Below are 48,936 nucleotides of genomic sequence, written 5' to 3'. Positions count from 1 at the left end.
TAGGATGAAGGAATGACACTCCACCAAAGTTGTCAAAACCCACTACACCCCTAGTAACGGCTGCTTTAGCTGCCGATAATTTCAGCCGGATTATTTCAGGAATGAAAGAGTTATCCGCATACTTATGTAAAAGATGAATTGGAATTAGGATGAAGGAATGACACTCCACCAAAGTTGTCAAAACCCACTACACCCCTAGTAACGGCTGCTTTAGCTGCCGATAATTTCAGCCGGATTAGTTCAGCAATGGAAGAGTTATCCGCATACCCTTTGGCTGCAAGTGTCTTCCACAGTCTGGGGCACCTTCCAAAGCGAAGCGTCCCAACAGCGAAGCGTCCCAATGACCAAAGCGCCAGCTTTCGGTGGAGGGCACCCTTACACCTTAGATTGACTGGGTTGTTATTCAGGTGTCAGACACTACCCCCACCCACTAACCTCTCCCGGCAAGTGTCTGACACCAACTACTAAAGCGTAGCGTCCCAATGACCAACAGCGAAGCGTCCCAACAGCGTAGCGACTAATACGGCATTATCAAATACAAATGGTATTAATCATCGATAATCAACCATTGATCATTGGCCTACCCCATCCGAACACTCCCGTCCAATCGAACCACCGTCCCGTTTATATATTCATTTTCAATAATATGTTTTACTAATCGGGCAAATTCAGTGGGGTTTCCAAGCCGCTTAGGAAAAGGCACGGAAGCTGCTAAGGAATCCTGAACTTTCTCCGGAAAACCAGCGACCATAGGCGTTCCAAAAATACCCGGAGCGATGGCATTGACCCGGATCCCCGATCGAGCCAGTTCACGAGCTAAAGGCAAAATCATAGCACTAACGCCCCCTTTTGAGGCAGCATAGGCCACCTGTCCGATCTGACCCTCCGTAGCTGCAATGCTTGAGGTGGCGATTAACACGCCCCGTTCAGGATTCATCGTATTCTCCTTGAGATGAGGAACGCAACTATTAAATAGATTAAACGTCCCGGTCAGATTGATAGCCACGGTGTTCGCAAAGTCTTCCGCGGAATGGCTCCCACTTCGGGAACTGTGCAATTTTTGCGCCGGAGCTACACCAGCACAGGCAATGGCACCGTGCAAATGACCAAAGTGAGAGACACCAGACTGCACTGCTCTAATCATCTCCTCAGATTCCCGGACATCACACACCAGGGGAACTACCTTCTTCTTCTCCCAGTCATCCAGCGTATCCGGGTCAAACTTAAGATCCAGCGCAATAACAGCAGCACCGGCATCGCATAGCCCTTGGGTGGTCGCATGTCCCAGTCCAGACCCCGCACCCGTTACCACAAATATCTTGTCAACGATATCCATCTCGCCCCATTTTTAGTCATTGAATAAGATAAAATTAAAAAATATATGTACGACTTTCAATAAAAGCAGACAAGATTGCGTTAAATCACAAAAAATTTAGATGATCCGTAACAGAAACAAATCTTTACTTAGCCTCGCTGTATTCGTTTTGGCCGTGTTTTTGACCACAAGTTGCAACAGAGGGTATGGCTGCCCGGCTGAATTAAATATATTTGAATTTCTTTCAAACTTATTTTGACAAGGTGTGTTCTTCACACTATGACAAACATTAAATGGAACCCGGTTACAGAGAAGGAGCATATTGACAAAATCCTTCAAGAATCACAGCAGGAAAATCAATTGATATTTAAGCACAGCAACAGTTGTGGTATTAGTAATATCGTCAAGCAACGTCTGGAAAAAGAGGCGAAAGATGCCCCCCAATTCACAGATATTCACCTGATCGATGTGATCAAACAACGCAGTTTAAGCGCTAATCTTGCCACCCAAATTAACGTACAACACGAATCACCTCAAATATTGGTGATATCCAAAGGCCAGTGTATTTTTCACACCTCTCATTTTGATGTGTCGCTAAAAAACATCCCTGTTCACACAGAACAATAGATAATTTTCATCCAAACGATCTGCTTTTTTATATCTTACGTGTTTTTGCAATAAAAACAGAAGCACCGCGATATGAAAAGATTAGCACTCCATTGGCAGATTTTACTGGGTATGGTTTTGGGGATCGTTGTGGGGTTTGTGGCGGTCCAACTCCATGGTGAAAATTTTATATCCAATTGGATTGACCCGTTTGGAGTTATATTCATTAATCTGCTGAAACTTATTGCCGTCCCCTTGATCATTGCGTCTCTTTTGAACGGGATCGCAGACCTCAAGGATATTTCTAAATTATCCAAAATGGGGACCCGAACCATTTTGATCTATATCGTCTCCACCGTTCTGGCCATCACCATCGGTCTCATTAGTGTCAATCTGATCCAACCCGGTTACTCCATTGAAGAATCCACCCGCGACAATCTGCTCGAAAGCTATGCCGGTGATGCCAGTTCGAGGATAGAAGCCGCGATGTCGCAAAAAGATCAAGGCCCTCTACAACCGCTGATAGACCTGATTCCGGACAACATCTTTCTCGCAGCTACTGACAATGGAAGTATGCTCCAGGTTATTTTTGTGGTCATTCTCTTCGGAATCGCATTGATACTTATCGATCCCAAAAAAGCAGAGCCGATCAAGGAATTTATCGGAGGCGTCAATGAGGTGGTCTTGAAAATCATCGACATGATTATGCTGGGAGCTCCCTATGGGGTGTTTGCCTTAATGGCCTCGCTCGTGGTTGATGCCCCGAGCCTGGATCTTTTCCAGGCCCTGTTGTGGTATGGATTTACGGTCCTGATGGGGCTCGCTATTATGATTTTCGTGATTTATCCATTGGCTATTAAAATTTTTACCGGTTATAGTTATCGTAAGTTTTTCAATGGAATTTCCCCGGCTCAGCTGCTTGCCTTTTCGACAAGTTCAAGTGCCGCCACGCTTCCGGTGACCATGGAGCGAGTGACAGAGCACATTGGCGTGGATGAAGAAGTATCCAGCTTTGTCTTACCGGTAGGTGCCACCATTAATATGGATGGAACCAGTCTGTATCAAGCTGTAGCCGCTATTTTTATCGCCCAGGCATTGAGTATAGATCTGACCTTCATGGACCAACTGACCATCGTCGTGACCGCCACCCTCGCATCGATCGGTTCCGCAGCCGTTCCGGGTGCAGGTATGGTCATGCTTGTCATCGTCCTGAGTTCTGTTGGCATACCCGAAGCCGGACTGGCTTTGATTTTTGCGGTGGACCGGCCTTTGGACATGTGCCGAACCATCGTCAATGTCACCGGTGATGCCAGCGTATCTATGATCGTGGCCAAATCCCTGGGAAAGTTGGGTGTACCCGTTCGTCGTGACCTGAAAGATCATTACAAACCAGCCCATGAAAGGGTGGATTAAAAAAGATTTTTCCGGCGAAAGATCACCAGCAATATCACTGAAACGGATATCGACAAGATTACTATAATGGCAAAGCCATACGGACTGTCATCAAAAGGCAAGCCTTCCACGTTCATGCCGTAAAACGAGGCGATCAATGTGGGCAGCATCAAGACGACCGTAATAATGGTTAATCGGTTGACGAACAAATTCAGGTTATTGGAAATGATCGACGCATGCGCTTCCATGGTGCCGTTGATGATATTGGTATGAATATTGGCCATGTCCAGCGCCTGGGAATTATCGATAATCACATCTTCAAACAAATCAATGAGATCTTCATCATTCTTCAAACGCAAAAAATCGGTCCGCTTCATTTTCATTTTCAGCAATTCGTTGGAGCTTAGTGAACTGACAAAATACACCAGACTTTTTTCAATACGCAACAATTGCTTTAAGTCCGAACTTTGACTGCTGTTGTACAACTCGGATTCTACAAGGTGCCGCTTTAAGTTCAATTTTTTCAGACAAGCCAAAAAGCGAAGTACGATTTGCTCGAAAATCCGCAACACCATCAGATTGGGTTGTTCCGGTGCCCAATCCTTCACCCGCGAATCAATAAACAGCTGCAACACAGGGTTTTCCTGGGCAGAGATCGTGATGAGGTGGTTTTCGGTGAGAATGATCCCGATGGGCGCCGTTATATAGAGCGCTTCATTTTCCTGCTCCTTTTCATTGAGGATGGGGGTATTGACCAAAATCAGTCGTCCGTTGTCTTCTTTCTCATACCGAGAGCGCTCATCGATATCGAGGGCATCGGTCAGAAAATCGCCGGGGATTTCAAAGAATTCGGCAATATCATGCAACTCATTGGGTTCGAAGGGCGGTTTGATGTTAATCCAACACCCGGGTTGAAGGTGTTCCTGCTCGATAACCTTGCCATTTTCTTTTAAGAGGTATTGAATCATGATTGAGTGGTTCCACGTGCTAGTTGATTGAATTTTATTCAGATTATAGAAGCGAACAAGATACAATTTATCAAATAATTGTTGGAACCATCCATTGGTTGGTGCTAAAAAGCTTTTATCCGGCACAATTTCTACCCATGCTGTGTCCCCAATCCCACTTTTATTTGAATATGCTGTATAAAATTCTGTAGATATTGAAAATTTGTCGAGAAAAATGCGGACACATCAACCAAAGTTTACCTCCCGTCGCGGAGCAGGGAGGCGTACCAACAGTGCAGCGTACCAAAAGCGCGTACCAATGACCAAAGCGCAGCGGCCCAACACCCAACAGCAAAGCGTCCCTATCCCAGTTGGGGAACCACTTTAGGTGTCAGACACTACCCCACCCACTAACCTCTCCCGGCAAGTGTCTGACACCAACTACTAAAGGGTAGCGTCCCAACAGCGTAGCGCCCCAAAGCACAGCGGCTTAAAAGCGAAGTCTACCTCCCGTTGCGAAGCGAAATTCCAGGGTCCAAGTCCAGATTAATTCCGAAAACACGACCGCAGAGCGGTCCAAGTTTATTAGCAACCGGATCATAAAATCCTTTTGACCGCAGAGCGGTCACAGAGTGCACGAATCAAATTCACCACCTTTTTTTTTTGGCTTCGCCTTCGTTCACTACGACCACTAGTGTCGAGCATTTGTTTGGTCTCAGCAGGATGGGGATTAAACACCACGTGGTAATGCCCGGGCCGGGCTGGTTAGGTGTAAGCCACTATCCTCTCGCACACCCTGAGGCTGCAAGTGTCTTCCACGGTCAGCGCAGCGTCCCATCGACCAACAGCCCAGCGTCCAACACCCTCACGCAAACCGCAACGTCTTCGAGGGTCGGATCCGGGAAATTACCAAAGCAGGTAGAAACATAAACAGTACACAAACGATCAGTACAATACCATTGATCATTAATATAAAACTGAAATTAAATTCAATGGGCACATGACTGATGTAATACTCCGATTCGTCCAGAGTGATCAACTGGAACCTTTGCTGCAGGTATCCCAGCACCAAGGCCAATCCATTTCCAATAAGGATCCCAAAGAATAGGATTCGGCCCGCCAACAAGATAAATATCCGCCGGACATCCCGGTTGAGTGCACCCAGTGCCTTAAACAAGCCGATTACTTGAACCTTTTCCATCACCAGAATAAAGAATACCGTGATCATATTGATCACACTCACGATAAGCAGCAAGACCATGATGAGTTGCTCATTGGTTTCCTGCATATAAACCCACTGAAAAATGTTGGGCCAGAGTTCTTCAATGCTAAAATTAAAATACTCCGATGGGACGACATTTTGATAGAGGTAATCGTCGTACACGGAAATATCCTGATTTTTTTCCAAACTAACTTCGTAAGAGGTAAATGTCCCCAATTCAAAACCCAGGATGTTCCGGATGTCTTCGGTGCGTGCAAAAACGATTTTATCATCGTATTCCATGACCCCCGTATTGTAAATGCCCCGGATGCGAAATCGTCGGGGCAACTGCTGGTCATCTTTGATGAAGTATAGAATTATCCGGTCCCCAACCTCGGCATCCATTTTGCGTTGGATCGACCTGGAAAGCATCACCGACCGTTCTTCCATCTGAAACGAATCCAGTGATCCTTCCACCATATATTGATCCATCACATCATACCGATAGGTCGAATCCAAAGAACGAATAATCGCGCCTTCCAGTAAGTCGTTTTGCTGCAGAATCACCGGATACTGGATAATCCCATCCACTGATCGGACTTTTCCGGCAGCGCCTTGTTTTGTGAGGTCCAGATCCCGGATTTCCTCCAGCAGTATACTGTCCAGCGTAATCGCTTCGGTTTCAAAAAATTTATTGGTATAACCGCTGCTAATGTGGATGTGGCCCCAAAAGTCGTAGATTTTCTGGGTGATCTGGTGCTGAAACCCATTGGTTATCGCATTGGCCAGGATCATAATAGCAATACTCAAAGCAATGGAGACCGTGCCCAGCCCCAGCATAAACCGGGTAAATCGAGCCCCCTGACCAAACCCAATTTTACGTGCTATGTACCAGATGGAATTCATAGATTGACCGGATTCGATAAAATAAAAATGGTGCCCCATGCTCTCCTAGTGCGCAATCGGTTCTCCAGTTCGTTTTGGATCAGTCCGACGGATTGACGGTGTTCTTTTGTGGAACAAAGAACTAAGCATAACCAGTAAAAATATTTGATAAGCATCAGCATCTCAACGACTCCCGATTTATTTTTGGTTCATAGAGGTACGCAATTTGGTGAAATAATTAGATTTTGACGAATTATACTTATTATTGTTTCAATTTTTGAAAACGGAAAATGAAAGAAATGAATTTTATAGAAGAACTGCAGTGGCGGAAAATGATCCATGATATGACGCCGGGGCTGGAAGAACACCTCGCTAAAAACAAGACCAAAGGATATATTGGGTTTGATCCGACAGCCCCCTCGCTGACCATTGGAAACTATGTGCAGATCATGAGTCTGACCTTGTTTCAACAACATGGTCATACCCCCGTCGTACTGATGGGCGGTGCCACCGGACGAATCGGCGATCCCTCTTTCAAAGATACGGAGCGGGAGTTGAAATCGGACGACGAAATCCAGCGCAACCTGGAACATCAGCAAAATCAATTTCGACAGTTAATCAACTTTGACAGCGGGGATAATAAAGCCCTGATGGTCAACAACTTTGATTTTTACAAGGACATGAATGTGCTGGAGTTTTTGCGCGATGCCGGAAAGACACTCACGGTCAATTACATGATGTCCAAGGAAAGCGTCAAAAAACGGATTACCACGGGACTTTCCTTCACGGAGTTCAGTTATCAATTATTGCAGGGCTATGATTTTCAATTGCTCATGGAAAAGCATGGAATCGACCTGCAGATGGGGGGCTCGGACCAGTGGGGCAACATCACCTCGGGAACCGAGTTTATCCGCCGCAATACCGGGAAAAAAGCATACGCCCTCACCTCTCCCCTGCTTGTGAAAGCCGACGGAACGAAGTTTGGGAAATCCACGGAAGGAAACATTTGGCTTGACCCGCAATTAACCTCCCCCTACCAATTTTACCAATTCTGGATCAATGGGGACGATCGGGATATTGACAAATTTATCCGTACTTTTTCATTGCGCCCCATTTCGGAACTCCAGGAGGTGCTAGCTTCGGATGCAGATCCGCGGACATTGAAAAGCGAATTAGCCCGGGAACTGACCATCCGGATTCACGGGCAGGAGGAATACGATTCGGTCCTCAAGGTTTCCGAGATCCTCTTCAACAACAAGCTTTCTCCGGAATACGTCCAGGCCCTCAGCGAAAAAGAACTAAACAGCATCGCGCGGGAGATTCCGGCCTTCGACATTGAAAAGTCAGAAGTGGATTCCGGCGGGCTGCTTGATGTAGCGGTCGGCGATGAACGGGTCTTCAAGAGCAATGGCGAAGCGCGGCGAGCCATCAAGGGCAATGCAGTATCGGTTAACAAGAAAAAGATTAAGGACTTTGAGTATAAATTTACCGCGGATGATGTACTGCACGGGAAATACATCCTCCTGGAGAATGGGAAGAAAAACAAATACATCGCCCGGATCAATACGGGGTCCTAATTCATGATGAACCGGAAAAAATTTATTCAGACCGCTGCGGCACTCTCTGCCGGATCACTGCTCGCGGGATGCCGGGCGGAAGAGTCCACCCAAGGGAAAGCCCCAGCCATCATCACGAATAAAAAATACAAATGGTTTATGGTGACCACCTGGCCACCAAACTTTCCGGTGATGGGGACTTCCTGCCAACTGTTTGCCCGGAAGGTGTATGAAATGTCCGGTGGTCAGCTGGACATTAAAGTGTACGGGGCCGGCGAGCTCATTCCGGCCCTCGAGGTATTTGATGCAGTCAGTTCCGGCACTGCCCAGATCGGCCATGGAGCCGCTTACTACTGGACGGGCAAAGTGCCTGCGACCCAGTTTTTCACGACCGTGCCCTTTGGACTCAATGCTTCGGAACAAACCGCCTGGATCAACCACGGCGGGGGAATCGAATTGTGGCGTAAAATATACGACCGGTATCACTTGCGCCCTTTTCTCAGTGGAAATACCGCGCTGCAGATGGGGGGCTGGTTCAATAAGGAAATCAACTCCATGGCCGATTTTAAATCCTTAAAAATGCGGATTCCTGGTCTGGCCAGCCGGATCCTCAAAGCCGTGGGAGCCACCCCGGTATTGGTAGCGGGCGGCGAAATATATACCAATCTGGAACGGGGTGTCATCGATGCGACGGAATGGGTCGGCCCCTACCACGATCAGTTAATGGGTTTTCAGGACATTGCAAAATATTATTACACCCCGGGATGGCATGAACCCGGCAGTACGATGGAGCTGATCGTCCACAGCAAGGCTTTTGATGAGCTCCCTACGCATCTTCAGCAAATTATCGAGGTATGCGCCGGGTATTGCAACGACTGGGCCATGTCCGAAATGCTGCATAAAAATGCAACGGCCCTGGACGAACTCAAAAACAACGCCAACATTGAGATCCGTACATTTAGTCCGGAGATTTTGGATACCTTGAAAAAGGTGACCGATGAAACCCTCCAGGCCCTGGCCGATGCGGACGAGGAGATCAAGGAGGTCTATACTTCCTATCAAAATTACAAACAGATGATCCACCAATACACCAATGTCTCAGAAAAGCTGTATTATACGCGGATGTAATCCCATGCGATTCAAAGATTTCGACAAAACACCAAAAAGTATGAAAAATACCTCCTTTTTAAAATTAGTACTACCTTGTGGATTGTACATCGGAATGCTTTGGACCCTGTTCAGTTGTGGGAGCTCATCGGCCCCACAGGACGAATCCACCCCTCTAAATAAAAATCAAATGAAAACGGAAAAGCTCATTATAGGAACCTATACCAGTTCGGACGAACCCAACTCCAAAGGAATCTATCGGGCAACGCGCGATCTTTCTACTGGCAAATTAACTTTTGATTCCTTGCTACTCGAACTGGACAACCCCAATTTCCAGGCGGTGTCTAAAGACGGTCAGTTTCTGTATACAGTCAGTGAGACCACTGAAGACGGCGGGATGGTTTATGCCTTCCGCATCGAACCGGATTTGTCGCTGACCTACCTCAATCACCAGTCCAGTCTCGGTCGATCGGCCTGCCATGTGGCGGTTAATCAGGCTCAAACCATGCTATTTGTCGCCAATTACAGCACCGGCGTATTCACCATGTATCATCTGGAGGATGACGGTTCCATTTCTGGGCCGGTCGATCACTATAAATACGAAGGGTCGGGGCCCCACCCCAACCAGGGCAGTTCGCACCCCCATCAGACCACCATTTCTCCGGATCAAAACTACGTTTATGTCCCCGATTTGGGCACAGACCAAATTCATATGTATCAGCTCGACGCTCAGAACAAACGGTTGACCGAATTGAACCCCGCGACGTTTGAATTACCACCGGGATCGGGTCCGCGTCACATGACCTTCCATCCGAACAGACCCTATGCGTATGCGATCAATGAGCTGCGGAACACGGTTCAGGCCATGCACTACGACGCCGCAACCGGTTTATTGACGGGCATTGATTTGTATTCCACTTTACCGGAGGATTTTAGCGGCGAAAGTTATTGCGCGGATATCCACCTCTCCCCCGACGGAAAATTCCTCTATGGATCCAACCGCGGGCACAACAGCCTCGTCATTTACCGGATCGATGAGTCCACTGGTCAGTTGGAGCGGGTTGGATTCACCGATGTGTACGGCTACTGGCCCCGAAATTTTTACATCGCACCCGATGGGAAGTTCGTCTACGTAGCCAATGAACGATCTGGGAATATATCCAGCTATTCCCGCGATGAAGACAGTGGCGAACTCACCCTGTTGGATTCAGCATTTACAGCTGTTGTTTCGCCGGTATGTATTACCCCATTTGAGGAGTAAGATCGCTGGTGATCTGTTGGCAGGATTTATTACATAGAGATCTCTGTGGATTCGCCTATGCTGAAGCCAACTTGCAGAAATGTATTCTTCCGATGCCAGTCCTGCCGGTGCAAACCAGGTATCACTCCGATTGCATTTTCCAATGGAAATAATTATTCTTAATACGAAGAATCAAATTTTTCCGCCAAACAAGAATTTGTTAAAATAAATTTATATCTTGGGTTTTAATTTTACAGTTAACCCCATTCATTGTGCCCACCAGCCCCGACCATACCGTCGCATCCATAACATACAATCTACTCACTCACTTTGGAAAAAGTGTTTGGTTCCATGTCTGTTATTGCCATGGTCTGTTGGAAGGAAATAGGAAAGCTAAATATAGCAACAGGAGCGCAGCGCAGGTACTTAAAAGAGCTATAGAGAAGGCAGGTATTAAAAAAAGCGTAACGCTTCACACCTTACGCCACTCTTTTGCTACCCACCTGATCAATAAAGGTGTAAATAATCAGTACTTCCAGGAGATTCTGAGCCACAATTTATCGAAGACAATTCCCAGAACGGGGAAGATATGCGGCAAATACGAAGTCCCTTAAACGACATGAAGATATGAAATAGAAGACAACATTAGGACGCCTTACGTATCAATTAGTAGGTTTATCGGCATATTATACACGTATATAAACAAGTTGTGCGGCATACAAAGAAAGTCCACGCGCAAACAGGCACATTTGGTTTTTGCCGACATGCAAAGCCAACGCTGAAAAAGCAAAAGAGCCTATTTTTTTTTGCCAACGCTCGACAGGAAAATGATCAAAATGAGAAAAACCATAAAAAAAGAAATTGAATAAAATCTACTTTTAGAAACTTATTTAAGCAGAAAAAAATATGGAGCTAAAAAATACTGCCACTCTCGAAGATAGGTTATACCAGCAGACACTGTTAAAAATGATAGTACAAATAAATATCGGAGTTAGAGCGATTCTAATAATTTTTTCCTCTTCAATGCTTCTAGCCAGTTGCACATCTGAATTTCAATCATTTAATAACACTGCCCTCGAGTCCGCCAAAAATGACAACCAAATTGACCAAAAAGAATTTGAAAGATTATTAGAAGATATTTCCAACTCAGAAGAACTTGGCTTTAACCTTTTTAAAATTGATAATGGGAGTATTGACACGACGAAGGTTATTTCATACCTACTCAAATATTATTCGGCAAAAAATCTAAATCTTTCAGAAGCAGATATTTGGCAACCCAAATCAAAGGAAAAGCAAAAAGAATTTAACATCAATGTCTACGTGGAAAATTCGGCAAGTATGGACGGATACGTAACGGGAGTTACAGATTTTGAAACTGCAATTTATAACCTTTTAGGTGACATTAAGATTAGCAAAGTTTGCGACAGCCTGAACTTAAACTATATCAATAACAGCATCCCTTTCTCTAAGAAAAATGCACTCCCAGCCGATATTCAAGATTTCATCGAAAAGCTAGAGCCATCAACTTTTCGGCAAAAAGGTGGAGATAGGAGTGTTTCCGATCTTAAAAACATAATAAATACTGTGCTTAAAACTGTGAATGACCGAAACGCAGCTGTACTCATTTCTGATTTCGTTTTTAGCCCAGGCAAAAATGTAAATGCTTTAGATTATTTGAACAATCAGGGCGTTGGAATCAAAATTGATATTGCAGAGAAAATAATAGAGTTTGGTTTATCCGCTGTTATTATTCAATTAGAGTCAAATTTTGAGGGTACATATTACGACAAGACCAATAAACCTATTCTATATAAGGGTAAAAGACCTTATTACATCTGGATATTCGGAAGTAACCATCATATTAATGAGATTTTAGATAAAAAAATATTGGCCAACATAAAAGGAGGATATTTAAATAGCTTGGTATTACAATCTAAAGCGAAACAGAGCCAACCGAATTACAAAATATTATCAAATCCAAAAATTGGAGATTTTAGTAGAACTGAATTAAACAACAAGATAATTGCGGATGCTTCTATTTCAAAGAACAAACAGAACAATGCCTTTTTTGGATTCAATCTTGCCGTTGATTTCAGCAACAGTATTCAAGATCCAAGTTACTTCTTGGACACAACAAATTATGTGGTAAGTAATTCAAGTTATCAACTAGAGGTCGAGCTCATTTCAAATAAAAATGACCCTTTCCTTTCAGGTTTTACGCACTTAATCGAATTAAAAACAAAAGATTTAAGAAATGAAATTTTAGAAATTCAAGTTGTGGGCCAAACACCAAATTGGGTTTTCAACTCAGCTTCAATTGATGACTCCAATATTTTGAATGATATCTCCGAGCAACAAAAGACATTTGGTTTACAATACTTGATACAAGGGGTAATCGATGCTTTTTATCCAAAATCCAGCTCGAATGCAATAACTACAATTACTGTAACAATTAAAAAATAATCCACTATGGAAGAATTCTTTGCTAGTTTATACGAATGGTTTGGCTTGAACCCACTTTACTCAACAGATATGGGGGATCAATTAAGAGGATGGGATATTACTTGTACCGATTACATCGGCACACCTTGGTATGTAATCATCGGATGGATTATGATAGCAACTACAGCATTTTTCTACACTCTACAATATCACATAATTGATAGTTCTCGATGGAAAAACAAAACTCATTGGTGGATTTTTGCTTTGATAATAGTTCTCGCAAATTTTCTCGTTGCTTTTTTAATCCCTTACAACAGTATTCAGGCGGGCGATTATTGCAATCAATTAAATATAACCATTTCGGATTGTGTCGGTTTTGGATTGTCAAATGCTGTATGGAGTTTCATTCTATTCGCTGTAATAACAACAATTCCAGTCTTTAGAAGATTCAGCAATAATTGCAGACACACAACATTTTGGAAACCTTAAAATTAAAAAATACAATGGCACGTTTATACATATTCGCAATAGGAGGCACAGGTTCAAGAGTTTTGAAATCACTTACTATGCTTTTAGCTTCAGGAGTGAAGCCTAATTCAGACAAAAATTTTGAAATTGTTCCGATTATTATCGATCCTCATAAATCAAACGAAGATTTAAAACGGACTGAAAGATTACTCGGAAATTATCAGACAATTTCAAATGAAGTAGGATTAGATAGTGGTTTTTTTAGCACTAAAATCACAACGCTTGACAGGCTTACAACCTCTCAAAATAGACTATCCGGAAGTTTCACTTTTAACCTGCAAGAAGTTGGTGGCAGAAAGTTTAGCGAATATATTGGTTTCAATCAATTAGATGAGCCTAACAAGGCTTTAGCTGACATTCTCTTTTCAGGAAAATCAATTAATAAACGGCACGAAGAAGTTAATCTATTGGATGTAGAAATGGATATTGGCTTCGTTGGAAATCCTAATATTGGCAGTATTGTATTAAATCAAGTTAAAGACTCACAAGAGTTCAAGGATTTTGCATCCAATTACAATGAGGACGATAGAGTCTTTATTATCAGTTCAATTTTTGGCGGCACAGGTGCAGCAGGGTTTCCCACCATACTCAAGAACATCAGAGATGCGATGAACAATCGGAACATTGATGGCAAAGGTTTTTTACAGGATGCAAAAATTGGAGCTATTACTGCATTACCCTATTTCAACATTGAGAAAGACAATGATAGTCCAATACAGAAATCTGATTTTATAGCCAAGACTAAGGCAGCATTGTATTACTACAAAGATAATGTTACAGGCAATAATTCGATAAATTCCCTGTACTACATTGCCGATAATTACAGCGGGAAACCTTATAAAAACGATCCAGGGGACAATGGACAAAAGAATGATGCACATTTTGTAGAAATGGCTTCTGCTCTTGCTATAATTGATTTCTTGGAAACGCCTGATAGAGATTTAGAAACCTCAGAAGGTAAGGCATTAAAGCCTATTTACAAGGAGTTTGGCATTCGCAAAGATGCATCTGACATTAAATTTTCTGACCTAGAAGATTACACTGAACGTAAAATCGCATTGCGACTTTCTCAATTTGCCTTATTTAGAAAATATCTAACAGAACACCTTAGCAGTGCCGTAGAAAACGAAGCTTGGAGCAATGACTCACCTGAAATAAATAAAAAGTTTGTAGATAATACTTTTTACCGTACCAATCTTACTGAGTTTTTAAACTCCTTCACCGATTGGCTTAAAGAAATGGCAGAAAATAAAAGAGGTTTTTCCCCTTTCAACATAGACTCATCAATTGATGCACTTATTAAAGATAGAATTGGTAAATACGGTTTAGTTTTCAAAAGCAAGGTTGATTATGGAGAGTTCAATAATCAATTGAGCAAAACTTCTAAGAAGTCTAAGTCACTTGACAGAAGCTCAGCTGAGAAACGATTAATAGGTCTGTTCTATGAAACTACCGAAAGCATTTTAGAGGACTCTTACGGATTAAAAAACTAAAAGATTATGAGCAAAATATTTGGTTACACAAAAAAAGGGGGGCAGCATTGGTTTACATCTGATGCTTATTCGGATAAAGAAATTGAATCTATTAAAGACCCTGAGGGTGGAAGTGAAATTTCACTACCAACAGCAATACCAAGCCCTTTTGCAAGAATTGACTTAGTAAAGACAGCTTTCAGAAACATTACTAAATCGCCTGATTTAAAAGCCTACACGAAGGACGGTAATGTGGTTGCAGGTAAGGACGATGAGAAGCTAGTTTCTGATGCTCTAGACCTTGCAGAATTACTTTTCAATATTGACAGTAAAAAGGACAATGTCAAAATAATTGTTTGGGATAAGGAAACTGAATTGGCAAAACTTAAGAATGGTTCAACGGCACATCGACATTTGGCTGAAACACTAGAGCTTTATTTAGACCAGGATAAGAAATCATACAACTTTGATTTGCTCAATAGACTTTATCTGATCCAATACAATCATAAAATAATTGGCTCTACTTCTCCAGCCACAATGTTTTTTGCTACTGCAAATGATTTGACTCACGCTCAAATTACATTTACAAAGAATGATAGAATCTTTGATGACTCCTATGCTCCGCTTTATGAAAGAGATGCTGACTTCCAAAAGTACTTTTATCTACTTTTTAAAGCCAATCCAGTTTTATCACAAAGACTAACTGTAATAAATGACTACTTGGATAAGAACCTCAAAATCCTTGATAGAGTCAATAATAACCTTTATGAAGAAATTAAAAATTTAGATGTTGCTGATTTTATCTCGAACTATTCAGAACTAGATACAGGCCTTTCAGGAGATGTGGTTGAAGTAGTTGGAGTTCCATTACGAAAGCGAAAAAAAGAAGATGTAGTTAATGCAGTTCAATCCAGCGACTTCATCATTCAATCAACAAAATGCAAGGATGAAGCAAAGCCCCTAGTACTTCAAAACAACCTTAATAAAAATTTCAGGTATGTAAATGACCAATGGGATAATTCCATTCAAGTACCATTTGCAGATTCCGAAACTGTATTAGAGAAAAGAAGATTACCAGGCATTAGCATTCAATACCCCTATCTTACAGTAAGTGATTTTTTAGAGCCTCATCTAATCCGTTTGGTTTATCCCATTAATAAGGAGAAATTTTTTGATGGGAATGTAAACACAGAAGTAGGAAATGACTCCAAAGGGTACATCTTGCCTCTAAAACAGAAAATTTTTGATTATTTCAATTCAGAAGATTTATTGAACTCTTCACAAAATAATCCTGAAATAAAAATGGTGCAAGGTGCTGCGGGTTCAGTAAAAGTAACCTTACGAATACCAGTAGCGAAAGGTGAACACATTTCTTTTGAAAGAACGTATTACCAATCACCCGATAATCAAATTGGTAAGCCAGACGAAGTTAAGAATAAAGGGGTAATTGTAGAACATCAATTTGGCATCACACTTTTTCCATTCATCAAAACCAACGACCCAAATATTGAAGCTCATTACCGAGTACAATTGGTCGATCGAGATGTTGCAGGTATTCTGAAAAATTCTAATTATGACTTAAAATTTTTCACAAATAACGAAAATGAGCCAATTGAAGTTAAGGCGAAAAAAGTAAGAAGTAAAAAGGATTTAGGAAACTTAACTCCTGAATCTCAATATTACGTACTTAACAAAGAGTTCGACTTTATACAAGTGAAAAATTTGTTAGCTGAAGGGATTTCAGGGATAATTATTCCTTCGTGGAAGCCTTATAGTCCGGGAGCCGCTAAATTCAGTTTTGCTATAGATTTTGGTACAACCAATACCCATATAGAATATAAGGTAGATGATAGTACACCTAAACCTTTTGATATTACTTTGCAGGATATTCAAATTGCAACATTATTTGAGCAATCAACGAAAAGTGAAGAAATCCTTGGGGGTTCAGGTAACATCGCAATCAAAGAGTTTGTCGAAGAAGAGTTCATTCCTAGTTTAATAGGAAATGATTCAGAATTTAAGTTCCCACATAGAACAGTTATAGCTGAAAGTCATTCGCTGAATGTTCAAACCGAGACTTTTTCATTAGCTGATTTTAATATTCCATTCATTTATGAACGAAGACATAGACCTGAAAAAGGTAAAATACAAACGAATTTAAAATGGTCACAAAAGGAAATCGGCAATGAAAAGCGTGTAAGAGCATTTTTTGAAAAGATAATTATGCTAATGAGAAACAAAGTACTTTTCAATAAAGGTAATTTATCACAAACCCAATTAGTTTGGTTCTATCCTTCTAGTATGAAGCCAGCAAGAATAGCTGATTTAGGAAGTACTTGGAACGAATTATTTAACCAGTTTTTTAACCCCACAAAACCAGCAGTTGGAATTTCTGAATCTATAGCTCCTTTTTATTATTTTAAAGGCACAGGTAAACTTCACGGAGGCGCTTTTAAACCAGTTGTTTCTATCGATATTGGAGGTGGTACATCTGATATAGTTGTTTTCAAACAAAATATGCCATTATTGCTTACTTCGTTCAAGTTTGCAGCAAATACAATTTTCGGGGATGGTTACAGTGAGTTTGGTGCTGCAAATTCAAATGGCTTAATAAATAAGTACTTCCCACATTTTGATAGCTTATTAACTGCGAACAAAATGAACGATCTGTCCAAAGTGTTATCATCAATTAAGAAAAAGGATAGGTCTGAAGACTTAAATGCTTTCTTTTTCTCTATTGAAGACAACCCGAAAATAAAAGACAGAAAACTATTTTCATACAATTCGCTTTTATCAAAAGATGATGACATAAAAATTATATTTATCTATTTCTACACGGCCATTATCTATCATATTGCTGAGTTAATGAAACTAAATGAAGTTGAACTTCCTAAGCATATTATCTTTAGTGGTACAGGCTCTAAGATTTTGAATATCATCTCATCTGATAAAAAAATTCTCTCAAATTTTTCAAAAGTAATATTTGAAAGTGTTTATGATAGTAGTTTTGATTCCGATGGATTGTCGATTGAAACAGAAAATGATATGCCTAAAGAGGTTACTTGTAAAGGTGGTTTAATGCTTAACCCTGAGGATTTAGCTTTTGATGTCCGAAAAATAAAAGAAACATTGACTTGTGTTGAAGACAAGGGTATTAAAAGCCTAACATATGATAGGTTAGATGAAGATACAAAAGCAAACATTGTAGCCTATGTAAAGAACTTCAACAAGTTCTTTTTGTCTCTGAACCAAAATTTCAGCTTTAATGATTATTTTAATGTTTCTGAAGAATCACTCAAAATATTCAAGGAAGAAGCAAATAAGCATTTAAGAGATTACTTGGAAGAGGGATTAGAATACAATAAGAAGTTAGACAATGTCGGAAAAGACGATAAAGAAATTGAAGAATCACTTTTCTTTTATCCGCTTATTGGTGCAATCAAAAACCTTTCCTCTCATTTATCTCAATTAACACCAATAAATAGCTAAAAATGAAAAAATACATTCTATTACTAGTTCTATCAATTATACTTTATGAGTCTTCTTTTGGTCAGGTGACTAAAGAGTCTTATGAAAAGGCAGTTGATATACTTAATTATCAATCTGTCTATTATTCATTATCTGTTTTAAGCCCAACGAGTGGAGTTACTGCCAATTTCAAGGCAAATTGTAACTGTAAGAACAAACCTGTTTTTGAAAAAATCAAATCTTCAATTCCTGAAACAGAGCTAAAGACAATTGAAATCTCCAATAAAATTCAGGAATTGAAAAGTCAAGATATTTCGGCATTTGACCAGTCCCGTGCATTGAATTTTCTCTTGAATGCCTCATTTAACGAGTCTGAGGTTTTGAAAGACTTTAAAAGTCAACTAGACCAAAAGGGGAAACTTTCGGACTATAAGGCCAATTTAACACAGCAGTTAGAAGGAGTTTTGCAAGAAAACATTCCAGTAAATACTACTAGTCAAAAAGAATCAGAAAGTAAACTTTCAGCTATTGATGATAGAGTTCGAAAAATTGAAAAAAATCAAAATTCCAAGGAAGAAAAGTCGGGTATATTTGGTGGGTTTTCAGATTACTTAGTCATTCTAGCTGTCGTTTTGGGGATTTTAGGTTTGTTTCTAGCTCTAAGAAAAAGAGATAATTACGAAGAATTATTACCTAGGATTTTAGAAAGCAGAAGATTGAAGGATCTGATTCATTCGCAAATTAACTCAACTAACAGTGGAATGAGAAATAATAATTCCACTTATTCCGAAATTAGGGATATGCAAGGAAGAATTAGAGACTTGGAGGCACTAATTCAAAGACTTAACTCCGATATTGAAAAATTAAAGCAGCCTAGATCAACTTACCCATCAAGTCCTTCTACTTCCAATCAGGAAGTTAGACAACCTGAACCAAAAACAGAGATACTCTTCTTATCTACTCCAAATTCGGATGGAAGCTTTAACGAAAGCTCGGCATCAACTACCTATAAAGATGGAGCAAGCATTTATAGACTAATGAAAACAGGAAATTCCAATGCTAATTTTCAGATTGATGAAAAAGAAACTTCAATAAAGCTTGCCTTGCAATATCCAGATAAAAATATTGACCCTGTTTGTGATGCTGAGAACGCATTTAACCCAAGGTCTAATAGAATTTCAACGATTAAAATGGGTGAAGCCGAATTACAAAATGGAAAATGGATTATTAACTCTAAAGCTGTAATTCGCTATGAAGATTGAATTCATTGAAACAGTTTTAGTTTGCATTATTGTTTCCATTCAGATAGGTGTTTTCGCAAGAACATTTTTTAAAATTCGCCTTTTTAAGAGGATAATTCCAAACATAAATTCATTATATGTTACTAATATTATTGTTCAAGTTTCAGAACTAGAAAGCTTATCACCGAAGGAATTCCTGAAAAATATAGATAGTTATAAAGAAGTTCGACCAGACTCTAATTCAGACGAAGTTTTGGATGAGAATGAAAACTTGGATTTATTCAATATCTCTAGCCCAATCATTGAAGATATTGAAAAAACCGAAGTAAATATTATTGAGATAGACGGTAAAGCGAATAAGGTGTTTAAAAACATTTTGTTCTCAGTCAATAATTACCTCATAAGAAATAGAGGTGCATCTTCAGATTTTAATCTGATGAAAGATATTGTAGAGCGAAATATAGATGCAGTAGAAGAGGATATAAACTTATCAGTGGGCACTCCACTCTATTTGGGTTTAATGGGCACTATGATGGGAATTGTAATTGCCCTTTTTAATATGCCAGATTTAGGTGTAGAACTAGGTACTGAACAAACAGGAAAAACCCTTGACGAAGGTATTGCAATGCTTATTGGTGGTGTTAAAATAGCGATGATAGCTAGTTTTGTGGGTTTAATGTTGACCATAATTAACTCAGGTTGGGTTTTTAAAGGATCAAGAAGCTACAGCGAGGCTAGAAAAAATGAGTTTTATACTTTTATTCAAGTAGAACTTCTTCCTATAATTAACCAAGGTTTAGCTTCAACCCTAAATTCTCTTCAGAGAAATTTATTAGAGTTTAATAAAGAGTTTAAAAGTAACCTAAATGGACTTACTGGAGTGTTTGATTCCAATCGCCAGGCCATTAGAGAACAAAAAGAATTAATTGAAGCACTTGACAAGGTAAAGGTCTCACAAATGACAAGGTATAATGTAGCCGTTTTAAAACAATTAGACCTTTCTGTAGAAAAATTTGAGAAGTTTAACGCCTTCCTTTCTAATACAACTCAATTTGTTGAAAACTCACAGTTAATTGTCACCAAGACAAATGAGCTTCTCACTAGAACAGATAATTTCAGGGCTATTGCAGAAAATCTTGATAGCAAATTAAATCAGAGCCAACAGCTACTAACGTTTCTCTCTGAGCATTTCAACAAGTTGGAAGAACATAAAGAGTATACCTCAAATACAGTTGCTGATGTTGGACATTCGATTTCCGAAACGTTTAAAGAACTAAAAGAACACATTCAGAATTCAAGTGAAGCAGTCAAACAGTTCACAATCGATGAAACAGAAGCTTTAAAAAATGCTCTTTCTGAAAGCAAAACAAATTTGGTCAACCTCGAACATTTGTCAACACTCAAAACAGATGTTTCTCAATTCAAAAACAGTTCGGCTACTCAGGGTGAAAGACTCAAACAAACAATAGAAGATTTAAATCGAAATATGGGGAAAGCAATCGTAATTCTTGAGCAGATTGAGAACAAAAAAGACGTCATATCTTCTGTTAGAAATCTATTTAAGTCTAAAAAGAATTCGGTATGACAGGAAAAGGCTCAGGATTCTTTTGGCCAAGTTTTACCGACTTAATGACCAGTTTATTTTTTATTATGTTGGTATTGTATGTTTTGACTTATCTGAAGCTTACAAATCAACAGAGAGCGACCGAACAGCAATTAAGGGAAATAAAAAGAGTCCAAGAAGCCGTTAAAGCACTCCCTTCTGAATACTTTATTTATGACCCATTAAATCAGCGGTATAAGCTTAATCTCAATGTAAATTTTGCGAGTAATAGCTCGAATATCAATGACCTAGACGAAATAGTGCTTGTTGATTTGTTGAAAGCAGGAAAAAGCATTTCAGCTCTTCTTAAACAACTAAATAACACGAATAGTAAAGTTAGTTATCTACTAATAGTGGAAGGCAACACGCAAAGGTCTTATGATAATTATCTTAAAATGCCCGATGTAGGATATAATCTTAGTTATAAAAGGGCATTGTCATTAGTGAATTATTGGCAAGATAACGGCTTGGACTTTACAGAGATTAGCAACTGTGAATTAATGATTGTCGGTAGTGGATATTTTGGAAAAGCTCGTGACACTAATGAAGATGAAAACAGAAAGTTTACAATACAGATAACACCTAAAATTGGTGAAATAAGAATAGAATGAAGACAAAAGGATTGATATTTACTGTTTGCATTTGTGTCTTAATATCTGCTTGCACTCAATCGGGAAGACGCAAACCTGCATCTAAAAATGAAATGCCTCAAGTTAACTCTACTACTAAACGGTCGAATAATTTCGAAGGCAAGAATGTAATCAAGATGAGAAAATCAGGTGGGGTTTACTTAATACCAGCAATAGTCAATGGCTCGAATATGGATTTTATCTTCGACACCGGAGCATCAGACATAACCATTTCAGAGGTGGAAGCTCTTTTTTTATACAGACAAGGGACATTAACAGAAGATGATTTTATTGGGGCCCAGCAGTATCAAATCGCTGATGGCAGTATTTCTGAGGGTTCAATAATCAATCTTAAAACAGTACAGATTGGAAACAAGGTATTACACAATGTGAAAGCTTCAATTATACATAATACATCCGCACCCTTGCTTTTGGGTCAATCAGCTTTAAATCAATTTGGCCAAATAACAATAGATTATAATAACAGTCAAATTACTTTAGATTGATGAAAAGGCTAATAATTTTTTTTATTGTTGCATCTCTTACAGCCTTTTCGTGTAATTCAAAAAGTGGTAATCGGAAAGCACAATCGGAACAAAGCGAACAATCCGATAAGGAAGGCTTTTTAAAAGTCACCAAAGTAGTGGACGGAGATACATTTTGGGCTGATGACGGTTCCGCAAAAGGAAAAAAAATTCGTCTAATCGGAGTTGATGCACCAGAATCTAGAAATGTTTTTAAAAAGAAAAAGGGGTATTATGGCGAAGAGGCCAAGAATTACTTATCAAATATGTTTGACGGGCAAAGTGTACGCCTTGAATTTGATGTTGACAGCTTAGACCAATATGGTAGAACACTTGCATACATTTATTTGACAGATGGAACATTCGTTAATGCTGACTTAGTGAAAAATGGATATGCAATGGTTATGACCGTTCCTCCGAATGTAAAATACGCGGACGAATTTGTGAAATATCAGCAAGAAGCAAGGGAAAACAATCGAGGACTTTGGAAAATGAACAATGAATAAAAATTGAACATAATATGCCAACGCTAAAAGCCATACACATTTGCAACTCGCACCTGCCATCGCTGCAACTAAAAATTGCAAAAGATTAAGTCTTTGCCAACGCCGACAGACAGACTAAAATAAATATGACCGCACAACCATGTATAAGCGTAATGCGGGCGAAAATGCTAAAATTTAAAGAACTGAATACTAACAACATAGTGCCGAACCGAAAGTAAAGTGCTTAGAAATCCCGCACTACGCTTGTACTTGACCGTTCACGCGAAAGAAGAGCCAGCGCACTAATGACACATTAATTGATTGAATAAAAAAGACTTATCAGAAACGGATGCTGAACAAAATAAAACTACATAAAACAGCATGCTACTGGATATTCCGGACTATACTGCCCCCCCCAAATCCGGATAGCAAAAGAGCGTAAAAACCGGATATCACGAAAAAATAACATGACAATCCGGCGGATGTTGACCACCCTTTTTTAAAACAAGGAAAACGGGGTCGAATTTACTCTAAATAGCTTCTAAATTAAGAAGGTAAGCTAATATTTATCCGGAGCAAATTGACCCCCCTGGACTCAAAATCCGGAGCATGCTGACCCCCATCAAGAATTGGGGGAAAAAAATCCGGAGCATGTTGACCCCCTTGTGAGTAGTTTTTGGTTGATTGATTTACAAATTTTCATAATGTGTAAATCAATCAAACGATGGCAGGAAAACCAAAATCTATGAGTAAGATCAAGCAACTATTGCAACTACACAAACAAGGAGAATCTAAAAAGTCCATTGCCCGGATACTGGACATCAGCCGGAATACCGTCAAGGCTTATCTCGAGAAGCTTCCGCATATACAGTCGGATATAGACGATCTCATAGCACTGGAAAATCCAGAGCTTGAGAAGCAGTTCCATGCGGGCAATCTGGCCTACAAAGAGGATCGGTATGTACATCTGAAAAATCGGCTGGATTACTATTCCAAGGAGCTGGGAAGGGTCGGAGTAACTCGGCAGCTCCTCTGGGAAGAATACAAAGTGGACTATCCGAATGGATATGCACGCAGCCAGTTTTTCTTTCATTTATCTCAGCATAGGAAGGCTGCTAAGCCTACTATGATTCTTACCCACCATCCTGGAGAAAAGCTCTATATCGACTTTGCAGGAAAGAAGCTATCGTACGTTGATCGGAAGACGGGAGAGGTGGTAGAGTGCTCTGTATTTGTCGCGTGTTTGCCTTATTCTGATTATGGCTTTGCTATTGCTGTACGCAACCAAAGCGTTGAAGAATTCCTATATGCTTTGGGACGATGTCTGCATTTTCTGGGTGGGGTGCCACAGGTATTAGTGCCTGATAATCTCAAGAGTGCAGTCATCAAAGCCGACCGGTACGAACCAGATATTAACACAGCTCTCGAAGACTTTGCCAATCACTACGGTACTACCGTGATCCCGACAAGACCGGCCAAGCCAAAAGACAAAGCATTGGTCGAAAATCAAGTCAAGTTGGTTTATAGTCGGGTATTTGCAAAGATCCGGAACCAGCGCTTTTTTAGTCTGTCCGAGCTCAATAAAGCGATCAGCGAAAAAATGTTAGATCACAATCAAACCCGGATGCAAAATAAATCCTACTGCCGTGAAGAAAAATTTATGGCTTATGAAAAACACCATCTCAGCCCCCTACCAAACCAACTCTTTGAAATTAAATATTACAAAACTTATAAGGTGCAACAAAACAATCATGTGCAGCTGGGGCAGGACAATCATTTCTACAGCGTCCCCTATATCTATATCGGTCAGAAGGCAAAAGTAATATACACCCGTTCTATGATCCGCATCTATATCGATGGATCATGTGTGGCAACACATCGCAGAAATCGAACCAGCAATGCATATTCTACCGTCAAGGACCATCTTTGCTCCACACATAAACATTATCTGAATCGTAGCCCAGGCTATTATATTCGTCGGGCCAGGCATTGCTGTGAGGTGCTGCACCATTTTACCCAGCTCTTGTTTGACCAGAACCGGCCACCAGAACAACTTTACAGAACCTGTGATGGCATACTAAGGCTGTATAGCAAGACAGACAAAGAACTGTTTAAAAGAGCCTGCAAACTTGCTATCACGCACAAAATATACAGCTACGGATTCATCCTAAAACTAATCAAAACCAAAATGGTGGATCATCCTGAAGAGGCTCAAAAAAGAAGCTTACCGAATCATGACAACATCCGAGGAGAAAAATATTATTCATAAACACAACACATTATGACACAAATCACATCAAAATTAAATGAACTGCGACTGCAGGGAATGAGCCGCAGCTGGGAATCCTTAGTCGAGACACGCCATCACCAGGATCACCCTGAGCGAAGGACTGGAGATATTGCTTCAGGCAGAGAAATTGGATCGGGAACAACGTCGTTTTGACCGACTGCAGAAGAATGCTAAGTTCCGCTACCAGGCTTCTATCGAAGAGCTCCACATGGACGCATCCCGCGGCATAGACAAAACACTTCTCGCATCGCTAACTACAGGTAATTATTTGAAGAATGGTGAATCCATTATCATCACCGGAGCTACCGGCTGTGGGAAGAGCTTTATCGCTTCAGCACTCGGTCACCAGGCATGTGCACAAGGCTATAAAACGGCTTATTTCAATATGCAAAAGCTAACACAAAAACTAAAGATCTCCCGACTGGAAGGAACCATATTATCCTTTTTTCTGAAGATCGCTAAAACTCATCTGTTAATATTAGATGACTTTGGTCTAACCCATCTGGAAAAACAACAGCAACTTGACTTGATGGAAATTATCGAAGATCGTCATGCGAGGCACTCAACTATTATAGTAAGCCAACTTCCGGTAGCCTCTTGGTTTGATATAATTGGTGAAGCTACCATAGCGGATGCGATTCTAGACCGATTGGTCTATACTTCACACAGAATAGAGCTGAAAGGAGAAAGTCTAAGGAAAAAACAGTAATTTTGTCAGTATAATTGCCACCCGAATAACCAAAAACTCCCAGGGGGGGTCAACATCACCGGATTGGGGGGGCAGTATCACCGGAATATGCACCTACAATCAAATTGTAGAATTTGAGCCAAAATAAACTACTTTTTTGGAGGTAATGGTGTTGGTAAATCTTCAATGGGAAAGGTGATTTCCGATATTACTGGATACTCCGAACCATATTGACCCCCTAAATCCGGATTTTAAAAGAGCATAAAAGTCGGAAAATTAATAAAACAAACATGACAATCCGGCGGATGTTGACCACCCTTTTTTAAAACAAGGAAAACGGGGTCGAATTTACTCTAAATAGCTTCTAAATTAAGAAGGTAAGCTAATATTTATCCGGAGCAAATTGACCCCCCTGGACTCAAAATCCGGAGCATGCTGACCCCCTCTTTTAACGGTTTTGGTTGTTTGGTTTACGTAATTATTTAATCACGTGGATATTCCGGACCATATTGACCCCCTAAATCCGGATTTGAAAAGAGCATAATAATCGGAAAATTGAAAAGATAAACAGGACAACCCGGCGGATAGTGATCCCTTGCAAAAACCAAGGCGAATCAAACCACCTGGTTATTCTTGAATTTAAACTTTTACTCAACCTATCGTCAAGGGATGCGAGCTCAGGTACTGCTTTGATCGGATTTTCTCCTATGGTAAAATGTATTTTTATTCAGTACCACACCCGTTCACAATAAATCCTGGCCTAAATGCAACTAATTGATAATCTATATTTTGAAATTATGAAATCCCCAATATTAAAACCAAGGTTCAAATTTTGCTTGGCCCGATTTTTGGTCAAAAATCGCGCCAAGTCGACCTCTAAACCACATATACCCCGGGTTGAAACCCGGGGCTAGGATGTTTTGACCCCGCTGGGAACTTTTGAACTCATTATTTTGGGCGCTTCTGATTCCGTACAATGATGTAAGGTTCACTAAAATGCGAAGAAATGTCGTATATTTATTGCGGTTCACTTCCTCCAAAAGGGAGGAACCGCTCAACACTGCATATGGTATTACAACAGCGTGCAAGATGCTGCAATACCATACAGAGACCGTTCATCCACATTATCACCATTAAACAAACTCATGAATACGCTTCCGCTATTTAGAACCATACTTTTAGTGAGTTGTCTACTGCTGTCATGCCATCGACCTTCGAAAAATCCGATTGTGCCCACGATGGCAGAAAATCAGGCCTTTACACGGGCGCATGCTAATGGAGTAGTCGTCATCGAAGGATTGGAAAGGTGTCGACGATTTGTGGATGATTGGCTGGCGCACGCAGATCCAACCACCGGGCTCATCCCCAGGAACTTGTACAAGGATACGAACATCTGGAATGCTCAGGATGCCGCCGCCGATAATTATCCCTTTATGGTTTTGACAGCGGCACTGACAGATCAGGACCTTTTCCGGGACGGATGATGGATATGCTGGAAAGCGAAAACCGGCTTACCTCCCGGATTGACCGGCTCCCGGACACCTATTCTTTTGATCAACGAGATTTTAAAGCGCCGAATGCCGATTTGGAGCGTATTATATTTGGTTCTTCCGAATACATAAAAGACGGGCTATTGCCTCTGACGGAATGGTTGGGGGAAAGCCCGTGGTCCACAAGAATGATCGGCATCCTGTATGATCTGTGGAAACATGTCCTAGTGGAGACCCACTATGGAAACATCGTCTCGACCAATGTGGAAGTGAATGGTGAAATGCTGCAAGTGCTCTCCCGGATTTATTGGATGACCGGAGAACAAAAATACCTCGATTGGGCCATCCGATTGGGTGATTATTATTTATTGGGCAATCAGCATCCCACCAGGGATTTTTCAGTACTCCGATTGCGGGACCATGGTTGTGAGATTGTATCCGGCCTTTGTGAGCTTTATGTAACTTCTAGTTTTGCAGCGCGCCATAAAAAAGAAGACTACCAGCCCCATATCCACGAGATGCTTGATCGCATCCTCGAAGTGGGAAGAAACAAAGACGGGCTTTTTTATGATGCGATTAATCCACAATCCGGAGAAATAGTAAAGGATCGTATTGCCGATAATTTCGGATATACCTTCAACGGATTCTATTCGGTCTATCAGCTTGATTCGGTGGATGCCTATCGGACAGCTGCGTTGAAAGGACTCGGCGCATTAAATGAGAACTATCGGAATTTTGATTGGGAGACCGGTTCTGCAGATGGGTATGCGGATGCCATTGAAGGCGTGTTGAATTTTTATGCCCGGGAACCCCTCCCCTCCGCCGCTGCCTGGATGGATAGTGAAATCCAGGTGATGTGGTCTATGCAAGATTCGAGTCACCGACCGAATACTTCGCAATGGCGCTCCTCCGGCGTTATTGAAGGATGGCATGGTGATGGAAATTTTGCCAGAACGACCATTATGTATTGTCTGTGGAAAACCCAGGGCGTGACGGCCCACCCGTGGCGATCTGATCTTCAGCTCGGAGCGGTTCGAGAAGATGGTGATTTATGGATCAGTCTAACGCTCGAAAAGGATTGGAACGGCGTGTTGAAATTTGATGCCCCTCGACACAAGACCATTATGAATATGCCCTTTGATTGGCCTCGGATCAATCAATTTCCGGAGTGGTTTACGCCGGAAAAAAATGAGAATTATGAATTGATCGATTTTAGTAAAGAAAGGGAACAGACTTTTTCCGGTCAGCAGTTGAAAGATGGAATTTCACTTTCTTTGCCAAAGGGCGTCAATCAATTCGTATTAAAAAGGATAATGTAGGATTGTAAAATTCCGCATAAATCATTCCAGAACATACCCCTATTGGATATTTTATCATCAACTACCTCCAAAGCTATGGGACGGTCATTTTTGAATCCGGAGTTTGCTGCCCCCCACCAGAAATGGAAATAGCTGAATAAACTGGTAAATAAAATAAAACATATTTTTACTAATATTACACTATCTTTCATATTGACACCAGTTGACCGAAATCAGTACCACGGTACGATCGAAATACGCTGACTTAATTAATAATAAAGTAAAAATTTTTACCGAATCAATTAAAATCAACTGATGGAACAGGTACTTAAAAACAAGGATTATCCTAAAGCATATCTCTACAGGCGAATAGTTCAATCAAAACTTTTTATCGATAAAAATTATATGAAGAACATCGATGTTAGCAATATATCTGACGAGGCAAACTTTAGTAAGTTTCATTTTATTCGCCTTTTTAAGCAGGCATTTAATAAGACTCCGCATCAGTACCTAACATTTGTACGGATAGAAAAAGCAAAAGCTCTATTACAATCAAACAAGAGTATCACAGATACTTGTTTTTTAGTGGGCTTTGAAAGTGTAAGTTCTTTTAGTGGACTTTTTAAGAAACATGTTGGTATTACACCTTCTGACTTTTTAAAACAATGCAAAAAGCGCAAAGAGAATGTCAAAAGAGCACCCTTAAGCTTCATCCCGGGCTGCTTTATAACTAATTATGGCTGGGATAAATAGCAATTTTGAAGAAGTAAACGGTTAAATCATGTTTTATCTTTGGCAATACTAAATGAATAAATTTTATGATAACAAAACTTTCCCATACCACCATATTTGTCATTGACCAAGAAAGTGCATATGACTTTTATACCAACAAACTAGGTTTTAATGTAGTCGATGATATACCAGTAGGCACCGATGCCCGATGGCTAACCGTTTCGCCACCCGAACAACCTGATTTAAGAATTAACTTATTTCCTATTACAGTCGGGAAAATGTTCCCCAAAGAAACCGCTCAGGTGATGATTGACTTAGTTAAAAATGGAAAGTTTGGAAGCGGTGTTTTTGAATGTGAAGACGTTTTTGCTACCTATGAAGAGCTCAGGAAAAAAGGAGTTGAATTTGTTAAGCCTCCAAAAAAGGAGTTTTATGGTATAGAGGCACAGTTTAAAGACGATTCAGGCAATTGGTTCTCCCTTCAACCCCGATATAATTACGATAACTTATAATATAAGAGCTCTACCTAATTATGAAAACCATTTTTAATTATAAAACAAAAGCGTTCTTAATTAATCGTATTCGATTGCTAAATGAAAACAGCAAGCCTCAGTGGGGTCAAATGAATGCTCATCAGATGCTGCTCCATTGTATAAAGTATGAGAAGATGATGCAGGGGAGAGTGAGGTATAAGCGAGTGTTGGTAGGATATTTATTTGGTAACTCCGCCTTAAAAGAGGATTTCCTTAAAGACGACAGCCCCATAAAAAAAAACACACCCACACTCAGACAGCTCAAAGTAAAAAACGTTAAGGGTGATTTTGAAACGAATAAAATGGAATGGATTAGTTTGATTGAAGATTATCACAACATTCATCTAATTCAAATTGTGCATCCTTTTTTTGGGAAATTATCATCAGAACAAGTCGGTTTTTTGGTGTTTAAGCATATTGATCACCATTTAAGACAATTCAACTGCTAAGTATGGATAAAAACGGATGCTCAATATTAGTCTATACTAACAAGGACGCTACAACAATAAGGCAAACAAATGAGAAAGGAAAATGGAAAGAAGAATAGACATACAACAGCTTGAACCTAACGCATACAAGGCAATGTTTGCTTTAGAAAATTACCTGCAAAACACACAACTTTCCAAAACGCATTTGGAACTGATTAAAATCCGATCTTCACAAATCAACGGTTGTGCGTTTTGTATCAATATGCACACTTCAAACGCATTGAAGCAAGGGGAAACCGCACAACGCATTTTCTTGCTCAACGCATGGAAAGAAACTGAATTATTTACGGAAGAAGAAAAGGTGATTTTAACCATTACCGAAGAAATAACTTTGATAAGTCAAAATGGATTAAGCGATGATACATACAGGCAAGCAGAAAAGCTTTTTGATGGAAATCAGATTGCTCAAATCATAATGGCTGTTGTTACTATCAATGCGTGGAACAGGATTGCAATAAGCACTAAGAAAAGCATTTGAGATTCAAACAACGGACCGCCATCACTGTACGGTTTTTTTATTTATAAATTTTAAATTCCGGACGAATCCACATTCCAAACTCAAAAGCAATGTATAGGTGGGACTAAGCTCGGGTATATCGTCAAGCAGTTGCTTTTAGTCCGATTGTATTTGTCTTTTCAATTCAATCTACCAACAAGGATTTAATGAAGAAAATAAAAATATACGGAGCAAGACAGAACAATCTTAAGAACCTATCATTAGAAATACCGAAGAACAAAATAACCGTCTTTACTGGCGTTTCAGGTTCCGGAAAATCATCTTTGGTTTTTGAAACTATTGGAGCGGAAGCTCAACGGCAAATCAACGAAACCCAAAATAGCTTTGTAAGAAATCGCTTAAGCCGTTTTGGAGTACCGGACGTTGATAAAATCGACCATCTCAACGTTCCAGTTATCATTAACCAAAAGCGGTTGGGTGGCAATGCTCGTTCCACAGTTGGCACAGCCACGGACATTTACGCTTCATTGCGACTACTTTTTGCAAGAATAGGCAAGCCGTTTGTCGGTTATTCAAATGTGTTTTCTTTCAACAATCCCCAAGGAATGTGTACCACTTGCAATGGTTTGGGTTACGTAAGTAGTGTTGACACCAATAGACTATTTGACAAATCGAAATCCTTGAATGAGGGAGCAATTCAATTCCCTACTTTTCAACCAGGTGGATATCGTTGGTTGCGATACGTGAATTCAGGCTATTTCGACAATGATAAAAAATTAGAGGACTTTACAGAAGAGGAATGGAAACTATTGCTTCATTCAGAAGAACACAAGCCAAAAAGTCCTACAATGGATTGGGGAAAAACAATGAAATATCTGGGTGTTCTACCTCGAATAAAAAGAGATTTCCTAAAGAAGAATTCAAAAGAGGAAAAGCTGCGAAAAAAGGAATTGCAGAGAATAATTTCCACGGACATCTGTCCAGACTGCAAAGGCAAGAGGTTGAACGATAAAGTATTATCCTGTAAAATTAAAGGAAAAGACATTGCAGATTGTACCTCTCTTTCCATTGATGAGTTATTGTCGTTTATCCAATCCATTTCATCCGAAACATATGAAACCATAATCACCGAGCTGACAAAAAAACTGCAAAATCTAATAACCATAGGTCTTCAATACCTCACATTGGACCGAGTAACCACTACCCTTTCAGGTGGCGAATCGCAACGGATTAAAATGGTAAAGCATCTTGGCAATAGCTTAGAAGATTTACTGTACATATTTGATGAACCAAGTATTGGTCTGCATCCGAAGGACTTGGACAATATTTCAAAAATCATAAGACAAATAAAAGCAAAAGGCAATACGGTTCTAATCGTTGAACACGACCCAGACCTAATTAAATTAGCAGACCATGTAGTGGACTTAGGCCCACTTTCAGGTGTAAACGGTGGTGAAATCGTATACGAAGGTGATTTTCAGGATTTGAAGAAATCAAAAGGCAAAACAGGTCAATATTTTTCATTGCCAAGACAAATCAACAAAAATCCTAGGGCGGTAAATAAAACCATTAAAATTACTAACGCCAATCTGCATAATCTAAAAAATGTTTCGGTTGAGATTCCCACCAACATTCTGACCGTCGTAACTGGTGTTGCAGGTTCGGGGAAAAGCACGCTTATCAGCAAGGTTTTGCCAAAGCAACATCCCGAGACAAAGATTATCGACCAATCACAAATCAGGGGCAGTTCAAAGTCAAACTTATTGACCTATTTAGGCGTTTCGGACAAAATAAGACGCTTGTTTGCCAAAACAAATCATGTTAGTATCAAACTTTTTAGCAGTAATAGCGTAGGAGGTTGTGAAAACTGCAAAGGTCTTGGCGTAGAAAAAATAGATTTAGCCTTTATGGACGATATTGAGACACCTTGTGAAGTATGCAATGGTACCGGTTTTAAACCAGAGGTATTGAAGTACACCTATCAAGGTAAGAATATTACAGAAGTTTTGGGTTTAACCACCTTGGAGGCTAAATCCTTTTTTGAAAATGAAGATTTTGCCGACCAGTTTAATTTGTTCATCGACTTAGGATTGGACTACCTAACATTAGGTCAACGATTGAATGGTTTTTCAGGTGGCGAAAGACAACGACTGAAGTTGACCAAGGAACTTGGATATGAAAATAACCTAATCGTATTGGATGAGCCAAGTACAGGCTTGCATCCATCGGACACTAAAAAACTAATGGCGCTACTCTACAGGCTTGTTAACCAGAAGAATACAATTATTGTAATTGAACACAACTTAGACGTCATTTCGCAAGCAGATTGGATTATTGACATTGGCGAAGGAGCAGGAAAACATGGAGGAAAAGTTATATTTGAGGGACCTGTAGAAAAATTACTGGATCATGAAAAATCAGCGACAGCTGAATACTTACGAGAATATATGGGAATAAAACCTGCAGATATTAACTAAGTATTCGCCTGATACATATCATCCAGAATGAATACTTAATAGTACGCCTTGCCTCGTTAAACGGGGGATCCACAATAGATAAGATGATTATGCATGTATGATAAATTTGCCCGAAAAACAGACAAAACAATTCTTTTAAAGATGATAAAATTGTTGATTAAAATAACACCGAACCGCTAGCATTGAGTTGGCGTTGGCAACAAGTTGTAATAAAACATTACTTGCCATAAGACAAGGAAAAAACTACCTATAAGGAATACCTTTGTTCAAAGGTATATCGAACTATATACATAATGAAATTATTATTACGGAATTAGGATAAATCGAATTTATAAGGGAAATCCAGTCGGCACAAAGCTAAAAAACGATTACGAAATATTAAATTGCATAATATGACAAAAATCATTCTGAAAACGGATTGCGGACATTCCCCGAAAAGAGAATTTTTAAAGAATTTCAATGTTGCGTTTGGAAAAGGCAATGTTGCCTTTCTGACTGACAATGTAACAGAAGATGTGATTTGGAATATGGTCGGGAATAAAATTATTGATGGTAAAGACGATTACTCCAAAGCAATAAACAAAATGAAGGAAAAAAAGATTTCGGAATATGTCATCGAAAAAATTGTTACGCACGGAAAAGAAGGAGCGGTGAATGGAATTGTAAAGATGGAAGACGGTAAAAATTATGCATTTTCTGACTTTTACGAATTTAAGAATACAAAATCAACGGATTTAAAATCTATTACTTCCTATGTGATAAAAATATAATCCCAGCCAATGAAAATCGATCGAATTGATTGATAAAGAAAAATCAATCGGCCCAGAAATGCCAGTTGCTACATGAAGAAAACAATTACAGCACTAAATATGACACTTGACGGAATTTGCGACCATACAGCAGGAATTCCAGATGAGGACAATCATCAACATTATTCAGAATTATTAGGACAAGGAGGCGCAATTTTATATGGTTGAACAAACTGTCAACTGAGGGAGAAATGGCGAATGGTTTTAGATAATCCTGCCAAGGAAAAATCATTGAATGACTTGGCCTAGCAATTGTCAAAATCCCAAAATCATAACCGCACAAGGAATGAGCATTTACAACCAACCGCCCACTTGGGCTAAGTGGGAAGCTGGCTGTCTGCTCTTAAATGAAAATCGAACAACCAAGTAACGTCGGTCTGACGGACAAGATTCGATTTTAAAATCCCCATTTGCCATAGCAACGACCGTGGGCACCAATATTTAAAACAAAAAAACGGATGGTAGGAATTTTAGTGGCACTGATAATTTCGTAGGTACTGCTTTATCTGTTTGAGAGGAAAAAAATCTTATCACTATAATAAGTGATTGGTTTTCATTAATTGGACTTTGGGGTGTTCCTGTAGTTTTAATATTACTAATTACGTATTGGGTTCCATTAGAAAACATTCAATCAACAAACAAAAATTAAAAAAACATCCGAGTAATCGAACAGCTTGATAAAGTACTCAGAAAAATAAGCCCGCTACCTGGTGCCTCAAAAACACCCTACCGATTAAAATCACATAATTTCACCATAAGAATATTAATAAATTTCATCCAAAATTTGTGTAGCTATATGACTTCACTTATATTTGTAGCCAAATAGCTTCACAATGAAATTAAGAAGAGACATATTTCAGGCGATATCAGACCCTACTCGAAGAGCAATTTTAGTGTTGTTGGCTTCTCAAACAATGACGGCAGGAGCAATTGCGAAAAACTTTGACGTAGCCAGACCCACCATTTCAAAACACATTCAAATCTTACATGAATGCGAACTTGTAGAAGCTAATCAGCAAGGCAGAGAAATTCACTATCAACTCAAAGTTGAAAAAATGAAAGAATTAGATCACTGGTTAGAGCAGTTTAGACAACTGTGGGAGGACCGGTATAATCAACTTGACGACTTATTATCAACCATTAAAAATAAAGAAAATGGAAAATAGAGCAAAAACAAATTTTGTGGTAAACAAGGAAAACCATACATTAACCATTAAAAGAGACTTTTCTGCTAGCCGTCAACTCGTTTGGGATTGCTATACCAAAAGTGAATTATTAGATAAATGGTTTGCACCCAAACCACTAACTGCGAAGACAAAAGAAATGCACTTCACCGAAGGCGGGCATTGGTTGTATGCAATGGTTGAACCCAACGGAACCGAGCATTGGGGAAGAACGGATTTTACCGAAATAAAGCCAATAGACTATTACAAATCATTAGACGGATTTTGTGACGAGAAGGGTAATCTAAAACCCAACATGCCCAGAGCCAAATGGCACGTGAAATTTACAGACCTAAATGAAAATTCAAATGTTGAGACTGTAGTAACCTACAATTCCCTTAAAGATTTAGAAACTGTACTAGAAATGGGAATGAAAGATGGGCTTATCTCAACATTAGAAAGACTGGACGAATTATTAGTACGTATAACAGAATAAAAGATGAAAAGCAAAATAAAATTTATTGTCAGCTTACTATTTGGATTGATATTCGTCAATGCTGGCTTGAATAAGTTTTTGAATTATATGCCAATGCCTGAAAACTTACCCGAAAAAATGCTAAAAATAATGACGGCGTTTTCTCAAATAAGTTGGCTTATGCCTTTAGTCGGGGTCGTGGAGATCCTTGGTGGATTGTTATTTATGATTCCCAAAACAAGAGTTCTTGGTGCTCTTGTTATTTTCCCAATTATGATAGGTGTCCTTTTAACACACATCGTTGCTGCCCCCGATGGTTTGTCCATAGCAATTATATTGTTACTTGTCAATCTTTGGGTGATTGTTGAAAATCGATATAGATATTTATCATTAATCAATTGAACGAACATCCTGAATATCAATATAAAATAGATTCGAAATCGCAAAAACCAGAAGTTCAGCTGGCGTGACAGTACTACAAACCATACGACACTATTACAAGCCCATTCAACCAGCTATTAAAGTTGGAAATGAATTAATAATATATAGAGAAATCCAACCTGAAAAGGGTGTAGAGAACTTTATTTATTGCTTTTGGCAGCTTAGAACTGAGGCGATCTTAGAAGAGCCTTTCCTTTATCGGGTTGTGTCTGACGGCTGTATCGACATCTTTTTTAATCACAAAAACCCAACCGAAAATTATGTCATGGGATTTTGTAGAAAATACACCGAATTCCCTGTCGGAAATGAGTTTGATTATATAGGAATTCGGTTTTTACCGGCTGCCCTCCCACTCTTGTTTGGGATAGATGCCAAAACATTGAGCAATCAAGACCAAGAATTAAAACCCCTGCTACCTAATTTTTCAAATTGGATCGAAACTGAACTGAGAGCAAACCAACGTTTTGAAATCATTGCAGTGTTATTGACCCATAAGCTAAAAACCATAATCGAAAGGCAAACCTTTGATTTGGACATTCGCTTTTACAATTCTTTGAATCTAATTTTTGAGAAGAAAGGTTATTTAAATACAGAAACTGACTTAAGTAATGGATTAAGCTCCAGACAATTGCGGAGACTTTTTAACTTTTATATAGGGACAAGCCCAAAAGCATTTAGCAACGTAGTTCGATTTCAGCACATATTAAATGCCAAACCAACCAGACATAGTCTTAAAGAAAGTAAATGCTATTATGAGGTAGGTTTCTACGACCAAGCGCATTTCATCAAACATTTCAAGACCTTTTATGGGGTAACGCCGTCTGAAGCATTTCGGTAGAATTATGTCCGATTTTTACAATTTAAGTACGGCTTCTCATTCTAAATTTGCAACAACACAACCAATAGAATGAAACCCGTATTAATAATTGCATTCTCGCTATTGACAATGATGGCCAATGCACAAAACGCAGACAAAATGAATCTTAACGCTGGAATTATCACCGAAAAACTTCAGGAAACTAAAGAATTCTATACCCATACATTAGGTTTTGGAGTAACCTTTGAAAATGATTTTTATCTACTTTTGCATACGCCTGACAAATCAGCCGAAATCAGTTTTCTAAAACCCAATCATCCCAGTCAGCAACCAATCTTCCAAAGCCCTTTTAATGGCAAAGGTGTCTATTTGACAATTGAAGTGAGTGACGTAGATGCAATTTATGAACAACTCAAAAACAAAGACATTGCAATTGAAGTAGCTATGAGAGATGAAGATTGGGGGGACCGACATTTTGTAATCGTTGACCCGAATGGGATTGGAATTGATTTTGTTACTTACACGGCCCCAGATGAATAGACAGTCGTATAGGGTCATTTTTATAATTAAAATGTAACGTACAAAATTATGCGATTTAGAATATAATCCGACCTCTCTGAGGTGGTTCTTCTGAGTGCTAATAATTTAGCTAACCTAATTAGACCTCTCTGAGGCCTTTTACTTGCAGGTATTCTGACCAAGTCAGGGTCAGATTAGGTTAGATGGGAGTTAGAAAACCAATTTCGACCCAGTCAGGGTCGGATTAGATTGATCTCTGAATTATTTTGAGATCTATAAAATATTATAAATAATAATCTATGACATGATATCGAATATTTTGATTCATTCGCTTTAAAAGTTGCCTACCAAAGAAGCTATAGAAAACAGTGAAAGTCAAAGACGAATTTTTGCTTTAAGTGCCTGGCGAGAATCGCCGCTTTTTTCGGCTGCAGAAAAAGTTGTGTTGAAGATGACAGATGAAGTGACTTTAATCAGTACAGCTGGACTAAAAATAAAACCTACCAGGAAGCTAACGTGCATTTTTCTGAAAATGAAATCGCTCAGATTAATATGCAGATATGTGCCATCAATACATAGAACAGAATAGCTGTTTCAACCCATTTAATACACGAATATCAAACACGGATTAACCAATAACAAAGACAAATTAGATCATGGAATCCATAGAACAAGTAAACTATATCAAAGCACCTATTGGAACGATTTACAAAGCACTCACATCAGAAGAAGGGCTGCGGAACATATGGACCAAAAAGCTTAAAGTAAAACCTGAAATTGGCTTTATCAATGAGTTTGACTTTGATGAAGGCTATATCACAAAATTTAAGGTTCTTGAACTTGTATATAACAGTAAAGTCGTATGGGAATGCATCGCATCTGATGAGGAATGGGTTGGAACTAAAGTATCCTTTGAACTTAGCGAAAGAAACAATAAATCAACCGTAACCCTCAAACATTATAAATGGAGAGAGCGCACTGAATTTTACCGGTGGTGTAGCTACAATTGGGCAATGTTTTTATTTAGTTTAAAGACGTATTGCGAAAACCAAAAAGGAATGCCTTCAAAACCATGAATTTTGATTTAAATTAAAATATTTGCTAATTTTTATGTTATGAAGAGCACCGAGCTATTAAGCATTACTGTCTATTTTCTCTTTTACTCCATTGTTTGTCCTGCGCAATCTAAAAATGACACGCTGGCCGATAGTCTTGCAACGTACAATTTTTCCCTTTCACATAGAGAAATGCAGAAGGATTTGCAGGTATTCAGAGATATCCGTGAGCAAGTCAATTCTGGCCTATACTCGTACAGGACCAAAGAAGAAATAGATAGTATTTATAGCTGGGCATTTGAGAAAGCTAAAAAACCTATGATTTCTTTAAAGTGGTCCTGCAGTTAACAGATTTTGAAAACAGTTTGCATAATTATACAGAACCGACATCGAACCTAATGGAATACTTGAAACGTCAAAAAATTTATTTTCCATATTATTTAGTATATATTGAAGGGAAAATGATCTTTGATGGTCTGCATCCAATCATACCGCCAGGTGCTCAGATTTTGAGCGTAAATGGAATAGAATCGATTAAACTGATGCAATCCTTTTATAGGTATTTTCCTGTTGATGGGCATTCCAATTCCTATAAACTTTCATCAAGTGTCGAGAAAATATTTGAGTGGCGTTATTTCATGGAATATGGTCTCTCAGAAGAATTCGTAGTGACATATACAGCACCAGGGTCTGAACACAATAAAACAATAGTATTACAGGCGGTATCCTATGAGAAACAGCAAGAAAACTTCAAAAACAGGTACAGTGCGCCAGTATCAGAGTTACTTGAATATAAGCGACAGCCTGCTTATAGTTTTGAAATGATTAAACCCGATGCTGGTCTGCTTAATCTCAGGTGGTTTGGATTTGCAACCAGTAAGGATGATCCTGAATTTAAAAAATACGTGCATTTTATTGATAGTGTATTTACTGCATTAGATCAAAGAAAGACCCCCAATTTAATTATTGATGTAAGAAACAACCCGGGAGGTAGTGACCCTACTTTTGAACAACCGGTAATGTACTTAAGTGACCATACTTTCAAAGAGAATCTCAGCGCGCATATCATTTATGATCCCAAATCAATTCCGTTTGAAAAGTATTTTTATGGTTTTTCGATCAAAAAGCCAGTTGATAGCCTGACCCTATCAAATGCAATGGAGTTTATAGATGAATATTTTGAAGATTTTGAGGATGGAAAAAGTCTGCAAAATAAAAGGTTCAATCCCACATACTATCCAAAATCACCCGCATACAAAGGGAAGGTTTATCTATTAGTCAATGAGAATACAGCATCTGCAGCTTCCCATTTTGCTTCTTTAATGAAAGCTTACGCTAGAAACCTTACCATTGTTGGCGTAGAAACTGTAGGAGGATATTATATCCATAATGGCCATATTGGCTTGGTTTATCAACTGCCTAACTCTGAATTGAAAACGAAGTTTTCAGTAGTTCATGTCGTTCACGATGCACCAGTTAAAAACGACCAGCCAGAAGGTAGCGGAGTCATTCCCGATTATGAAGTTTGGCCCAAGCTAAACGATTTCTTACAGCATAAGGATACGCAAATGGAGTATGTGATAAAACTTATTGAAGAAATGACTAAATCACACTAAGAATCAGTAGAGCAAAACAGGTTAATATAAATGAAATGACCTATTACTTCTGTAGATATAAATCAAACAAAGATGAAACAACAAATCACCACATTTTTAACCTTTCAAAAAAACAACGCAGAAGAAGCGATGCGCTTTTACGTGGAATTATTCGATAATTCTAAAGTGATTGATATCGAGCGTTATGATGAAGAGGGTCCAGGGAAAGAAGGAACAATTATTAGAGCACTATTCGAACTCAATGGCAATTTGTTTATGTGTAGCGACAGTTTTGTTCAACACGAATGGGACTTTACACCTGCTGTATCCATTTGGGTAGAATGTGAGACAGAACAAGAAATTGAGCATCTATATGAAAAACTTTCAGAAGGTGGAGATGTAAAAATGCCTTTGGATGACTATGGGTTTAGCCAATTTTTTGGTTTTGTTGAGGACAGGTTCGGGGTTTCTTGGCAATTAAATTTGGAATAAGTTCAAAATCATATTTGTATGAAAACAAAACAAATTTGGGCAAATCTTGGTGTACAAAACATTGGGAGCACACAAGCATTTTATCAGAGATTGGGGTATCAGTTGAATGGATGTCCAACAGATGATTTAGTGAGTTTCTTTTTTGGTCCCGATAACTTTGTTATTCACTTTTTCAAAAAAGAAAAACTGGAAGAGAGCCTGGCAGGTAAAACGATTGACTTAACTCAAGGAAATGAAGTGATGTTTTCTTTAGCTGTTGAAACAAAAGTCGAATTTGATAGCTGCATTTCGGAGATAGAAAAAGCAGGCGGTTCGATCTTATTTGACTCAAATAAGGACAGAAATGTGTATTATGACACCAATGGCTTCTTCGTCTGTGTGTTTGCCGACCCTGATGGACATAAGTTTAACTTGCTATATACTGAGCATTAAAACAATAAAACCCTGACAGTATAGTAACTTACAATTTTTGACGTATTCTCTTTCAACAATCCGCAAATATTTGGTCCAACTTGCAATAGCTTGGGTTTCGTAAGCAGTATTGACAGCCATAGGTTATTCAACAAAACAAATTCCTTGAAGGAAGGAACAATTCAGCTTCCAACCTTGAGCCAAAAGTGCATCGTTTGGATATTCCGGACCATACTGCCCACCTAAATCCGGATTTTAAAAGAGCATAAAAGTCGGAAAATTAAAAAACAAACATAACAATCCAGCAGATAGTGCCCCCCTTGGACAAAATAAGGGGAAATGACTGGAATTGTCGTGTTGTAGCACATGATCGACAAAAATTATCTGGACTATGCTGCCCCCCATGGATCAGAATCCGGCGCATGTTGCCCCCAGATCAGAAATGGAGGTAAAAAATCCGGTGCATGTTGACCCCTCTTATAACGGTTTTTGGTTGCTTGATTCATGGAGTATTTATCATGTGGCTATTTCGGTTCGATTTGTGCCAGTGATTTCGGTTCAAACTGTGCCATTATTTATGGTTCCATTTGTGCCATTTTGATCCAGTCTCACTGAAAATCTTGAAAGATCAGGCAACCCTGTCTTGTCACTCAAAATGAATAATCCGGTCGTACTGACCCCATGTTCCGGTCCCGATAGTTATCTAAATGCCCTCTAAAATATAAGGATCAATACTTAAAAATTCCGGAGTTATTGGCCCTATCAAAATGATAGTGTTGTGGTGAATAATGCGGGCTGATGGAGGTTTGTTATTAAGATGGTTAAATTGAGGTTGATATACCAACATAAAACTACCCCATATTCCATTTAGTAACCATGAACCAACAGGGACAAAATTCATTATATTAGTGACATGAAAATCAATTACAATCATAAGAATTTTAGACCGGTCGAGAATGCTAAAAACGAAGAAACTACATCGGAAACGATTTTCGAATACAAACAAAATGGACGTATTCTCACGTCCGAATACCATGGCGGACAAATTATTAACGGACATTTGATGGGACTGGTAGGTGAAAGCGGTGAAATATAAAGTGGTGATACAAACACGTTGTTTCGCAGGCAAGAACCAGTGTTCGACAAATTCAGTATCTTTGTTTAAAATAATTTGATATGGAGCTTACAATTAATATAAAGGATCAGGGTAAAATAGATGCCTTTCTAAATCTAATAAAAGAAATAGATTACATTGAGATTGTTAATGTGAAAGAAGAAGTACAGGAACTTCCAACTGAACATAAAGATTTACTTGACAGAAGGCTGCAAAAAATAGAAAACGGCGAAACGACTTTTAAGAGCTGGGGCTTGATTAAAAATAAGTATGAAGACAATGCCGTTTAGTATTGAATTATCAGACGAGGCAGAAGTTGACTTTGATATATTTCCGATCATTACAGCTCTTTTGAGACTTGAGATTCTTTCTTCTCGCAACCGTGGGAGATATCCCATGCCCGGCAAACTTCACATTGAACCCCATACGGGGTTCTCCATAGAGATGATCTCTATCCCCCGGCTGCACTATGCTTGCCGGGGGTTATTCAGTTTGAACCCCATCCGGGGTACGGCGTAGTGGTGATCTTAAATCATCGTGAAATTAAAATTTATCCGATCCATAATGACTACCCAACAACGCCGGAAGGTTTAGAGGTGAATAACCCCGAATAAGCCGATACGCCTCATCCGGGGAGAAGAATGTTAGTGCTTTTGAACTTCGTAGGTGTTCAACCTGACCATCTTATTTATTGACAGCGCTTTGGTGTTTTAATAATCCGATGATATGGTAATCTCAACCACATCTTTTTCACTTTTCGTGGACGATTCCAAGAGAACATAAGGATTTGCTTGAGCAAAGTCTGCAAAAAATACCATGTGGCTTTATTCAAAATCTGTAATTTTCAATGAATAAACCTGGAGCTCATACACTCGATTGCTGTGTTCTCGAAGCCAAATTAATCATATATGACGATTTTGGACTGCAGCCTATCTCAAATCAGGTCAAACTTATTTTGCTTCTAATACTTGAAGACAGATGGAGGTAAATTATTAAAAGGGTATGAACACAACCTGAAGCATAAGACGATTGTCATTACGTTTTACGCTACTCTGATAAGAACCGGAGAGCTAATTCGTCTAAAGATCACAAACATTGGTAGTGATCGTCTTAAAATACGGGGTCGGAAAGGAAAGTGAGCCATAGACCAGTACATCTAGATCATATGAATATGTCATAAAAAACGTTATATTTGAAAATCAATAAATACAGTATGGATATTCAAGCTGAAAAGTTAAAATTAATCGAGTTGCTTCTGCATACGGACAACCCATCAATTATTGAAAAAATTAAAAATATTTTCCAAACAGAAGAAAGTCAGGATATATGGGAAGATTTGTCTGATCCACAAAAGGAAGAGATTGAAAATGCTTTGGAGGAAATAAAAAATGGGCAAACAATTGCATTAGAAAACTTCCTTTTAAAGCATAAATAATGAAGCGTAAAATCGTACTTTCAAATACTGCTGAAAAACGATTGAATAATCTGCTAGAATATCTTGAAATTGCTTGGTCAACTAAAATAAAACTAAATTTTCTTTCCAAACTAGAACAACGGCTGGAAATAGTAAAAGATAAACCTGAAATATTTCCTTTGTCAACTGTCAAAAAGGGTCTTCATAAATGTGTAGTTACCAGACAAACAACCGTATATTATACTTATGATGATCAAAAAGTTTATGTATTAACAGTATTTGATAATCGACAAGACCCGAACAAACTTAAGAAAGACGTGAAATAGTAGAAGGAATTACACGGTACTTAATATCATGCATACTATCGCAGACGGTACGATCTAGGTATTTGATCGTCGTGGTGAATTAGAACTGACTACACTAAAAAACTTATTCGTTCTGAATTTATTAAAATAATTTTTTCAACTTTGTATCTGAGCAGATACAGTATATTCTTCATTGTGAAAACATCTCAAAACTAAAATCATTTTCAGAATTGAAAATTTTGAAACTCTGATAGGATAATCCAGTCGTCCTGCCCCTACATAGTTAGACGGACAGATACGAATAAAGAAAACACCCTTTATCCATAGACTTCGAGCTCATACACCCGGTTTGCAATTTGACCAAGCCAGGAGGTATCGTGAGAGACCAGCAATAGCGAAAAAGAGTACGACTTTTGTTCCTGACGCAAGACATGCCATATACTTTCCCGAGTCTCATAATCCAGCGACGAAAAGCTTTCATCCAGCAACAACAAGTCCGGACTTCCCAGTAGGGTCGCTATAATACCCATTCGTTGGATTTCACCCCCGGACAATTCATCGGCAAACCGATCCAGATGCCCGGGGTCCAAACCAAACTTCGCCATCAAAAGAGCCACTTCCTCGTCACTCACTTTCCGAACCGCTTGTATTTCCCGGATCGACACCCGCAATGGAACAGCCGGGTTGAATGAGGATGCAACCGACTGCGGAAGATACCGAATATCCAGCCCTCGTAGGTCGGTGGTGCTCCCACCATCCCCGTTGGTGATATGACAAGATTCCCGGGGCAGGGGATGTTCGCCCAGCAAACCTTTGAGGAAGGTGGTCTTCCCCACCCCGGAGACTCCATGGATGCCCACGACTTCACCTTGTCCGATGTCAAAGGCCGCCAACGTGGACAACCACTTTTTACGACCGCTGCGTTCCCCATAACCAGGGACTCGGACAGCCGTCATGCTGAGAAGCGGGAGAAAGTTTCCAGGTATTGTTTCCGGCGCGAATGCCCGAGCGGGTAAAACCATTCGATGCAGTTGGCGGTCTGTTATTGCGAATAATTCATGGGCATAATCCCGGATCAACTCCGTCTCATGAGAAATCACAAGCACAGAGGTATGGGTCCGTTTACAAAACCGATGTAAAAATCCCAGCATCTTTCGGCTGGCTTCCAAATCCACATTGGAAAACACCTCATCATAAATTCGCAAGGAGGCAGACCGGATCAACCCGAGTACAAACGCACAGCGTTGCGCCTCCCCCTGAGATATTTGGTGCACCCTATATCTGACCAGAACTTCGGGATTTTTCACCCCAACCTCGGTCAGGATCTCAAATACCTCCTCAAAATTCCGAAGCGCTGAAAAAGCGGCATGAGATCGCCACAAATCCCTGAAGTGGGTCAAGATAGAGACATAAGGGTTGAATATTTTATAGGCATCCTGCAGCAAATACAAAGGAGACTCCCTGGAAGGATCATTCGTTTCGTAGGATTGCACCTCCGGCTTCTGGACACGTCCGCTCACTTTCCAGTACACCGGTTCTACCTGGGCCAGCCACTTCCCGATCGTTGACTTCCCGCTCCCGGTCACGCCCGTCACCCCATATACTTTTCCACGCTCCAATTCCCACTGGGGAATGGATACCAGAACCTGGTCATTCACAATAATTTGCCCAGATTTGACCTGTACGAGCATATCCGCGGAGCGTGAATTATAGAATTTTAAATCAATTATGGTCTGGACTGATTCGTCCACTTGTTGTTGCTGACATTCACATCGACCATCCGGCTGCTTTTATCAATGGTTATTTGTTCGATCTGTTCCAAGGGTACATCCACTTCCAACGTATATTCCGGATTCACCCACGGCCACGGCTTTTCTCCTTTTAAAATCAAATCTCCATCCTGCGATTTGGTATTGCGCATCATAACCAATGGTATTGTATGCACGACTTCACGGCCATCTTTCAGCTGCACATACACATCAATCGGCATCGGCATTTTTCCTTTTCGTTGGAGTGTGATCGTTGTTTTCTCGTCTCCTTCCACCTCTTGGATGGCATAATCAATCCATTTCAGCGATTGCACCCAATATTCTCGGTACCAATCGAGAATCATCCCCGATTCCTTTTCAAAAACGCGAATGACATCTTCATCCGTCGGATGCTTAAATTTCCATTCGTCAAAATAACGCAACAACGCCCGATCAAAAACCTCTTTTCCAACCACATATTCCAGTTGATTGAGAAAAAGAGCTCCTTTGGTGTACGCTGCTACGCCATACGCATAGTTCGTACTGTAGTGGTCGGCGTGCGTTGTCATCGGCTCCTCCAGACCACTTTCCACCAGCCTGATGTACGACTGATTGGTTGCTGCAAAAGGATTTTCGGAAACTGCTCCGGGAATCAGTCCTTTTTTTCTCAAATGATTCATGATTCGGGTGGAGCCGTAGCTTGTAAAGCCTTCATCCATCCAGGGATAGAGGCTTTCATTGCTTCCCAGCACCAACTGGTACCAGGAATGCATCATTTCATGCACGCTGACGCCCACCAAACTGGCCAGGGGACGTTCGCCGGTAATCAAGGTGGCCATCGGGTATTCCATTCCTCCGTCTCCACCCTGAATAAAGGCATATTTGTGATAAGGGTAGGGTCCAAAATGGGTACTGGCGTATTTGAATGCTTCCGACATGGCCGCAGGCAATTGGTCCCAGGCCTGTGTTTTTTCGCCGGGTTGATAGAAGAATTCCAGTTGCACCCCGGTTTCACTTGTTTCGGTATGATAGGTATAGTCCGGATCCGCCGCCCAAACAAAGTCGGGTACATTTTTGGCTATAAAATGCCATGTTTTCTTGGCTTTTGTTGGCCTGTTTCCCGAATCCTGATAAGCATTGGGGTCCTGCACATCCCCGGTGCCCCCGAGCACATAGGCCGGATCGATGTGGATAGTGACATCAAAATCGCCCCATACGCTGTAAAACTCCCGGGCGATGTATGACGTCGGATGCCATCCGGACTGATCGTACTGAGCAATCTTCGGATACCACTGGCTCATGCTGTATCGGATGCCTTCTTTGCTGTCCCGGCCCGTTCGGCGGACCTGCAAGGGAACCTGTGCTTCAAAACGCATCTCAAATGTGGTAGACGTACCAGGCAAAATGGGTTGCGCCAGTTCCACCTCCAGAATCGTTCCCTGGGTAGTATAGGTGACGGCCTCCCCGTCCTGATGCAAGGAATGAATCTTCTGGTAACCGATCTCTTCATCCGTTAACTTAAAAATACGGTCTCGAACCCTTTTATCGGGATCGGGAATGGTGCGGGATCGGACATCCATCATACTACCGGGTTGGAAAGCATTGTAGTACAGGTGGTAAAAAACCCGGTGCAAGGTATCGGGAGAATGGTTGGAATAGACGAGGGTTTGCTCGCCCTGAAACTGATTTTTTTCCACATCCATGAAAATTTCCATGGTATAATCTACCTCTTGTTGCCAATACCCGGGGGGTTGCGAAATGCCTGAATTAAAAAACGTAAAACAAAGCGCAATTAAAACGAAAAATCTCATAATGACTTGAATTTATAGTTCTGACGAATGGGATCCACGGATTCGCCCTAATAAATAGTTAAAGGTGGGCCAGTTGAAATACCGTTTAAAAACCAATAAAACAATGACCATAACAGCAACATTTAATATGACCGCTCCCCAGGTCAGGTCTTCCGACTCTTTCAGTATCAGGGTGGGTACTCCGCTAAATACAGATCCTTTGTATCCTACCAATACAAAAGCAAAGAAATTGTTGACATAATGAATACCGAGGGGCGTTTCGAGCCCGTCATCCATAATGGTGGCGATTCCAAAAAACAAGCCCATGCCAATGTACAGGGTCATTGATTTTGCCATTCCAAACTGGACCACTTCGGGGTTCCCCCCGTGCAACATACCAAAAAGTATCGATGTGATCAGAATGGGCATCCACCGATACCTGGAGACCAGACCGATTTGTTGCATCAGGTAGCCCCGCATCATGACTTCCTCCGCGCTCGTCTGAAAGGGCAGGACAAGAATAGCGACACAAAGCAAGGCCAGGAACGGCCAAAGATCAAGTTGGAAGGTATACATATCGGGCGCTACAGCATAACCGACCAACTCCATCGCAGTCAGTACAACCAACCACATTCCGCCAGCTTTCACCAGGTGATGCCACCGAAATGTCTTCGCCCCGGTCAACACAGACAACGCCGACCGACGGTGGATCCTCCGAGTGGCCACCAGCAAACCGAATAGAATTCCACTAAAAATAAAGAGCATTAAGGCAAAGGCTACCGGCCCCTGGTAGGATTGGAGTTCCGTACCTGATGCCCCACCGACCATCGAATAAATCAGAAAAGGCAAGGAAGTGATAAAATAAAATCCAATGGTTACCACCACTGTAAATATAAAATCCAGAAAACTATTTTTGCCTTTTACCCGTGCATTTTGGAAAAACCTCAAAATCTCGCTATTTTGTGTCCGACAAAAATAGAACTATTTTGCATAATATTGCACAGGCCAATATCAATTGAAAAATCATGAAAACTAAAAACAATATCATCCTTATAGCCGGAACACTTTTAGTACTGGCAATCAGTCGTTTACTCCCCCACCCTTACAATTTTACTCCACTAGGAGCCATTGCTATTTTGGGAGCGACCTACTTCCAGTCGTCCCTATTAAAATACATCGTGCCCATCGTGGCTTTTTATATTTCTGACCTCCTGGTCACCAATATCCTTTATAGTTCATACTATGCCGGTGAAGGAATCATCTGGTTCAGTTCACACATGATCTGGACCTATGGCGCAATCATTGGAATTACGCTCATATCGAGTTGGGTCATGCGAAGTAAAAAATTTAAAAACCTGCTTGGTGCTTCTGTAGTTGGAGCCGTGTTGTTTTTTCTGATCACGAACTTTGGCAGTTGGATCGCCGACCCCATCTATCCGAAGACGGCGGGCGGATTAATTACGGCCTACGTAGCAGGGATTCCATTTTTCCCAAGCAGCCTCGCATCGACCGTTTTTTATTCGGTATTGGGATATGGTGTCATTGAATATGGCTCGATCTGGCTGAGAAAGTTAGCCTTTTCCCGCGCATGAATTTAGTGTAAGGTATATTTCCTGCTGATTTTACTGATTTTCGCAGACGTGTGACGACTTGCGGTTAATTGCCCTATAACCACACTGGTGCTCCGTTTCATA

General features: G+C 40.1%; 48 protein-coding genes. 42 read left to right on the top strand and 6 right to left on the bottom strand.

Going from position 1 to position 48,936, the window contains the following annotated elements; translation table 11 throughout:
• Window positions 1–580: 580 nt before the first annotated feature.
• Window positions 581–1,336, bottom strand: a complete 756-nt coding sequence (locus KUV50_RS02995; protein ID WP_222578609.1) for an SDR family oxidoreductase — start codon at window positions 1,334–1,336, stop codon at window positions 581–583.
• A gap of 258 nt (window positions 1,337–1,594) precedes the next feature.
• Here KUV50_RS02995 and ytxJ point away from each other — a divergent pair, with 258 nt between their 5' ends.
• Window positions 1,595–1,942, top strand: a complete 348-nt coding sequence (gene ytxJ / locus KUV50_RS02990) for a bacillithiol system redox-active protein YtxJ (RefSeq protein WP_222578608.1) — start codon at window positions 1,595–1,597, stop codon at window positions 1,940–1,942.
• A 72-nt stretch (window positions 1,943–2,014) separates the two neighbouring features.
• Window positions 2,015–3,334 carry a dicarboxylate/amino acid:cation symporter gene (locus KUV50_RS02985; protein ID WP_222578607.1) on the top strand — a complete coding sequence of 440 codons (1,320 nt, stop codon included), beginning with the start codon at window positions 2,015–2,017 and terminating at the stop codon, window positions 3,332–3,334.
• Here the strand turns inward: KUV50_RS02985 and KUV50_RS02980 are convergent.
• Both KUV50_RS02980 and KUV50_RS02975 read right to left on the bottom strand, forming a co-directional pair.
• Window positions 3,331–4,281, bottom strand: a complete 951-nt coding sequence (locus KUV50_RS02980; RefSeq protein ID WP_222578606.1) for a magnesium transporter CorA family protein — start codon at window positions 4,279–4,281, stop codon at window positions 3,331–3,333. The genes KUV50_RS02985 and KUV50_RS02980 overlap by 4 nt on opposite strands.
• Window positions 4,282–5,125: 844 nt before the next feature.
• Window positions 5,126–6,367 (bottom strand): ABC transporter permease, encoded by a 1,242-nt coding sequence (locus KUV50_RS02975; protein WP_222578605.1) that lies wholly within the window; start codon window positions 6,365–6,367, stop codon window positions 5,126–5,128.
• A 278-nt stretch (window positions 6,368–6,645) separates the two neighbouring features.
• On the opposite strand from KUV50_RS02975, the gene tyrS reads away from it, so the two are divergent.
• The 39 genes from tyrS (at window position 6,646) to KUV50_RS02785 (ending at window position 43,725) form a co-directional block, all read left to right on the top strand.
• A complete protein-coding gene (tyrS, locus tag KUV50_RS02970; protein ID WP_222578604.1) occupies window positions 6,646–7,923 on the top strand; it encodes a tyrosine--tRNA ligase in 1,278 nt (425 codons plus the stop codon).
• Window positions 7,924–7,926: 3 nt separating this feature from the next.
• Window positions 7,927–9,030: a TRAP transporter substrate-binding protein gene (locus KUV50_RS02965; protein ID WP_222578603.1), complete on the top strand. Its 1,104-nt coding sequence runs from the start codon at window positions 7,927–7,929 to the stop codon at window positions 9,028–9,030.
• 40 nt (window positions 9,031–9,070) lie between these two features.
• Window positions 9,071–10,270 carry a lactonase family protein gene (locus tag KUV50_RS02960; RefSeq protein ID WP_222578602.1) on the top strand — a complete coding sequence of 400 codons (1,200 nt, stop codon included), beginning with the start codon at window positions 9,071–9,073 and terminating at the stop codon, window positions 10,268–10,270.
• A gap of 251 nt (window positions 10,271–10,521) precedes the next feature.
• On the top strand, window positions 10,522–10,863 hold the full coding sequence (locus tag KUV50_RS19675) for a tyrosine-type recombinase/integrase (protein WP_222578601.1): 342 nt from the start codon (window positions 10,522–10,524) through the stop codon (window positions 10,861–10,863).
• Between the two features lie 292 nt (window positions 10,864–11,155).
• Window positions 11,156–12,712 (top strand): hypothetical protein, encoded by a 1,557-nt coding sequence (locus KUV50_RS02950; RefSeq protein ID WP_222578600.1) that lies wholly within the window; start codon window positions 11,156–11,158, stop codon window positions 12,710–12,712.
• A gap of 6 nt (window positions 12,713–12,718) precedes the next feature.
• Window positions 12,719–13,180 carry a hypothetical protein gene (locus KUV50_RS02945; protein ID WP_222578599.1) on the top strand — a complete coding sequence of 154 codons (462 nt, stop codon included), beginning with the start codon at window positions 12,719–12,721 and terminating at the stop codon, window positions 13,178–13,180.
• 14 nt (window positions 13,181–13,194) lie between these two features.
• Window positions 13,195–14,712, top strand: a complete 1,518-nt coding sequence (locus KUV50_RS02940; protein WP_222578598.1) for a hypothetical protein — start codon at window positions 13,195–13,197, stop codon at window positions 14,710–14,712.
• 6 nt (window positions 14,713–14,718) lie between these two features.
• Window positions 14,719–18,180 carry a hypothetical protein gene (locus KUV50_RS02935; RefSeq protein WP_222578597.1) on the top strand — a complete coding sequence of 1,154 codons (3,462 nt, stop codon included), beginning with the start codon at window positions 14,719–14,721 and terminating at the stop codon, window positions 18,178–18,180.
• Between the two features lie 2 nt (window positions 18,181–18,182).
• Entirely contained in the window at window positions 18,183–19,421 is a 1,239-nt protein-coding gene (locus KUV50_RS02930; RefSeq protein ID WP_222578596.1) for a hypothetical protein, read from the top strand.
• The gene (locus KUV50_RS02925; protein WP_222578595.1) at window positions 19,411–20,985 is read left to right on the top strand and encodes a MotA/TolQ/ExbB proton channel family protein; all 1,575 of its coding nucleotides are present in this window, start codon (window positions 19,411–19,413) and stop codon (window positions 20,983–20,985) included. The genes KUV50_RS02930 and KUV50_RS02925 overlap by 11 nt, the downstream gene beginning before the upstream one ends.
• Window positions 20,982–21,614 carry a hypothetical protein gene (locus tag KUV50_RS02920; protein WP_222578594.1) on the top strand — a complete coding sequence of 211 codons (633 nt, stop codon included), beginning with the start codon at window positions 20,982–20,984 and terminating at the stop codon, window positions 21,612–21,614. Before KUV50_RS02925 ends, KUV50_RS02920 begins: the two co-directional genes overlap by 4 nt.
• Window positions 21,611–22,138: a TIGR02281 family clan AA aspartic protease gene (locus KUV50_RS02915; protein ID WP_222578593.1), complete on the top strand. Its 528-nt coding sequence runs from the start codon at window positions 21,611–21,613 to the stop codon at window positions 22,136–22,138. Before KUV50_RS02920 ends, KUV50_RS02915 begins: the two co-directional genes overlap by 4 nt.
• Window positions 22,138–22,662: a thermonuclease family protein gene (locus tag KUV50_RS02910; RefSeq protein ID WP_222578592.1), complete on the top strand. Its 525-nt coding sequence runs from the start codon at window positions 22,138–22,140 to the stop codon at window positions 22,660–22,662. Before KUV50_RS02915 ends, KUV50_RS02910 begins: the two co-directional genes overlap by 1 nt.
• 703 nt (window positions 22,663–23,365) lie before the next feature.
• On the top strand, window positions 23,366–24,910 hold the full coding sequence (gene istA / locus KUV50_RS02905; protein ID WP_261394971.1) for an IS21 family transposase: 1,545 nt from the start codon (window positions 23,366–23,368) through the stop codon (window positions 24,908–24,910).
• A gap of 12 nt (window positions 24,911–24,922) precedes the next feature.
• Entirely contained in the window at window positions 24,923–25,084 is a 162-nt protein-coding gene (locus tag KUV50_RS02900) for a hypothetical protein (protein ID WP_222578610.1), read from the top strand.
• Window positions 25,059–25,640 carry an IS21-like element helper ATPase IstB gene (gene istB / locus KUV50_RS02895; RefSeq protein WP_261394970.1) on the top strand — a complete coding sequence of 194 codons (582 nt, stop codon included), beginning with the start codon at window positions 25,059–25,061 and terminating at the stop codon, window positions 25,638–25,640. Before KUV50_RS02900 ends, istB begins: the two co-directional genes overlap by 26 nt.
• Before the next feature lie 1,124 nt (window positions 25,641–26,764).
• Window positions 26,765–27,103, top strand: a complete 339-nt coding sequence (locus tag KUV50_RS02890; protein ID WP_222578589.1) for a hypothetical protein — start codon at window positions 26,765–26,767, stop codon at window positions 27,101–27,103.
• Between the two features lie 5 nt (window positions 27,104–27,108).
• A complete protein-coding gene (locus KUV50_RS02885) occupies window positions 27,109–28,428 on the top strand; it encodes a hypothetical protein (RefSeq protein WP_222578588.1) in 1,320 nt (439 codons plus the stop codon).
• Between the two features lie 294 nt (window positions 28,429–28,722).
• On the top strand, window positions 28,723–29,160 hold the full coding sequence (locus KUV50_RS02880; RefSeq protein WP_222578587.1) for a helix-turn-helix domain-containing protein: 438 nt from the start codon (window positions 28,723–28,725) through the stop codon (window positions 29,158–29,160).
• A gap of 65 nt (window positions 29,161–29,225) precedes the next feature.
• A complete protein-coding gene (locus KUV50_RS02875; protein WP_222578586.1) occupies window positions 29,226–29,651 on the top strand; it encodes a VOC family protein in 426 nt (141 codons plus the stop codon).
• Between the two features lie 20 nt (window positions 29,652–29,671).
• Window positions 29,672–30,121, top strand: coding sequence for a DinB family protein (locus KUV50_RS02870; protein WP_222578585.1), 450 nt, complete (start codon window positions 29,672–29,674; stop codon window positions 30,119–30,121).
• An 82-nt stretch (window positions 30,122–30,203) separates the two neighbouring features.
• The gene (locus KUV50_RS02865) at window positions 30,204–30,638 is read left to right on the top strand and encodes a carboxymuconolactone decarboxylase family protein (RefSeq protein ID WP_222578584.1); all 435 of its coding nucleotides are present in this window, start codon (window positions 30,204–30,206) and stop codon (window positions 30,636–30,638) included.
• Window positions 30,639–30,823: 185 nt separating this feature from the next.
• Window positions 30,824–33,094, top strand: a complete 2,271-nt coding sequence (locus KUV50_RS02860) for an ATP-binding cassette domain-containing protein (protein ID WP_222578583.1) — start codon at window positions 30,824–30,826, stop codon at window positions 33,092–33,094.
• Window positions 33,095–33,486: 392 nt separating this feature from the next.
• The gene (locus KUV50_RS02855) at window positions 33,487–33,864 is read left to right on the top strand and encodes a nuclear transport factor 2 family protein (protein ID WP_222578582.1); all 378 of its coding nucleotides are present in this window, start codon (window positions 33,487–33,489) and stop codon (window positions 33,862–33,864) included.
• A 72-nt stretch (window positions 33,865–33,936) separates the two neighbouring features.
• Complete coding sequence (locus KUV50_RS19340; RefSeq protein WP_261394969.1) at window positions 33,937–34,071, top strand: hypothetical protein; 135 nt, start codon at window positions 33,937–33,939, stop codon at window positions 34,069–34,071.
• A 665-nt stretch (window positions 34,072–34,736) separates the two neighbouring features.
• Window positions 34,737–35,069 carry an ArsR/SmtB family transcription factor gene (locus tag KUV50_RS02850; protein ID WP_222578581.1) on the top strand — a complete coding sequence of 111 codons (333 nt, stop codon included), beginning with the start codon at window positions 34,737–34,739 and terminating at the stop codon, window positions 35,067–35,069.
• Window positions 35,059–35,562, top strand: coding sequence for an SRPBCC family protein (locus tag KUV50_RS02845; RefSeq protein ID WP_222578580.1), 504 nt, complete (start codon window positions 35,059–35,061; stop codon window positions 35,560–35,562). Before KUV50_RS02850 ends, KUV50_RS02845 begins: the two co-directional genes overlap by 11 nt.
• 3 nt (window positions 35,563–35,565) lie before the next feature.
• On the top strand, window positions 35,566–35,943 hold the full coding sequence (locus tag KUV50_RS02840; RefSeq protein ID WP_222578579.1) for a DoxX family protein: 378 nt from the start codon (window positions 35,566–35,568) through the stop codon (window positions 35,941–35,943).
• Window positions 35,944–36,007: 64 nt separating this feature from the next.
• Entirely contained in the window at window positions 36,008–36,820 is an 813-nt protein-coding gene (locus KUV50_RS02835) for a helix-turn-helix domain-containing protein (protein WP_222578578.1), read from the top strand.
• A 138-nt stretch (window positions 36,821–36,958) separates the two neighbouring features.
• On the top strand, window positions 36,959–37,339 hold the full coding sequence (locus KUV50_RS02830; protein ID WP_410000025.1) for a VOC family protein: 381 nt from the start codon (window positions 36,959–36,961) through the stop codon (window positions 37,337–37,339).
• Between the two features lie 635 nt (window positions 37,340–37,974).
• Window positions 37,975–38,394: an SRPBCC family protein gene (locus tag KUV50_RS02825; RefSeq protein ID WP_222578576.1), complete on the top strand. Its 420-nt coding sequence runs from the start codon at window positions 37,975–37,977 to the stop codon at window positions 38,392–38,394.
• Between the two features lie 377 nt (window positions 38,395–38,771).
• Window positions 38,772–39,989: a S41 family peptidase gene (locus KUV50_RS02820; RefSeq protein WP_222578575.1), complete on the top strand. Its 1,218-nt coding sequence runs from the start codon at window positions 38,772–38,774 to the stop codon at window positions 39,987–39,989.
• 72 nt (window positions 39,990–40,061) lie between these two features.
• Window positions 40,062–40,460 carry a VOC family protein gene (locus KUV50_RS02815; RefSeq protein ID WP_222578574.1) on the top strand — a complete coding sequence of 133 codons (399 nt, stop codon included), beginning with the start codon at window positions 40,062–40,064 and terminating at the stop codon, window positions 40,458–40,460.
• An 18-nt stretch (window positions 40,461–40,478) separates the two neighbouring features.
• Complete coding sequence (locus KUV50_RS02810) at window positions 40,479–40,892, top strand: VOC family protein (RefSeq protein WP_222578573.1); 414 nt, start codon at window positions 40,479–40,481, stop codon at window positions 40,890–40,892.
• A gap of 892 nt (window positions 40,893–41,784) precedes the next feature.
• The gene (locus KUV50_RS02805; protein WP_222578572.1) at window positions 41,785–41,967 is read left to right on the top strand and encodes a hypothetical protein; all 183 of its coding nucleotides are present in this window, start codon (window positions 41,785–41,787) and stop codon (window positions 41,965–41,967) included.
• Window positions 41,968–42,047: 80 nt separating this feature from the next.
• On the top strand, window positions 42,048–42,275 hold the full coding sequence (locus KUV50_RS02800) for an addiction module protein (protein WP_222578571.1): 228 nt from the start codon (window positions 42,048–42,050) through the stop codon (window positions 42,273–42,275).
• Window positions 42,256–42,504: a hypothetical protein gene (locus KUV50_RS02795; protein ID WP_222578570.1), complete on the top strand. Its 249-nt coding sequence runs from the start codon at window positions 42,256–42,258 to the stop codon at window positions 42,502–42,504. The genes KUV50_RS02800 and KUV50_RS02795 overlap by 20 nt, the downstream gene beginning before the upstream one ends.
• A gap of 673 nt (window positions 42,505–43,177) precedes the next feature.
• Window positions 43,178–43,420 (top strand): hypothetical protein, encoded by a 243-nt coding sequence (locus tag KUV50_RS02790; protein WP_222578569.1) that lies wholly within the window; start codon window positions 43,178–43,180, stop codon window positions 43,418–43,420.
• A complete protein-coding gene (locus tag KUV50_RS02785; protein ID WP_222578568.1) occupies window positions 43,420–43,725 on the top strand; it encodes a type II toxin-antitoxin system RelE/ParE family toxin in 306 nt (101 codons plus the stop codon). Before KUV50_RS02790 ends, KUV50_RS02785 begins: the two co-directional genes overlap by 1 nt.
• A gap of 296 nt (window positions 43,726–44,021) precedes the next feature.
• On the opposite strand, the gene KUV50_RS02780 is transcribed toward KUV50_RS02785, so the two are convergent.
• From KUV50_RS02780 to KUV50_RS02770, 3 genes are all read right to left on the bottom strand, one after another.
• The gene (locus KUV50_RS02780; protein WP_222578567.1) at window positions 44,022–45,362 is read right to left on the bottom strand and encodes an ATP-binding cassette domain-containing protein; all 1,341 of its coding nucleotides are present in this window, start codon (window positions 45,360–45,362) and stop codon (window positions 44,022–44,024) included.
• Window positions 45,363–45,430: 68 nt separating this feature from the next.
• The gene (locus KUV50_RS02775) at window positions 45,431–47,263 is read right to left on the bottom strand and encodes a M1 family metallopeptidase (RefSeq protein WP_222578566.1); all 1,833 of its coding nucleotides are present in this window, start codon (window positions 47,261–47,263) and stop codon (window positions 45,431–45,433) included.
• Between the two features lie 12 nt (window positions 47,264–47,275).
• Complete coding sequence (locus tag KUV50_RS02770; RefSeq protein WP_222578565.1) at window positions 47,276–48,190, bottom strand: CPBP family intramembrane glutamic endopeptidase; 915 nt, start codon at window positions 48,188–48,190, stop codon at window positions 47,276–47,278.
• Between the two features lie 77 nt (window positions 48,191–48,267).
• Between KUV50_RS02770 and KUV50_RS02765 the strand changes: the two genes are divergently transcribed.
• Entirely contained in the window at window positions 48,268–48,834 is a 567-nt protein-coding gene (locus KUV50_RS02765; RefSeq protein WP_222578564.1) for a DUF6580 family putative transport protein, read from the top strand.
• Window positions 48,835–48,936 lie beyond the last annotated feature (102 nt).

The organism is Membranihabitans marinus (assembly GCF_019802045.1).
Taxonomy (GTDB): Bacteria; Bacteroidota; Bacteroidia; order Chitinophagales; family Saprospiraceae; genus Membranihabitans; species Membranihabitans marinus_A.
Note: the sequence above shows the minus strand (reverse complement) of the source record. Positions and strands in the feature narration are given on the sequence as shown.

Bases quoted from the DNA above. Each gene is read 5' to 3' on its own strand.
- KUV50_RS02995 (WP_222578609.1), bottom strand. From the start codon at position 1,336: ATGGATATCGTTGACAAGATATTTGTGGTAACGGGTGCGGGGTCTGGA.
- ytxJ (WP_222578608.1), top strand. From the start codon at position 1,595: ATGACAAACATTAAATGGAACCCGGTTACAGAGAAGGAGCATATTGAC.
- KUV50_RS02985 (WP_222578607.1), top strand. From the start codon at position 2,015: ATGAAAAGATTAGCACTCCATTGGCAGATTTTACTGGGTATGGTTTTG.
- KUV50_RS02980 (WP_222578606.1), bottom strand. From the start codon at position 4,281: ATGATTCAATACCTCTTAAAAGAAAATGGCAAGGTTATCGAGCAGGAA.
- KUV50_RS02975 (WP_222578605.1), bottom strand. From the start codon at position 6,367: ATGAATTCCATCTGGTACATAGCACGTAAAATTGGGTTTGGTCAGGGG.
- tyrS (WP_222578604.1), top strand. From the start codon at position 6,646: ATGAATTTTATAGAAGAACTGCAGTGGCGGAAAATGATCCATGATATG.
- KUV50_RS02965 (WP_222578603.1), top strand. From the start codon at position 7,927: ATGATGAACCGGAAAAAATTTATTCAGACCGCTGCGGCACTCTCTGCC.
- KUV50_RS02960 (WP_222578602.1), top strand. From the start codon at position 9,071: ATGAAAAATACCTCCTTTTTAAAATTAGTACTACCTTGTGGATTGTAC.
- KUV50_RS02950 (WP_222578600.1), top strand. From the start codon at position 11,156: ATGGAGCTAAAAAATACTGCCACTCTCGAAGATAGGTTATACCAGCAG.
- KUV50_RS02945 (WP_222578599.1), top strand. From the start codon at position 12,719: ATGGAAGAATTCTTTGCTAGTTTATACGAATGGTTTGGCTTGAACCCA.
- KUV50_RS02940 (WP_222578598.1), top strand. From the start codon at position 13,195: ATGGCACGTTTATACATATTCGCAATAGGAGGCACAGGTTCAAGAGTT.
- KUV50_RS02935 (WP_222578597.1), top strand. From the start codon at position 14,719: ATGAGCAAAATATTTGGTTACACAAAAAAAGGGGGGCAGCATTGGTTT.
- KUV50_RS02930 (WP_222578596.1), top strand. From the start codon at position 18,183: ATGAAAAAATACATTCTATTACTAGTTCTATCAATTATACTTTATGAG.
- KUV50_RS02925 (WP_222578595.1), top strand. From the start codon at position 19,411: ATGAAGATTGAATTCATTGAAACAGTTTTAGTTTGCATTATTGTTTCC.
- KUV50_RS02920 (WP_222578594.1), top strand. From the start codon at position 20,982: ATGACAGGAAAAGGCTCAGGATTCTTTTGGCCAAGTTTTACCGACTTA.
- KUV50_RS02915 (WP_222578593.1), top strand. From the start codon at position 21,611: ATGAAGACAAAAGGATTGATATTTACTGTTTGCATTTGTGTCTTAATA.
- KUV50_RS02910 (WP_222578592.1), top strand. From the start codon at position 22,138: ATGAAAAGGCTAATAATTTTTTTTATTGTTGCATCTCTTACAGCCTTT.
- istA (WP_261394971.1), top strand. From the start codon at position 23,366: ATGGCAGGAAAACCAAAATCTATGAGTAAGATCAAGCAACTATTGCAA.
- KUV50_RS02900 (WP_222578610.1), top strand. From the start codon at position 24,923: ATGACACAAATCACATCAAAATTAAATGAACTGCGACTGCAGGGAATG.
- KUV50_RS02890 (WP_222578589.1), top strand. From the start codon at position 26,765: ATGAATACGCTTCCGCTATTTAGAACCATACTTTTAGTGAGTTGTCTA.
- KUV50_RS02885 (WP_222578588.1), top strand. From the start codon at position 27,109: ATGCTGGAAAGCGAAAACCGGCTTACCTCCCGGATTGACCGGCTCCCG.
- KUV50_RS02880 (WP_222578587.1), top strand. From the start codon at position 28,723: ATGGAACAGGTACTTAAAAACAAGGATTATCCTAAAGCATATCTCTAC.
- KUV50_RS02875 (WP_222578586.1), top strand. From the start codon at position 29,226: ATGATAACAAAACTTTCCCATACCACCATATTTGTCATTGACCAAGAA.
- KUV50_RS02870 (WP_222578585.1), top strand. From the start codon at position 29,672: ATGAAAACCATTTTTAATTATAAAACAAAAGCGTTCTTAATTAATCGT.
- KUV50_RS02865 (WP_222578584.1), top strand. From the start codon at position 30,204: ATGGAAAGAAGAATAGACATACAACAGCTTGAACCTAACGCATACAAG.
- KUV50_RS02860 (WP_222578583.1), top strand. From the start codon at position 30,824: ATGAAGAAAATAAAAATATACGGAGCAAGACAGAACAATCTTAAGAAC.
- KUV50_RS02855 (WP_222578582.1), top strand. From the start codon at position 33,487: ATGACAAAAATCATTCTGAAAACGGATTGCGGACATTCCCCGAAAAGA.
- KUV50_RS19340 (WP_261394969.1), top strand. From the start codon at position 33,937: ATGAAGAAAACAATTACAGCACTAAATATGACACTTGACGGAATTTGC.
- KUV50_RS02850 (WP_222578581.1), top strand. From the start codon at position 34,737: ATGAAATTAAGAAGAGACATATTTCAGGCGATATCAGACCCTACTCGA.
- KUV50_RS02845 (WP_222578580.1), top strand. From the start codon at position 35,059: ATGGAAAATAGAGCAAAAACAAATTTTGTGGTAAACAAGGAAAACCAT.
- KUV50_RS02840 (WP_222578579.1), top strand. From the start codon at position 35,566: ATGAAAAGCAAAATAAAATTTATTGTCAGCTTACTATTTGGATTGATA.
- KUV50_RS02830 (WP_410000025.1), top strand. From the start codon at position 36,959: ATGAATCTTAACGCTGGAATTATCACCGAAAAACTTCAGGAAACTAAA.
- KUV50_RS02825 (WP_222578576.1), top strand. From the start codon at position 37,975: ATGGAATCCATAGAACAAGTAAACTATATCAAAGCACCTATTGGAACG.
- KUV50_RS02820 (WP_222578575.1), top strand. From the start codon at position 38,772: ATGGAATACTTGAAACGTCAAAAAATTTATTTTCCATATTATTTAGTA.
- KUV50_RS02815 (WP_222578574.1), top strand. From the start codon at position 40,062: ATGAAACAACAAATCACCACATTTTTAACCTTTCAAAAAAACAACGCA.
- KUV50_RS02810 (WP_222578573.1), top strand. From the start codon at position 40,479: ATGAAAACAAAACAAATTTGGGCAAATCTTGGTGTACAAAACATTGGG.
- KUV50_RS02805 (WP_222578572.1), top strand. From the start codon at position 41,785: ATGAAAATCAATTACAATCATAAGAATTTTAGACCGGTCGAGAATGCT.
- KUV50_RS02800 (WP_222578571.1), top strand. From the start codon at position 42,048: ATGGAGCTTACAATTAATATAAAGGATCAGGGTAAAATAGATGCCTTT.
- KUV50_RS02795 (WP_222578570.1), top strand. From the start codon at position 42,256: ATGAAGACAATGCCGTTTAGTATTGAATTATCAGACGAGGCAGAAGTT.
- KUV50_RS02785 (WP_222578568.1), top strand. From the start codon at position 43,420: ATGAAGCGTAAAATCGTACTTTCAAATACTGCTGAAAAACGATTGAAT.
- KUV50_RS02775 (WP_222578566.1), bottom strand. From the start codon at position 47,263: ATGAGATTTTTCGTTTTAATTGCGCTTTGTTTTACGTTTTTTAATTCA.
- KUV50_RS02765 (WP_222578564.1), top strand. From the start codon at position 48,268: ATGAAAACTAAAAACAATATCATCCTTATAGCCGGAACACTTTTAGTA.